This window comes from Streptomyces sp. NPDC042364, from assembly GCF_056437585.1.
The window spans coordinates 57,672-115,342 of the sequence record NZ_JBWKAJ010000018.1; the positions used below are offsets into that span (position 1 = coordinate 57,672).

The 57,671-nt window shown below is 70.6% G+C and carries 43 protein-coding genes and 2 pseudogenes (2 of these 45 cut by a window edge); 19 read left to right on the forward strand and 26 right to left on the reverse strand.

Going from position 1 to position 57,671, the window contains the following annotated elements:
* From AC067N_RS29230 to AC067N_RS29240, 3 genes are all read right to left on the reverse strand, one after another.
* Positions 1-101: the 5' end (the start) of a baeRF3 domain-containing protein gene (locus tag AC067N_RS29230; RefSeq protein WP_478681883.1), read on the reverse strand. It extends 961 nt beyond the left edge of the window; the window shows 101 of its 1,062 coding nt (coding positions 1-101); its start codon is at positions 99-101; the stop codon falls past the left edge of the window.
* A gap of 273 nt (positions 102-374) precedes the next feature.
* Complete coding sequence (locus AC067N_RS29235) at positions 375-905, reverse strand: DUF4232 domain-containing protein (protein ID WP_478681884.1); 531 nt, start codon at positions 903-905, stop codon at positions 375-377.
* Positions 906-1,029: 124 nt separating this feature from the next.
* Positions 1,030-2,610, reverse strand: coding sequence for an alpha/beta hydrolase (locus AC067N_RS29240; RefSeq protein WP_478681885.1), 1,581 nt, complete (start codon positions 2,608-2,610; stop codon positions 1,030-1,032).
* A gap of 304 nt (positions 2,611-2,914) precedes the next feature.
* Between AC067N_RS29240 and AC067N_RS29245 the strand changes: the two genes are divergently transcribed.
* Positions 2,915-3,763, forward strand: coding sequence for a GNAT family N-acetyltransferase (locus AC067N_RS29245; protein WP_478681886.1), 849 nt, complete (start codon positions 2,915-2,917; stop codon positions 3,761-3,763).
* Between the two features lie 14 nt (positions 3,764-3,777).
* Here AC067N_RS29245 and AC067N_RS29250 read toward each other — a convergent pair whose 3' ends face one another.
* The 5 genes and pseudogenes from AC067N_RS29250 to AC067N_RS29270 all read right to left on the reverse strand — a co-directional run bounded on the left by AC067N_RS29250 (position 3,778) and on the right by AC067N_RS29270 (position 17,016).
* The gene (locus AC067N_RS29250) at positions 3,778-5,457 is read right to left on the reverse strand and encodes an ISAzo13 family transposase (RefSeq protein WP_478681887.1); all 1,680 of its coding nucleotides are present in this window, start codon (positions 5,455-5,457) and stop codon (positions 3,778-3,780) included.
* Between the two features lie 31 nt (positions 5,458-5,488).
* Positions 5,489-5,931 (reverse strand): annotated as a pseudogene (locus AC067N_RS29255) (transposase); the annotation flags it as partial.
* The gene (locus AC067N_RS29260) at positions 5,843-6,301 is read right to left on the reverse strand and encodes a DNA-processing protein DprA (protein WP_478681888.1); all 459 of its coding nucleotides are present in this window, start codon (positions 6,299-6,301) and stop codon (positions 5,843-5,845) included. The pseudogene AC067N_RS29255 and the gene AC067N_RS29260, both read right to left, overlap by 89 nt.
* A 395-nt stretch (positions 6,302-6,696) precedes the next feature.
* Positions 6,697-13,287: an RHS repeat-associated core domain-containing protein gene (locus AC067N_RS29265; protein ID WP_478681889.1), complete on the reverse strand. Its 6,591-nt coding sequence runs from the start codon at positions 13,285-13,287 to the stop codon at positions 6,697-6,699.
* A 186-nt stretch (positions 13,288-13,473) separates the two neighbouring features.
* The gene (locus tag AC067N_RS29270; protein ID WP_478681890.1) at positions 13,474-17,016 is read right to left on the reverse strand and encodes a LamG domain-containing protein; all 3,543 of its coding nucleotides are present in this window, start codon (positions 17,014-17,016) and stop codon (positions 13,474-13,476) included.
* Positions 17,017-18,063: 1,047 nt separating this feature from the next.
* Between AC067N_RS29270 and AC067N_RS29275 the strand changes: the two genes are divergently transcribed.
* Positions 18,064-18,894 (forward strand): IS5 family transposase, encoded by an 831-nt coding sequence (locus AC067N_RS29275; protein WP_478681891.1) that lies wholly within the window; start codon positions 18,064-18,066, stop codon positions 18,892-18,894.
* Here the strand turns inward: AC067N_RS29275 and AC067N_RS29280 are convergent.
* The 3 genes from AC067N_RS29280 to AC067N_RS29290 all read right to left on the reverse strand — a co-directional run bounded on the left by AC067N_RS29280 (position 18,812) and on the right by AC067N_RS29290 (position 21,282).
* The gene (locus AC067N_RS29280) at positions 18,812-19,399 is read right to left on the reverse strand and encodes a hypothetical protein (RefSeq protein WP_478681892.1); all 588 of its coding nucleotides are present in this window, start codon (positions 19,397-19,399) and stop codon (positions 18,812-18,814) included. The two genes, AC067N_RS29275 and AC067N_RS29280, sit on opposite strands and share 83 nt — an antisense overlap.
* A 97-nt stretch (positions 19,400-19,496) precedes the next feature.
* Entirely contained in the window at positions 19,497-20,723 is a 1,227-nt protein-coding gene (locus AC067N_RS29285) for an acyltransferase family protein (RefSeq protein ID WP_478681893.1), read from the reverse strand.
* A 61-nt stretch (positions 20,724-20,784) separates the two neighbouring features.
* Positions 20,785-21,282 carry a nucleoside deaminase gene (locus tag AC067N_RS29290; RefSeq protein WP_478681894.1) on the reverse strand — a complete coding sequence of 166 codons (498 nt, stop codon included), beginning with the start codon at positions 21,280-21,282 and terminating at the stop codon, positions 20,785-20,787.
* Between the two features lie 135 nt (positions 21,283-21,417).
* On the opposite strand from AC067N_RS29290, the gene AC067N_RS29295 reads away from it, so the two are divergent.
* The gene (locus AC067N_RS29295) at positions 21,418-22,212 is read left to right on the forward strand and encodes a GNAT family N-acetyltransferase (protein WP_478681895.1); all 795 of its coding nucleotides are present in this window, start codon (positions 21,418-21,420) and stop codon (positions 22,210-22,212) included.
* Positions 22,213-22,228: 16 nt separating this feature from the next.
* On the opposite strand, the gene AC067N_RS29300 is transcribed toward AC067N_RS29295, so the two are convergent.
* From AC067N_RS29300 to AC067N_RS29320, 5 genes and pseudogenes are all read right to left on the reverse strand, one after another.
* On the reverse strand, positions 22,229-23,107 hold the full coding sequence (locus AC067N_RS29300) for a GNAT family N-acetyltransferase (RefSeq protein WP_478681896.1): 879 nt from the start codon (positions 23,105-23,107) through the stop codon (positions 22,229-22,231).
* Between the two features lie 237 nt (positions 23,108-23,344).
* Positions 23,345-23,608 carry a GlsB/YeaQ/YmgE family stress response membrane protein gene (locus tag AC067N_RS29305; protein WP_478681897.1) on the reverse strand — a complete coding sequence of 88 codons (264 nt, stop codon included), beginning with the start codon at positions 23,606-23,608 and terminating at the stop codon, positions 23,345-23,347.
* Between the two features lie 82 nt (positions 23,609-23,690).
* Positions 23,691-24,893: an aminoglycoside phosphotransferase family protein gene (locus tag AC067N_RS29310; protein ID WP_478681898.1), complete on the reverse strand. Its 1,203-nt coding sequence runs from the start codon at positions 24,891-24,893 to the stop codon at positions 23,691-23,693.
* Positions 24,894-25,037: 144 nt separating this feature from the next.
* Positions 25,038-25,493 carry an SPW repeat protein gene (locus AC067N_RS29315; protein ID WP_478681899.1) on the reverse strand — a complete coding sequence of 152 codons (456 nt, stop codon included), beginning with the start codon at positions 25,491-25,493 and terminating at the stop codon, positions 25,038-25,040.
* A gap of 330 nt (positions 25,494-25,823) precedes the next feature.
* Positions 25,824-26,245 (reverse strand): annotated as a pseudogene (locus AC067N_RS29320) (sigma-70 family RNA polymerase sigma factor); the annotation flags it as partial.
* Between the two features lie 98 nt (positions 26,246-26,343).
* Here AC067N_RS29320 and AC067N_RS29325 point away from each other — a divergent pair.
* Positions 26,344-27,390 (forward strand): MerR family transcriptional regulator, encoded by a 1,047-nt coding sequence (locus tag AC067N_RS29325; protein WP_478681900.1) that lies wholly within the window; start codon positions 26,344-26,346, stop codon positions 27,388-27,390.
* Positions 27,391-27,471: 81 nt separating this feature from the next.
* Here the strand turns inward: AC067N_RS29325 and AC067N_RS29330 are convergent, their stop codons facing one another.
* Complete coding sequence (locus AC067N_RS29330; RefSeq protein ID WP_478681901.1) at positions 27,472-28,839, reverse strand: cryptochrome/photolyase family protein; 1,368 nt, start codon at positions 28,837-28,839, stop codon at positions 27,472-27,474.
* Positions 28,840-28,945: 106 nt separating this feature from the next.
* Positions 28,946-30,475 carry an SDR family oxidoreductase gene (locus AC067N_RS29335; protein WP_478681902.1) on the reverse strand — a complete coding sequence of 510 codons (1,530 nt, stop codon included), beginning with the start codon at positions 30,473-30,475 and terminating at the stop codon, positions 28,946-28,948.
* Between the two features lie 155 nt (positions 30,476-30,630).
* Between AC067N_RS29335 and AC067N_RS29340 the strand changes: the two genes are divergently transcribed.
* Both AC067N_RS29340 and AC067N_RS29345 read left to right on the forward strand, forming a co-directional pair.
* On the forward strand, positions 30,631-31,128 hold the full coding sequence (locus AC067N_RS29340; RefSeq protein ID WP_478681970.1) for a MarR family winged helix-turn-helix transcriptional regulator: 498 nt from the start codon (positions 30,631-30,633) through the stop codon (positions 31,126-31,128).
* A 127-nt stretch (positions 31,129-31,255) separates the two neighbouring features.
* On the forward strand, positions 31,256-33,343 hold the full coding sequence (locus AC067N_RS29345) for an MMPL family transporter (RefSeq protein WP_478681903.1): 2,088 nt from the start codon (positions 31,256-31,258) through the stop codon (positions 33,341-33,343).
* Between the two features lie 363 nt (positions 33,344-33,706).
* Here AC067N_RS29345 and AC067N_RS29350 read toward each other — a convergent pair whose 3' ends face one another.
* The gene (locus AC067N_RS29350) at positions 33,707-34,378 is read right to left on the reverse strand and encodes a TetR/AcrR family transcriptional regulator (RefSeq protein WP_478681904.1); all 672 of its coding nucleotides are present in this window, start codon (positions 34,376-34,378) and stop codon (positions 33,707-33,709) included.
* Between the two features lie 156 nt (positions 34,379-34,534).
* Between AC067N_RS29350 and AC067N_RS29355 the strand changes: the two genes are divergently transcribed.
* The 5 genes from AC067N_RS29355 (at position 34,535) to mhpA (ending at position 41,093) form a co-directional block, all read left to right on the forward strand.
* Entirely contained in the window at positions 34,535-35,488 is a 954-nt protein-coding gene (locus AC067N_RS29355) for a fumarylacetoacetate hydrolase family protein (RefSeq protein WP_478681905.1), read from the forward strand.
* A gap of 96 nt (positions 35,489-35,584) precedes the next feature.
* Complete coding sequence (locus tag AC067N_RS29360; protein WP_478681906.1) at positions 35,585-37,522, forward strand: acyl-CoA synthetase; 1,938 nt, start codon at positions 35,585-35,587, stop codon at positions 37,520-37,522.
* Positions 37,519-37,869 (forward strand): DoxX family protein, encoded by a 351-nt coding sequence (locus AC067N_RS29365; protein WP_478681907.1) that lies wholly within the window; start codon positions 37,519-37,521, stop codon positions 37,867-37,869. The genes AC067N_RS29360 and AC067N_RS29365 overlap by 4 nt, the downstream gene beginning before the upstream one ends.
* Before the next feature lie 387 nt (positions 37,870-38,256).
* On the forward strand, positions 38,257-39,414 hold the full coding sequence (locus AC067N_RS29370; RefSeq protein ID WP_478681908.1) for a VOC family protein: 1,158 nt from the start codon (positions 38,257-38,259) through the stop codon (positions 39,412-39,414).
* Positions 39,411-41,093 carry a bifunctional 3-(3-hydroxy-phenyl)propionate/3-hydroxycinnamic acid hydroxylase MhpA gene (mhpA, locus tag AC067N_RS29375; RefSeq protein ID WP_478681909.1) on the forward strand — a complete coding sequence of 561 codons (1,683 nt, stop codon included), beginning with the start codon at positions 39,411-39,413 and terminating at the stop codon, positions 41,091-41,093. Before AC067N_RS29370 ends, mhpA begins: the two co-directional genes overlap by 4 nt.
* A gap of 264 nt (positions 41,094-41,357) precedes the next feature.
* On the opposite strand, the gene AC067N_RS29380 is transcribed toward mhpA, so the two are convergent.
* Entirely contained in the window at positions 41,358-41,810 is a 453-nt protein-coding gene (locus AC067N_RS29380) for a hypothetical protein (RefSeq protein ID WP_478681910.1), read from the reverse strand.
* Between the two features lie 140 nt (positions 41,811-41,950).
* Between AC067N_RS29380 and AC067N_RS29385 the strand changes: the two genes are divergently transcribed.
* The 5 genes from AC067N_RS29385 to AC067N_RS29405 all read left to right on the forward strand — a co-directional run bounded on the left by AC067N_RS29385 (position 41,951) and on the right by AC067N_RS29405 (position 47,885).
* Positions 41,951-43,057, forward strand: a complete 1,107-nt coding sequence (locus tag AC067N_RS29385; RefSeq protein ID WP_478681911.1) for a S8 family peptidase — start codon at positions 41,951-41,953, stop codon at positions 43,055-43,057.
* Between the two features lie 545 nt (positions 43,058-43,602).
* Positions 43,603-44,811, forward strand: a complete 1,209-nt coding sequence (locus AC067N_RS29390; protein WP_478681971.1) for an ABC transporter substrate-binding protein — start codon at positions 43,603-43,605, stop codon at positions 44,809-44,811.
* A 70-nt stretch (positions 44,812-44,881) separates the two neighbouring features.
* Positions 44,882-45,823: a carbohydrate ABC transporter permease gene (locus AC067N_RS29395; RefSeq protein WP_478681912.1), complete on the forward strand. Its 942-nt coding sequence runs from the start codon at positions 44,882-44,884 to the stop codon at positions 45,821-45,823.
* Positions 45,823-46,656: a carbohydrate ABC transporter permease gene (locus tag AC067N_RS29400; RefSeq protein ID WP_478681913.1), complete on the forward strand. Its 834-nt coding sequence runs from the start codon at positions 45,823-45,825 to the stop codon at positions 46,654-46,656. The genes AC067N_RS29395 and AC067N_RS29400 overlap by 1 nt, the downstream gene beginning before the upstream one ends.
* Before the next feature lie 38 nt (positions 46,657-46,694).
* A complete protein-coding gene (locus tag AC067N_RS29405; RefSeq protein ID WP_478681914.1) occupies positions 46,695-47,885 on the forward strand; it encodes an ABC transporter ATP-binding protein in 1,191 nt (396 codons plus the stop codon).
* Between the two features lie 209 nt (positions 47,886-48,094).
* Here AC067N_RS29405 and AC067N_RS29410 read toward each other — a convergent pair whose 3' ends face one another.
* The 5 genes from AC067N_RS29410 to AC067N_RS29430 form a co-directional block, all read right to left on the reverse strand.
* Positions 48,095-49,408: a globin domain-containing protein gene (locus AC067N_RS29410; RefSeq protein ID WP_478681915.1), complete on the reverse strand. Its 1,314-nt coding sequence runs from the start codon at positions 49,406-49,408 to the stop codon at positions 48,095-48,097.
* The gene (locus AC067N_RS29415; protein WP_478681916.1) at positions 49,405-49,650 is read right to left on the reverse strand and encodes a hypothetical protein; all 246 of its coding nucleotides are present in this window, start codon (positions 49,648-49,650) and stop codon (positions 49,405-49,407) included. Before AC067N_RS29415 ends, AC067N_RS29410 begins: the two co-directional genes overlap by 4 nt.
* Positions 49,651-50,169: 519 nt before the next feature.
* Positions 50,170-51,324, reverse strand: a complete 1,155-nt coding sequence (locus tag AC067N_RS29420) for an amidase domain-containing protein (protein WP_478681917.1) — start codon at positions 51,322-51,324, stop codon at positions 50,170-50,172.
* Between the two features lie 324 nt (positions 51,325-51,648).
* Positions 51,649-52,023, reverse strand: a complete 375-nt coding sequence (locus AC067N_RS29425) for a hypothetical protein (protein ID WP_478681918.1) — start codon at positions 52,021-52,023, stop codon at positions 51,649-51,651.
* Positions 52,020-52,607, reverse strand: a complete 588-nt coding sequence (locus AC067N_RS29430) for a TetR/AcrR family transcriptional regulator (RefSeq protein ID WP_478681919.1) — start codon at positions 52,605-52,607, stop codon at positions 52,020-52,022. The genes AC067N_RS29425 and AC067N_RS29430 overlap by 4 nt, the downstream gene beginning before the upstream one ends.
* Before the next feature lie 236 nt (positions 52,608-52,843).
* Here AC067N_RS29430 and AC067N_RS29435 point away from each other — a divergent pair, with 236 nt between their 5' ends.
* Positions 52,844-53,833, forward strand: a complete 990-nt coding sequence (locus AC067N_RS29435; protein ID WP_478681920.1) for a phosphotransferase family protein — start codon at positions 52,844-52,846, stop codon at positions 53,831-53,833.
* A gap of 138 nt (positions 53,834-53,971) precedes the next feature.
* Here AC067N_RS29435 and AC067N_RS29440 read toward each other — a convergent pair whose 3' ends face one another.
* On the reverse strand, positions 53,972-54,880 hold the full coding sequence (locus tag AC067N_RS29440) for a LysR family transcriptional regulator (protein WP_478681921.1): 909 nt from the start codon (positions 54,878-54,880) through the stop codon (positions 53,972-53,974).
* 101 nt (positions 54,881-54,981) lie between these two features.
* On the opposite strand from AC067N_RS29440, the gene AC067N_RS29445 reads away from it, so the two are divergent.
* Complete coding sequence (locus AC067N_RS29445) at positions 54,982-55,686, forward strand: type 1 glutamine amidotransferase domain-containing protein (RefSeq protein ID WP_478681922.1); 705 nt, start codon at positions 54,982-54,984, stop codon at positions 55,684-55,686.
* Between the two features lie 816 nt (positions 55,687-56,502).
* Positions 56,503-57,671 carry the 5' portion of an ATP-binding protein gene (locus AC067N_RS29450; protein WP_478681923.1) on the forward strand. The gene runs 1,696 nt beyond the window's last position, so the window shows 1,169 of its 2,865 coding nt (coding positions 1-1,169); its start codon is at positions 56,503-56,505; its stop codon lies beyond the right edge, outside the window.

Sequence of the window (57,671 nt, forward strand, 5' to 3'; positions counted from 1 at the left end):
TCCGGTTCCCGGCGATGCGTCGGCGTCAGTACCGACACGGCGGGGTAGGGCCGCGGACGGCGCAGCTCGGTGAGGGTCGCGGGGCTGAGGGCATGCTCCATGACTTCACGATAGGACTGAATCGCGCGTCGGGCATTTGGGGTATTCCGGTCGCCGGTCACGGCCCGCCCGGGCCCGGCCCGCAGCATGGTCATGCTCCGCCCGGGCCCGGCCCGCAGCATGGTCATGCCCCGCCCGGGCCCGGCCCGCAGCATGGTCATGCTCCGCCCGGGCCCGGCCCGCGGCACGGGTCGGGCCCGCCGCCACGCACCGGTGAGGGTGCGCGGCCGACGGGCCCGGCCCGGCCGTTCAGCGGCGGTCGTGCGCCGTACGGGTCAGCCGACGTCCTTCTTCAGCGACTTGTCCGCGGCGGCCTGGGACGCCTTCCACCAGGTCGTCACGGGCTCCCAGACCTTCACCTTCTTGCTCGCGCCGAGCTGCTTCAGGGTGAACGTACGGCCGTTGAGGTTCGGGTTGGCCGACACGGTGACCGTGTCGACGCGGCGCGCCTCGGGGTCCTTGAGGTCGGCGATCGTGCGGACCGCCGCGTACGCCGTCTTCCCGGGGCCCAGCTTGTACGGCCCGCTCTCGCCCCACGGCACCGGCTGGGCCGCCCCGTCGAGGTCGCCGAACGTGACCACGGGAAGGCGGTCGATCGTGCAGGAGCGGTTGCCGGTGTTCTTGACGGTGAGGTGCAGGATCCTCTTGTCCTTCGCCTGCTTGGCGCCGAGCTTGAGGGCCTTCGCCTTGCAGACGGGGACCTTGGCGGCCGGCTGGGCGGCCAGGCCCTGCGGCGCGGCCGCGATGAGCAGCGCGGCGCCGGCGGTCGCCACGGTCGAGAGGGTGAGGACGGAACGGATACGCATCGGTGGATTCCCCCAGGTCTGGTCACATACGGGTGCGGGTCGCGTGAAATGCGACGCGCACCCAGTGTGACCCGCGAGACGCGGGCGGGGTTGTACCGATCTGCGCGTGTTACACGCCTGATGCTCAATCGTCGGCTCCGCATGAACTTCCGTCGTCGGGCAGCGAGCCGTACAGCAGGAACTCATGGACCTTCTCGCGCACGCATTTCGACGACCCGTACCCGGTGTGCCCCTGCCCCTTGTTGTCGAGGACGACCGCCGAGGAGCCGAGCCGCTTCGCCGTCTCCACGGTCCAGCGGTACGGCGTCGCCGGATCGCCCCTGGTGCCCACCAGCAGCATCTGCGGGGTGCCCACGTCCCGTACCTCCGTGCGGATGAAGTCCGTGCCCTTCGGGCGGCCGTAGCACATCAGCACCTGGGTCAGCCGGTACCTGCCGAACACCGGGGAGGCGTCCTCGTACGCGGCGCGCAGGTCCTCGATGTCCTCGGCGATCCGGTCGGCGGTGGGCCGGTCGGGGTCGTCGGCGCAGTTGATCGCCATCAGCGCGGCGGGGACGTTGTCGAGCGGTACGTCCTCCTCGTCGACGAGTCCGCCGCTCGGAGTCGGTGTGGCGGACCGGGGAGGTTTGCTCATCCCGCCGGAAGCGAGCGCCGCGACGCCCCGGGTGTCCCCGTCGTTGACGAGCATGTTGAGGGCCTGTGTGAGCGCGGGCCACATCTGTTCGCTGTAGAGCGCCTGGCTGATGGCACCCACCAGGTCCTGGCCGGAGAACTCCTGCCCGAAGTCCGTGGGTACGGGGTACTCGTCCAGCGACTCGACGAGCTCGACGACCTGTTCCCGGGCCGTCCGGGAGTCCTGCCCGAACGGGCAGGTCAGTTGCTCGGTACACGCGTCGAGATAGTCCTCCAGCGCGGTCTGCTGCCCCTGTGCGCCGACCAGGCCCTGCTCCGACAGCGGTTCGGTGAGGGTGTCGACGCCGTCGAGCACCATGCGGCCCACCCTCTTCGGGAACTGCGCCGCGTACACCGCTCCCAGCCGGGTCCCGTAGGAGAACCCGAGGTAGTTGAGCTTCTTGTCGCCGAGAGCGGCGCGCATCACGTCCAGGTCGCGTGAGGCGTTGACCGTGCCGATGTGCGGCAGCACCGGACCGGAGTGCTTCCCGCAGGCCGCGGCGGCCTTCTGCAACTGCTCGAGTGCGGCCCGAGGGTCGTTCGCGTCGTCACCGTCGTCCGTCGCCTCCATGGCTTCCTCGGTGCCCTCGCCGCAGCTCACGGGGGAGGAGCGGCCCACGCCGCGCGGATCGAACGAGACGACGTCGTACCCCTTGGTCAGATCCATGAACTCCGCCCCGCCATAGGCGAGTTCGGGGACGCCCGGACCGCCGGGGCCGCCGAAGTTCAGCAGCAGGCTGCCGCGTGAGTCGCCCGTCGCCCGGTAGCGGGCCATCGCCAGGTCGAGCGTGCCGTCCTGGGGCCGCGCGTAGTCGAGGGGCACGGTGACCTTGCCGCAGCGCAGGTCCCCGGGCATTTCCGGACCCGTACACCTGCGCCACTTGATCTTCTGGTCGTAGAAGCGGGACAGGTCGGGACGCTCGTCGTCCTGCTCTTCGGCGCCCGCCGCCGCACCCGGCAGCCCGGCCCCCAGCAGGGCCAGCACCATGACCGCGGCTCCGCTGAACGGACGCCGTCTGCGCGTGGACCGCATGCGTGCCTCCAGGGGCACCCGGCCAGGGGCGACCGGGGACGACCCCCGGATCACGATAGGCGGGCCCCCGCCGCCGCGCCTCCCGGAGAGCGACCCGCCCGGACCTGCCCTGGCCTCTGCCGCAACGGGGCGTACGACGACCGGACACCCGTCACCCGTCCGCGTGAACCCGGCCGGGCCCGAGCCCCGGTTTTCCCGCGATCTCGTCCGTATCCCCTCTCGCGACGCCCCTCGGATGCGACGAGGATGCTGCGGGCGTGCGGCCGACCACCGCACTCGCGACCTCGTCGAACGGAGCGCAGAGATGACCACTTCGGGGGCTCATGACCTCGTCGTCAGCCGGGCCACGCTCGACGACTGGGCGGTGGTCTCCGCGTGGGCGGGCGAGGAGGGCTGGAACCCCGGGCTCTCGGACGCCGCGTGCTTCTTCGCCCAGGACCCCGACGGATTCTTCATCGGCAGGATCGACGGGGAGCCGGTCTCGTCCGTGTCCGTCGTCAACTACGACGCCGACTACGCCTTCCTCGGCTTCTACCTCGTCCGCCCGGACCTGCGCGGCCGCGGCTACGGCCTGACCACCTGGAAGACGGCCCTCGCCCACGCCGAGGGCCGCACGGTCGGTCTCGACGGGGTGGTCGCCCAGCAGGACAACTACCGGCAGTCGGGTTTCGACTTCGCCCACCGCACCTTCCGCTACACGGGCACCGCGCCCCGGGCGGCCGTTCCCGCAGGCGTCGGGCCCGTCGAGGACCCGAGGGCCGTCGCCGCGTACGACAGCGCCTGCTGCGCCGCCGACCGCCCCACCTTCCTGGAGCGCTGGCTGACCACCGAGGGGCACCGGGCACTGGCCCGCGTCGTCGACGGACGGCTCACCGGCTACGGCGTCATCCGGCCCGGCCGTGACGCGCTGCGCGTCGGCCCCTTGTTCGCGGACACCGAAGCGGACGCCCGGGCGCTCCTCGCGGGCCTGGCCGCCGAGGCCGCGGGCAGGGTGTTCGCCATCGACGTGCCGGAGGCGAACAGGGCGGCGGTCGCCCTGGCCGAGGAGTACGGCCTGACCCCCTCGTTCGAGACGGCCCGGATGTACACCGGCCCGATCCGGCCGTACACCCGGGAGCGCGTCTTCGGGGTCACGACTCTGGAGCTCGGCTAAGGGCTTGCCGGGAATCAACACGCTGGTTTGATCTTGGTGTTGTCTGGGGTGAGGAATCTGGCGATGTCGGCTGGCGTGTGGAATCGGGCTGTCGAGGCGGGGATCTGGACTCCGTGTGCTTCCAGGAGCGGGCGGACGTCTTTGACTGCGCGGCTGATGGTCATGGCGGTGGTGTTGAAGAGTTGCCCGAGAAGCTCCTGAAGACTGTGCTTTCGCAGGTAGAGGATGGTGACCAGGATCCGTTCACCGTGGGTGAGTTTGGGTTTGCGGCCCGTGCCGTAGGTGACGCGGCGTGGTCCGCCGCGGGCTGCGTGGCGGGCTTGTTCACGGCGCTCTTCCAGCTCAGGGACCACGGTGTCGATGAGGTCGCTGAGTTGCTGGCGTGTCATGCCGGTCAGTTCAGGGTGCTGCAGGTCATAGGCCGTGAGGGGATGGGCTCCACCGGCTGGCGGCCCGCCCCGCCGGGTGCGGTCCGGGTGCGGTGGGTGGCCGGCGGGGTGGAGGGTGTAGTTCCAGTCTCCGTGGAAGCGATGGCGGGTGATCGGCAGGGCGGCGATGGCCTCGTCGCTGATCTGGATGCCGGTGGGGTACTGGCCGCTGTCGAGTTCTGCGTGCACCGTCAGGCCAGTGCGGTTGGTGGTCGCGGCGATGGTTTGGAGCATGACTTCATGGCTGGTCAGGGGCCTGTCGCGCCAGTTCATGGTGATGTGGGAGAACAGCCGGTGCTCGATCTTGTTCCACTTTGATGTGCCGGGTGGCAGGTGACACACGGTGATCTCCAGGCCGGTCTCACGGGCGAGGTCGGCGAGGTGGGTCTTCCAGCCGCGGGTGCGGTAGCCGTTGGAGCCCCCGGCATCAGCGGTGATCAGCAGCCGGCGGGCCTGGGGGTAGTCGTGCCGGCCGCGGGTCTGCCACCAGCGGCGGATCGAGGCGACGGCGAAGGCCGCGGTGTCGTGGTCGGTGCCGATGCTGACCCAGCCGGTGTTCGCGGCGGTGTCGTAGATCCCGTACGGGATCGCCTTCTCGGCCTGGCTGGGGAAGTCGTGCGTGTTGACCTGAACGGGCTGCTGGGCGGGCCGCCACTCGTGCCCGGCGTTCTTGTAATTGCCGATCAGTTCCTTCTTCTTGGTGTCCACGCTGATCACTGCATCTCCGGCGTCCCGGTGATCGCGTGCCTGCTCGTTGAGATAGCGAAACTGGGCGTCCCGGTCCGGGTGCTGGGCGCCTTCGACGGTCTTGGCGTTGGCCTGCAGACTGAAACCCTCCTCGCGCAGCAGGCCCGCGACCGTGTCGGCGGAGACTCGGTGGCCCTGCCGGGTCAGCTCCGCTGCCAGGTTCCGGGTCGACTTCGTCGTCCAGCGCAACGGCGACATCGGGTCGCCCCGCTCATCGGGCTCGACCAACGCCAGCAGCGCCGGCCGCAGTCCCGGGTCGAGTTCTGTCGCCCTCTTCCGGCCTCCGCCCGCGCGGCGGACTCGCCCCAACGGGCCCTGACCGGATTCCAGTTCAGCCACCCCGCGCGAGACCGTGCCCTCCTGGACTCCGGCCGCACGGGCGACGAGCCTGATCCCACCGTGCCCCAGCGACCGCGCCTCCGCCCCCATGGCCAGCCGGCGCTGGCGCTCGTCCAGATGCGGCAACAACGTCTCGAACTTCGCCGCCAGAACGGCCTCGATACCCTCCGTACTCCCCATACCACTTCAACGATCCCCGGAGCTGGAAGTCACGACTTATTTCCCGGCAAGCCCTAAAGGAGTAGGGCCAGCCGGGGATGAACTGGTCGCTGAGCGTCCGCTGCGCCCGTAGACGTGGCAGAACAGGCGGTCTGGGCTACACGGGGCGTCGGGTCGCAGCCAGTTGCTCACGTCGACCGCGAGGACGAGCCGGTTGTCGGCGGCCTTGGGCTGGGGCAGCACGGCCAGCGCCCGCCGCAGCCCGTCCACATCGATGCGGCCATGGTTCAGCGCGTCGTTTAACGCACCGTGCCCGCGGCGGTGCTCGGCCAGCAGCGTCAGGTCGACCGGCGCCTTCACCGGCCCGTTCTCGCAGAGCATCGCGTCGCACATCTCGAACAGCGTGTCACCGCGCCAGGTCAGGAACGAGTAGAAGTCCTCCCGGAAGTGTGACGCGAAGTCGAACGCGTCCCGGCGGGCACCGTGTTGCAGCAGACTCACCCCTGCGGCCTTGGCGTGATCCCGGTTCTGTGACGGAACGCAGGATCGCCCAGCCCTCGCCCAGCATCTTCTTGGCCCAGGGCTGTGTGTCGGCGAGGGAACGGATCAGGAAGACGAGCTTGCCGTGCTCGGCGGCCAGGCGGGCATGCATCTTCGCGCCTGACGTGCTCGAGGCCTCGATGACGACGCTGCCCAGCGTGGTGCCGGACGTGACGACGTTGCGGTGGGGGAAGGTGTACTTCGCCTGGGGCTCGTGGGCCAGAACTGGCTCAGCAGCGCTCCCCCGGCGCTGAGGATCGCAAGACGAAGGACATCTTCGGTGGAGGGCACGAGAAGCGCCCTCCACCGAAGACCAGGACAGCACTTCCGGTCGGAGCGGTAAAAGCTAACCGTTAATGCTGGAACCTTTGAAGGATTCCACTACATCAGGTGAAAGTTCCGGGACCTTGTGTCGTGCACTGAGACATCAGATGACCGTGCCGGATTGGCCCTTGTCAGCTATCTCACGCAAAAGGTCTTTGTACTCCGCGTGCCCCCGCACGAAGCGGCAGTGTCCGCTCTTTGAGTCGACGACAACTCCAGGGCTGCCGCCAAACCTTGGCCTCCCCTCCGGGGACGGTGGACTCACGGTGACCTGGAACAGGTAAAGGCCAGACCTTGAAGTTCCCCGAAAAGAGAACCCCCATTGCAATCCGCCATTTTGGGGAAGATTGTGCGATCCGAACTCTTGCGCAGTCAATGCCGCAGCCTCGGGAGAGATCACTTTGCACCGCCTGTGTGCATAAACTCCCAATGATCCCAGTCAAGGTCGGCGTATCCGCCAGCCTGCCCGTCCAGGAACTTCACATTCCCTCCATGGTTTACCGCGTTAAAGAAGTGACCTATGTCTGAACCCTCGTGCCAGGCAAAGATCACTCCTCGCGCTCCGTCGCCTGCCTTGTGAAGCTCATCTACGACCCCAGCTGCACCGGCCTCCTGATACTTGAACGTACTTCCGAAGTACTCTTCCAGTGCCTCGGGGGCCAATACACCACTGTCCCACGATTTCATGGGCTTGCCTGAGAGTGCACTGTCGGTCGCGATAGCACATGCTCCACAGTTGTACCAATTCCTGGGTGCACCGTGCTCTGCCGCATTGATGCCCCTAAGCGAGCCTCCCACGACTGCGGAACCGCCGACTACCGCGCTTCCGCCGGACGCACCACCGGTTGCCATCTCAGCGATTTCAGCGGCGCATACCGGCGCCGTGGCCAGGCATCCCTCGCCCAGGGCGACGGCGACCGGGGCAAGGATTACGGCTGACGCCACGACTGTGATGGCGCCCAGCACAACTTTCTGCCAAGTTGCAAGCTTGGGCCGGTCGTTGAGGAGGTCCTTAGCAGCCTGGTTCGCCGGGACTGGGTAGCTACCCGCGAGCAGATCCCACTGGGGCTGGTCCTTCTTTTCTGGCTTCGGGTCGGGTCCCTTCTTGAACACGACCTGCGCCGTGCGAACGCCCCCGTCCGTGCGGACAGTGACGGTCATCGTGCCGCTTCCGACACCACCGCCAGCCTTCTGGTACTCGAATTTCTTGGTGTAGGTCTGCGTGGAGTGGTAGACCCAGGTCCCGTTGGGGCCCATCGTCATGTAGTCGCGGTAGGTTCCGCCCTTGCCGTCGCTGCATCCCCGCTCGCAGTCCGTGATTGGCCGCAGGCCGGTGGGGTCGGACTTGGTGACGGGGGTGTTGTTGGCGTAGGCGTAGCCGTTGAGGGACTCGTGGTCGTCGGGGGCCAGAATGGGGTCTACGGAGAGAAAGCGTCCGGTGGCTGGGTCGTACTCGCGGGCGCCGATGTGGGTGAGTCCGGTATCGGCGTCGGCGGGTTTACCGAGGAAGCCCTTGTCGTCGGGCCACGTTGACGGATTTGTGCCGCGTGCCTCACCGAAGGGCTTGGTGTAGCGGCGGGTGACGGCCTGGGTGGTGGCGTCGACCGTCATCGAGGCGGTGCCGTGGTGGTCGTCGACCATCCAGGACAGCCCGGTGTCGGTGCGGACGGCGGTGGCGTCGCCGGCCGAGTAGTAGCGCTGCGCGGTGAACTTGTTCGCGGCGGTGTCGTAGTGGAGTTCCTGACCGGCCAGGTAGAGAACGGTCTTGTCGGGGCCGCGGCGGATGAGAAGTTCGCCGCCTGCGTCGTAGAGGTAGTCGGTGGTCTTGGTGCCTTCGGTGAGGCGGGTGAGTTCTCCTTCGATGTCCCAGACGAGGGTTTGCGCGGTGCCGGTGGGGCTGTAGCGCTTGGTTGTGTTGCCCTGCTCGTCGTAGCTGTAGGACTTCGCCGTGCCACCGTTGACGGAGACCGAGGTCATCGTGTGGGGCTGGCCGCCACCGGTGGCGTTGACAGCGGGGTACCCGTAGGCCGTGGTGGTGTCATCCGAGGCCTTGTGCTCGGTCTGGGTGTCGCGCAGGCCGCCGGGCTTGTAGGTCCAGCTGGTCCAGTACGGGGCTGGGCCGCCGAGTGCGGTCGCGGATCGGGCGGTGGTGCAGTCGTTGGAGGACGGGGTCCAGGCTTCGGTCAGGCGGCTGTAGCCGTCATAGGCGAAGCACTGGGTGTCTTTGCCGTTGGCGCTGTCGGTGATGGACTTGACGTTGCCGGTGGCGTCGTAGACGTAGTCGACATCGCTGGTGTAGCCGGTGTTTGTCTGGTCGACAGTGTGTGTGTTGGCCAGGCGGCGGGTGCCGTCCTCGTAGCGGTTGAGGATCTGGAGCTGCTTGGCCCCGGTGGAGGTGCCCAGGCGGGTCTCCTCGATCTCACCGTACGGGGAGTAGCCGATGTTCTGGACGTAGTCCGTCATGCCGTCGGTGCCGGTGAGCATGCCGAGGCCGTTGTAGCTGTTGGTGACGGTCTCGGCGGGCAGGCCTGCCACTGCGGGCATCGAGATGGACTGGACGGTGCCGTCGATGTTGTAGGTCGTGGAGCTGGTGAACGTTTGCGGCATGCCGGCGGTGACGAGGGCATCGCTGGCGGCGATGACGGTCTTGGTGCCCTTGGGGCGGCCGAGGCTGTCGTAACCGGTGACGACCTGGGAATAGATCTTGCCCGTGGTGCCGCCGACGTAGCGGATCGCAGCGGTCGGCTGTCCCTTGGCCAGGGAGTCGTAGGTGAATTTGGTCAGCTGGTGAGCACTGTCCTTGGCCCCGTCCCAGGTGCCGATCTTGCGCCCGAGCTCGTCGTAATCGGTGATCAGGGTGCGGGAGACGCCGTCGAGAGTCGTGGTGATCGTCAGCGGCTGGTCAGCCTCGTTGTAGGTGGTGGTGACGGAGCCCTTGTCGGGGTCGGTGGACGTGGTTTTGCGGCCGCGCAGGTCGTAGTCGTATGTCCACTCAGCCCCGTCCGGACCGGTCATCTTCTTCAGCTGGCCACCGGGCGTGTACTCGAACTGGGTGCGGGTGTAGTCGGTGCCGGTCGGCACCGGCCCGCCGTACTCACGTCGCTCGGTGACCCGACCGCGGGCGTCCACGATCGTGAGTGTGCCGGTGCCGCCTTCGGCGGCGGTGACGGCGGTGCGGTCGCCCTGCTCATCGGTCTTGGTGCGCCACTTCTCCTGGCCGTAGACCCGGAAGATCGATTCGGTGGCGCGGCCGGCGGCGTCGAAGACCGTCTCGGTGGAGGCGGGGACGGAGCCGGTGAAGGTGTTGGCGAGCGTGCCTGAGGGCGGGTTGTTGTCGTGGACCTGGCTGTTGGAGATGTGTGCCAGGCCGCGGGAGTCGTAGAGGGTTTCGGAGATCACCCGGCCGCCGTTCGGCGCGGGGACTTGCTTCTGCCGGGGCCGCAGAAGGCCGTCGAAGATCTCGTAGGCCTTGTTGTAGGTCTGTCCGTCCGCCTTGAGGGCGTCGGTGCGGACCCAGGTCTCCTTGTCGTTGTTGATGCTGTAGGCGTAGATGATGCTGGCGGCATCGCCGAGCGCGCGCGCGCGATCCGGCTTCCAGACCTGGTGCAGGCGGCCGAGTGCGTCGAAGGACCACTCGGTGACGTTGCCGTTGGCGTCGGTGCTCTTGGTGGCCGTGCCCCAGGCCGGGTCCACCTCGCTGGTGGTGGTGTAGAGCTTGGGGTCGGTGGTGGTCTTGGACGTCAGCGGACCGTAGCCGGTGTCGTCGGGGACGTAGGTGGTCTTGACTGTGCGGTTGAGAGCGTTGGTCGCCGTGGCTGGCCGGCCCAGCTTGTCGTAGGTGGAGCTGGAGACCTGCTGGTAGACAGGGGATTTGTCCAACGGGTTGTAGCTGGCGACCCGGTAGGAGGCGGTGATCTCACCCTTGGTGGGCGCCACCCCGACGGCCTGGGCGTCGTAGGCCGTGGTGATATCGGAGACGACATCGTCGGGGATCGCCGGGGTGGTAGCGCAGCCGACCGAGTAGGTCTCGGTGCGCGAGATCTGGTTTACCAGCCAGGCTGTGGTGTTGCGGGCGTAGGTGTTCCGCACGCACGATTCGTCACCGGTTTTTGCGGCGTCTCCGCTGTCCTCCACGGTGATCGGCATTCCGTACGTGGTGTCGTACGTGGTTTTCTGAGTGACCGTTCGGGTGCCGGTGGAGGTCTTGATTCGAGTTTCCGTTTCACCGGCCTGGACGATCCAGGACTCGGTCGTGCCCCAGCTGTAGGTGTGGCTGCCGGTCTTGTGGGACCAGGGCGTATTGATGGTGCCGCTGACTTCGTCGGTTCCGTTGTAGATGATCGTCTCGCGGACGAAGCCGGCGTACTGGCGGGAGTCGTCGATGGCGGTGCCGGTGGAGTCGGTGACCTTCTCCGCCCGGGCGGTGCCGTCGAGTTCCTTCTCACCGTTCAGTCCACGCATGTAGAGCGTGGACTTCTTCGAGCGTGGGCCTTCTGAGTTGCCGGAGGTCTCCACGACCTTGCCGTAGCCGCGCCACTGCGACCAGGTGCGGTTGGACGGCTTGGTGATGCCTTCGTCGTCGGCGTAGGCCCAGCCGGCGCCGTCCCGGTAGTCGTAGTACGTCTCGCCGGCGTCGGCGTGGCCGTAGGGGTCGTCCTGGAAGACGGAGGTAACCACGTACTTGTGGAACCAGTCGGTGACCGGGGTCGCCCCGGACTGGGACCACTTGACCGGGAAGCAGCGGCGGGTGTTCTTGTCTATGGCCGCCGGCATGCTGGAGCCCCAGATGCAGTCGGGGTCGGAGTAGTTGACGGTCAGTGTGGAACCGGTCTCGGACTTGATGGTGCGCACCCGCCACTTGATGTAGCGCAGGGTGTCGGGACCACTGCCCTCGACGTGATTGGACATCTGGATGCCGCCGAAGACGATCGGCGGCATGGCGGCCGTGGTGGTGTTGGCCTTGCCGGTGTTCTGGATGGACTTCAGCCACAGACTCGGCGATGAGGCGTCACCGGTGTTGGGGAAGTCCTGCTCCAGGTGCCATGTGTCGACGTCGCGGCGGGTGGTGCCGGTGCCGGTCCATACCGAGGTGGTGATGTCGGTGAGTCGCTTGCGTGTGAAGAAGGACGGGCCGATCTGCGTCGTGCACTTGGTGCTGGCCGCGCAGATCATGTCGAAGGGCACGTCGGGCCAGTTGGCCTTGGTGGTTTCGGACAGGCTGGAGCAGCCGCCCGAGACGACGCAGCGTTCGGCGTGGGTGAAGCGGACCTGCTGGGCGGCGGGTTTGGTGTAGATCAGGTCGCTGCGCAGGCCGTAGTCGATGCGGTTAAGGTAGCCGCCTCGGGTGTAGCTGGTGCCGTTGACGGTGGTGTTGGCGTTCTTGGAGTAGTAGTTCGTCTCCCGGCTGTACCAGTAGGTGGAGGCGTTGCCGTGGGTGTCCACGACGTAGTCCAGGTTCCAGCGCCAGGCCTGGTAGCAGGAGGAGTCGGCGAAGCCGGTGGACTTGTAGCAGGGCTCGCCGGAGTCGTCTCCGAAGACGGGAACGGTCCATACTGAGTTGGTGACCGGGTCGTCGTCGGTGGTGTCGGTGGTGCCCTTGTCGCTCCAGCCGGGCATCCTGTGCTTGCCGAAGTAGTACTGGATGCCGGACGCGTCCGTGACCTTCCAGTACTCGGTGTTGTCGTCGCCGTTGCCGGTGGCTCCGGTCAGGTGCTCGACGCGGGTGCCGTCCTGGTTCTTCAGCTTCCAGGAGCCGCCGGATGCCTGGGACAGGGCCGCGGTGTCGCAGGCCGCCTTGTCGGCGCAGGTGTTGACGAGCTCGACGGCCTTGCCGTTGAGGACGAGGGTTGCGTTGGCGTACTTCCAGCACAGGTCGCCCTTGCCGGACTGGCCGTCGTCCTTGCAGGCTCCGTAGGTGCGCTCGATGTAGGACTCGGTAATCGAGAAGCCCTCTCCTATCACCGAGGTCTGGTTGTTCTCCCCGGCCGTGCGGCCGTCCACCGAGGCTGAGTTGTAGGAGAGGGACAGGTTCGGGGCCGGGCCGGCCGTGGCCGGGGGAACCCGCAGCGGGTAGTTCCAGGTGAAGTCACCCGTGCTGCCGCCCGCCTCCCAGGTCGCGGTCGGGGACAGCGTGGTGGCGCTGTAGTCGCTGCCGCTGCCGGAGCTGTCGGCCGACGCCGCCAGGAGCATCGGAGTGCCGGCCTTCAGGCTGGAAGCGGAGACGGTGCCCGTGACGGTCTGGGACTTCGCATCGTTGTCGGCGCCCGCCACGGGACGCTGGGTTCGGCAGGCCTCCTTCTGCGGGGTTGTCAGGGCACAGGCCGGGAGAGACACCAGGCGCAGCCGGGGGCCGAAATTTCCGCCGTAGACGTCCTTGAAGGATGAGTAATCCAGGGAGACCCGGAGCTTGTCCGTGTCTCCGGCCGAGTCCTTCGCGGCTCCCACCGGGTCGACGGTGAGCAGAACACCATTGACACCCGCCTTCTTGGCGGCCGACCGGGAGTGGACGCGCAGCGCCACCTTCTCGGCCGGGCCAGCTGCCTTCCGCTTCGTCTTCGGCTTGTTCTTCGCCTTCGTTTTAGGTGATTTGGCCGGCGCGGCGGCAGGCTCCTGGGACAGGGCGATGCCGAGCCCGCCCACGGTGACAGCAGCCTTGCGGGTCGCCGTTACCTCAGCGGTCGCCTTCCCGGCCTTCGGCCAGGCAGTCTTCTTCAGCCGCTCACGGGTCTCGCGGGACGCTGGTGCGGCCTTGTCCTTCGGAGCCTTGGACGTGCCCGGCTTGAGCACACCTACCTTGTCGATCTTTGCCTCAGGCCGGTCCTCCAGCTTCTTGCGGGCAGCCAGTGGCTGGGCCTGCGCGGCGAGGTTGTAGCTCGAGGGAACCGCGACTTGCGGCAGGAGGGAGAGGGAGACGACGACCGCGCCACGGCCGAGCCAGCGACGTACGACCGCCCCTGACAACCGTTTACGGAAGGGTCTTGGAGACACGGTGATTTCCCAGTTCTTGGAAGTGGTGATGGGCAGTACGTGCTCGGGCAGCGCCGTCGGCACCCGAAGACCGGGTCCGAACGGTGCGTCCGCGCGCATGCGTGCGCGTCCGAGCTGATGAGGAACAGATGCAGAGGAAGGCAGGACGGGGGCGGGACCGGAGGCCCGCCCTGTCCCGCCCCGCTTCTACTGCTGCTCGGTGTTGCGTCGGTTGGCGATCGCGTCGGTGGAGGTGGCTCCGGCCCAGACGCGGACGCTGTCGATCGTTCCGGGGAAGTAGCGCGCGGCAGCGCCGTTGATCTGCGCTCGGCCGATGTCGAATGCTCCGCCGCCCTGCCAGGGGGCCGAGTACGAGACGCCGTCCTCGTCCCCCATCAGCGCGCTGTCGACGTACAGCTTGAGCCCGCCGAGCTTTGAGGTGTCGTCGGGGTCGGCTGCCGCCTGGGCGTCGTAGACAGCCGTCAGCATCACCGGGACGCCCAGCTGGGCCGTGGTGAAGGCAGTGGATTCGCTCTCAGTCCAGACCGCACCGGTGCCGTCCTTGTCAGGACGGCCGAACGTCCACCGCCCCTGGGTGCTGCCGGCCGGCTGCTCGTACCAGACGCCCCAGGAAGACTGGCTCGCCCCGGACTGGCCGAACACCTGCACCGCGTACGACTTGCTGGTGTCCGCGAACTTGGCGGGGTTCAGCGTGACCCAGGCGGTCGCGGTGAACGAACCGGAGTCGTCGACGAGAGGGCCGGTGGCGCTGGCGTACGCGCTGGTGCCGTTCAGGGTCATCGTCTGCCTGGTCGTGACCTCTTCGCCGGTCTCCGGGTCGCCGGTGCTGACCTGGTCCAGGACGGCACCGTTGAGGGTGAGGTTCCTGCTGAAGCCGCTGGTGTCCTTTACGGTGGTGCCGGTCGCGTTGGCCGTGTCGGTGGCGTCCCACTTGGCGACGAGTGCCGGGACCGGGTCGCCGGCGGTGCCGTCGCTGAGGTCCTCGTCCTCCAGCCAGGCATCGTGGGCGAGTTCGGTGTCCGCGAGCGCCCGGGACCAGACCTTCACCTCGTCGATCGTTCCGGCGAAGTTCTCCTTGCCGGTCGCCGCATGCCACAGCCGTCCGACCTGCAGATTCCCGGACGCCTTCCACGGGGCCGTGAACGCCACCGGCTTACCCTGCGGGACACCGTTGACGTAGAGCTGAAGGGTCTGAGCCGCTGCGTCGTAGACCCCCGCCAGATGGGTCCAGGCGTTCAGGACCGGCGGTCGGGTGCCGATCGAGCGGACGATCGCAGGGTCAACGACGTCCGTCTGGTGGCGGTTGAAGATCCAGGCGTTGTAGGTGCTGGAGTAGTACAGCTGGAACCCGGAGGCGTTCGTTCCCGCCTGGGACAGGACGGTGTAGTTGACGTCCTTCTTCGTCAGACGAGCCCAGGCCGAGACGGTGAAGGACTTGGTGGTGTCCAGGACCGAGCCGGAGGTGGAGAGGTAGGCGGCGGTGCCGTTGAGCTTCGCTGCGCCGGGACCACTGCGGGCCAGGGTGTCCCAGGCGGCTCCTGAGGAGGTCAGCGGGTGCTGGGTCGCGGTTGTGGAGTCGGTGAGGGAGTTGTCCAGATGCCAGATCCCCGAGGGCAGCTCGGCGCCCTTCACCAGGAAGCTGTAGTACCCGGTGAGCGAGCTGTGGCCGGCGGCATCGTAGCCCCAGACCTGGATGGTGTTCTCACCGGCCTGGTTCGGCGTGATCGTCTGCGTGGTAGCCGCGCCCGTGGCAACTGGGATCGGCGGTGAGACTGCGCCGCTGTTCAGCTTCCACTTGTAGCTGACGACGTCCGACTGGATGCCGGCCGTGGTGGGGTTGGTGTCCGCGGGGGTGAAGGTGAACTTGCCCGGCGTGCCCACTCCGCCCGCGGCCGGGTCGGTTTCGGCCGGTTTGTAGAGGCCGTCCGCGCTGGTGATCACCGGAGGTGGCGGCGAGTCGGTGTCGATCCGGAAGTAGCACCAGGACGACCAGGACGAGTCCAGGACGCCGGTGTCACCGCGGTCCGTCTTGTAGTACGCCTGCGTCTTGACCCGCATCCGGTAGTTCGTCTGCGCCGGCAGCGTGTTGGTCGTCGCGGTGCGGGCGGCGTTGTCGGCCACCCAGGCGCCGTCCGGCGAGGCCTCGGACCAGGCACGGCTGGAGCCGTCAGCCTTCCACACCTCGAACATGGCGCGCAGCTGGGCGTTGGAGCCGTCAGCCGACTGCACAGTGGCCAGCATCTTCGGCGTGGTGTCACTGGTGGCGAAGGGCTGGGTGGAGGCGTTGCAAGCCCGCCCCGTGGTGCCCTGCTGGACACCGTACGAGGTCGGCTTGCCCGGGTAGGAAATGTAGGTCACCGACAGCTTGGCGTCGTTGCGGAACCGGGCCCACGCGCCGGCGTCGGACTCGTCGTGCGCGGTCAGCGAGAAGGTGATTGCCGGTTCCTTCTTGGAGGCGTAGGAGGCAAGGGTAGTCGTCAGGTTCTCGTTCGTCTCCGCACCTACGTTGTCGCTGAAGCGCACCCAGTTGGCGGGCTGCGACGGGTCGCACAGGGATCCCCGCCCGTAGGCCACGTACTTGTCACCCATCAAGTCCACCCCGGTGGGGCGGGACGACCAAGTGGTGCTGGAGGAGATGCCCTTGTCCACGCGGCTCAGGTCGTACCAGTGCGGCTCGCACGAGAACGTCCAGACCTGGTACACCTCCATCGTCACGTCCAGGATCTTCTTGCCGTGGATCGAGGACAGCGGGTACTCGAAGTACATGCGCTGGGTGTACGGGCTGTAGGAGCACAGGTAACCGGCGTAGTTGGAGCAGCGTCCCACGCCCTTGTCCCCGTCGAACTCCCAGTACTTGGTGCCGTTGGAGGCCAGGGCCGTCCAGTCGCCCAGCGCGATGCCCTTGGTCGGTGGGTCGATATAGAGCGGGAAGACGGTGTCCTCGCCGTGGAGCAGCGCCGGATCGGGTGTGATCTCCAGGGTGGTATCGCTGATCTTGAGCGGGAGTTCGGCCGTCGCGTCATCGCTGCCGGGAGCCTCGGAAGGGGCCGGCTCGCCTTCGGCGGCGGGCACCGGGCCCGATGTCGTCGCCTCCGGCTCCCCTTCCGCCAAAGGCGGCGCGCTGCGGGCGAGTTGCGTGGTGACGCCGTCCGTGGTGGTACCGGGGGCCGTGTCATCGCCGGCCGAGTCCCACATGCGCCCTGCCGGGCTCTCGAACACCGGGCTTCCGTCGCCGTCACGCGCAACAAAACCGCCGTCGGCCGTCGGAACAACGTCCAGGCCCTTGCCTGAGACGGGCATCTTGATGGTCGCGAGCGCCGGATTTTTCGCCGCTTCCGCGGTCCTGACCACGAGGACTGAGGTGTAGCCGGAGCTCAGCGCAGTCAGTTTCAGGTCGACATCCGGCAGCACGTCCGCATAGGTGGCGGTGGCGCCGTCGAGCCGGGGCTCGGGGAGCGCAGTGGGCCAGCCAAGCTGCAGCTTGTGCCCCTCATCCTTCAGTGTGACCAGTTGGTCCCCGCTGCCGCCGCCGGAGAGGGTGAGACCGGCCGTCGTGTTCCTGGCTCGTACCGAACCGTCGGCCTCACGCAGGAGAGTGGTGTCAATGGGTGCCCACGTGCCGTCGTCCTTCTGGGCGCGCACCGGAGCCGCGTTCATCTCCTGCGTGAAGGTGCCGTCCGGGTTGGCGAAGACCTTCGACGACTCGGTGGTCGCCTCATCCACGGCCACCCGCTCACCGGTCTCCGCAGCGAGAGCACTCGCCTTCGACTCCGGTGTCTTGTCAGCCGTTACCGAGGCCGTGCTGCCGTCAGCGATGGCCGGGGGCGCTGCGGCCCCAACAACCGGAACCGCGCCCCCCAGGAGCGTGATGGCTATCGCCCCGCTGCGCGCTGCCTGACGCCAGCCGCGTCCCCGTCTTCGCGTAACCACGCCCCACCCATCCCCTTAACTTTTCATTACAAAGAAGCTGTAAGGATCATGTGTTCGACCGAACACGCCGGTCAACGGTGTCACACATCACGTTGACGGGCCTAGGTCGATCATGATTTAGCAGCACCCGCCTGACTAACCGTCAACAATGCGATTTGGCGCGGCCACATCCCCAGCCCCTACGTCAACTCGCCTCGTATTTCTCGGGAGTGAGCTGCAGGCAATGGCGCAGTCCTGCGAACCGTCTTGTCCCCCAATCTGTCGAGACACTGGCCGGCCCGATCGCGGCTTCCGGTTGGCAACAGGGCGAGCGCACACCGGATTCGCGTCAACAGCGAGCGGGTCCCGCTTGCGCTCTTCGTCAGCTGGGGAGCCAGGCAGGACCCGGCGGCTGGCTGTGAGGCTGGTGCAGTGGGCGCTTCCAAAGCCTTCTAGTAGGACTCCGTTAGGTTGTTCTGGATCTTGGGGTTGTGCTGGTGGTGGCTGTTCTGGGCAGGGGGCGGTGGCAGGTGGTGCAGGTGCCGGTCCAGCAGTTCAGCAGGTCCTGGAGGGTGTCGAGGATCTGGTAGAGGGTGAGTGCGTTGTGGCAAACCGGATCTCGTTCGAAGTGCGGTGCGGGTGATCATTCGGACAGGGATGCCGGTGTGGTCGCGGGCATGAAGAAACGGGCCCCTTGGTAGTGACGTGGTTGTTGAGGCCGGTCACGAGCAAGGAGACCCGTTGTCTGACGAGTTGACCATCCCTGTTGTGCCGGCGTCCACCACGGTCACCCCTGGGTGTGACTGCTACGTCCACAGGTTCGGTTCGATCGCTCCGGGACGGCGGGCGCGGTGCTATCCGAGTGACATGACGGATGCGGAGTGGGCCGAGGTCCGCTCCGCGATGCCGGTGCCGGCCTGGCTGCTCAGGCAGGGCGGGCGTCCGGAGGCGTACTGCCACCGCGAGATGCTCGACGCTGTGCGCTACCTCGTCGACAACGGCGTGAAGTGGATGGCCATGCCGGTCGACTTCCCGTACTGGCGGGCGGTCTACGACTTCTTCCGCCGCTGGCGGGCCTGCGACTACGTGCGTGAACTGCACGAACGCCTGCGCCGCACGGCGAGGGAACGCGCAGGCCGAGGCGCCGAGCCCAGCGCGGGAGTCATCGACAGTCAGTCGGTGGACGCCTCCGAGACCGTCGGCGAGGACAGCCGCGGATACGACGGCGGCAAGTCACGTGACGGACGCAAGCGCCACATCCTGACCGATACCGAGGGCCTGCTCCTCGAGGTCACCGTGACCACGGCCGACGTGCACGACTCCAAGGCCGCCCCCGCGCTGCTGGAGACGTTCATGGACCAGCCGGGCCGGCTGCTGAAGCTGGTGTGGGTCGACAGCGCCTACCAGGGTCCGGCGCTGGCGAAGGCGTTCGCCCGCCACGCAGTGCGCGTCGAGGTCGTGCTCCGATCCGACGGGCGGCGCGGATTTGTCGTACTGGCCCGCAGGTGGGTCGTGGAGCGCACGCTGAGCTGGCTCTCCCGCTCGCGCCGCCTCAACCGCGACCATGAACGCCGCCTCGACCACCACGCCCAGATGGTGTGGTGGGCCGCCGTGATCAGGCTGTCCCGGCGCTTGGCCGGGGACGCTCCGCGCTGGCCGGAGAAGCGTCCCGGCCGACTGCTTGGGGCGCGGGCATGAACCGTCCGTCCTTCGCCCGCACCAGCCAGCCCCGCTTCTCCAGCACATAGGCACGGTGACGGATCTTCTCCACCTCGTTCTTGATCTCCGCTTCCCGGCCCACCGCCCGCGTCAGCTCCACCCCGTTCACCGGCCCCGACGCAGCCACCACCGCGGCGAACACCTCCCGGTACAGGCCGCTGAGCGCCTCCTCACCCATGCCCGGCGCCCACACCGGCGGCCGCTCGCCCTGCACCACGCCCAAGCCGCTCGATCCCACAGCGGTCACCACCTCGCCACCCGAAGGCACCAAAACCGGCGTATCAACCGTGCGCTCCTCCGCCAGCACCGACACGAGCTCCTCATGCCCCACCCGGGCCCGCTCGACCCGCTCCCGCGCGGCATCCACCTCCGCCTGAGCCTGCTCCAGAACCTCCGTCCAGGACTCCAGATCCCGCCTCGCCCGCGCCTCACGCTGTTCCATCAACCCCAGCACCGACGGCATCGCATCCTCCTCGATCGACAACAAGCCGTCCGCTGCCTGCCCCTACACCTCCGCGATCATGCCCCGCACACGAAGAAGCCCCTGCTCATCGAACAGGGACTCCCTTTGCCACAACGCACTAAGACCCGTCGCCGGGCGTCGCGGGGCAGACGGGAGTCTGGCGACAGCCCCCGACGGCCGGGGAGGCCGCCCGTTCACCGGACGGCTCGGCGGGGGCCGGATCCGCCCCGGAACGCTCGGCGGGGCCCCGTGCCCCGGGCGGTTCGGCGGCAGTAGGCATCTTGAACGCCCACTCCATGCGCGGCTCGACGACACAGCGCAGCACGGAGCGCACCGGGGGTGCGCACAGCAGCGTGATGCCGCCGACGGCGACGGCCGTGACCGCGAGCTCCCCGAGCGGGGTGTGCAGCCACTCGGCGGCGTACCAGTCCCGGAAGCGGGCCCACTTGATCACGAAGCCGTGCAGCAGATAGCCGTACATCGTGCCCGCGCCCAGCGCCGTGAACCACAGCCGCCGACGGGGCACCCAGGCCAGGAAGGAGGCTGCCAGCAGCACCGCGAGGCAGAACAGCGCGGGCGTGGTGAGCAGGCCCGCCCAGCGGGAGACGCCCTGGCCGGTGACGCTGCCCCGGTGGTAGAACCAGCCCGCGTCGAACCACGGCGCCACCCGGTACGCCGCCACGAACACCCCCAGGCCGACGGCGAGCGCCCCGAGGCGCGCCCGGCGGGCGCGAAGCCGTTCGACGTGCTCGGGGCGCAGGGTCAGCCCCAGCACGAAGAACGGCAGGAACCCCAGGACACGCTGGATGGAGATGTCCCCGCCGAGGTCCGGCGAGACCGCCGCGAGCGTCGCCAGCCCGAGCGCGACCGGAACCGGGTGCCGCAGCGCCGGCCACAGCGGGGTGGTCAGCCGCCACACGAAGAGCGCGACCAGGAACCACATCACGTACCAGGGGTCCAGCAGGCTCAGCGGGTACCCCGGATCGTCCTGCGCCCACCGGTAGAACAGTGTGTAGGCCGTCTCGAACACCACGTAGGGCACCACCACCCCGGTCAGCAGGCGCTTCAGCCGGCCGGGCGTCATGTCGAAGCTCCGCGAGAGGTACCCGGAGATCAGCGCGAAGGCCGGCATGTGGAAGGCGTAGACCGTCAGGTAGGCGGCCGTCGCGGCCCGGCTGCCGTACGTCAGCGGCTCCCACGCGTGCCCGCAGGCCACCAGGACGATGGTGAGGTACTTCGCGTTGTCGAAGTACGGGTCCCGAGGCCCGCGTCCCGCGGGCGGCCCGTCCCGGTGGGGCGGGGCCGCGGGGACGGGCCGGGGGTGCTGCGCCACGTCTTCAGGCATCGAAACAGGTTCTCCGGTCAACGACGACGGACCCCGGACCGCCTGCCCCGTTCCGGCCCTCTCAGTCGTCGGCGGCCTCCACCGTTTCGGCGTGGAACCGCCGGTGCAGGGCACGCACCTCCTCGACCAGCTCCGGGACCGGGCCCTCGACCACCACCCCGGGCGCGACCTCCCGTACGGGAAGGGTGCGCACCGGCGGTGGCGGAACCCCCAACTCGCCCAGCCACAAGGAGAGTTGTTCGGAGGAGGCGATGTACACGATCCTTCCGAGGCCCACCCAGGCGTGGGCGGCCGCGCACATCGGGCAGTGCTCGCCGGAGGTGTAGACGGTCGCCGCCGCCCGTTCGCCGGGGGTGAGCCGGGTGGCGGACCAGCGCGCCAGTTCGAACTCCGGGTGGCGGGTGCGGTCTCCTCCGGCCACCCGGTTGTGGTCCTCCGCCAGCACCGTGCCGTCGGCGCCGACGAGGACCGAGCCGAACGGTTCGTCACCGGCCTCCAGCGCCTCGGTCGCGAGCTCCACACACCGTCGCAGGTGCACCAGTTCGGATTCGTCCATCATGGTCGTACGCGCCCTCCTCGGGACCTCTTCGGATGCACTTCCGCGCGGTGCACCCTATGTCGCGTGTCCGAATCGCACTCCCCTCCGCGCGCGATATCCGTTGCCAGGGCCAACGAGTGATGATGGAGTGACCGTATGGATCACGCTGCTGTGCTGGCACTGTTCGACCGGGACATGCGGGAGGGCGCCCGCCCCGACAGCCCCGGAGCCCGGATCGAGCGCGTGGGCGGGGTGGTGCGCCAGGTCGGCTCCGAGAACGGCTGGAGCGGAGTCGTCTGGTCCGATCTGGACGAGGCGGGCGCCGACGCGGCCGTCACCGAGCAGATCCGCTACTTCTCCGGCCTCGGCCGTGACTTCGAGTGGAAGCTCTACGGCCACGACCTGCCCGTGGACCTGGGACGAAGACTCCGCGCGGCCGGTTTCACCGCGGCTCCTGAGGAGACGCTCATGATCGCCGAGGTGGCCGACCTGACCCTCGACGTCGAGCCGCCCGAAGGGGTGCGCATCCTGCCCGTCACCGACGCCGAGGGCGTGGCGTTGGTGGCCGAGGTCCACGAGAAGGCGTTCGGCACGGACAGTTCCCGGATGCGGCACCAGCTGCTCGCCCAGCTCGGCGGGGACACCGAGACGGTCGTGGCCGTCGTGGCCCTCGCCGGGGACGAACCGGTGAGCGCCGCCCGCATGGAGCTGCTGCCGGGAACCCGTTTCGCGGGCCTGTGGGGCGGCGGCACCGTGGAGACCTGGCGTGGCAGGGGCATCTACCGGGCCCTCGTCGCCCATCGCGCCCGTGTCGCCGCCGACCGCGGCTACCGCTACGTCCAGGTCGACGCCCTCGCCCGCAGTCGCCCGATCCTGGCGAGGCTCGGCTTCGAGCCGCTGACGACGACGACACCGTACGAGTACGCGGTGGGCGGGGCCGCGGCGGCGTGATCCCGTTCCGGGACCGTCACAGGTCGAGCTGGTACTCCACCGCCGTGTGCGTGGGTCGGTAGCCCAGCCGGTCGTTGACGCGGAGCATCGGCGTGTTGTCCTCTGCCGTGTCCGTGAGGAGGGCGATACCCGGGTACAGGCGGTGGGCGTGGAGGATGGCCTCCGCCTTCATCTTCAGGGCCAGCCCGTGGCCCCGGTGCTCGGGCAGCACCGCCGTGCCGTAGTGCTGCCCGTCGCCCTCGCCGGCGGCGGGCAGGACGAGTTCCGAGAAGCCGACGATCGTGCCGTCCGACGTGTGCACGGCCGCGACCGTGTGGAGCGAGTCGCCGCGCTTCTCGATCGTCTCGGCGGCCGTCACCAGCCGCTCGACGTCCCAGACCACCGTCCCGTAGTCGGTGTCGCCCATGGGCATGTCGTCCATCGCGCGGCGCGAGGCCGCATAGGTCTCGGCCAGATCGGCGGGCACGGCACCCGCCCAGGCGGTCAGGTGATAGCCGGGACGCGGCTGCTCCGCGATGTCTCGGACGGGGCCGAGGTCGAGGTCCGCGAGGTCCAGCCGGGCGTATGTCAGCCTCAGCACGTCGCGGAACCCGCGCGCCGCGAGGAACGCGTCGCCGGGGGAGCCCCGCCGGGCCTGCGCGACGACGACCCGGCGGTGCTCGCTCCTGGCCGCGCCGACCGCCGCGTCGAGCAGGGCGGTACCCACGCCCCGCCGCCGTTCGGCCGGGTGCACGGTGAGCTCCAGCTCGGTCAGATGCGTCTGGCCCTCCCCGGTGAACAGCCGGAGGAAGGCCGAGCCGACGGGCTCGCCGTCGGACCCGGACGCCAGCCAGGCCAGACGACGGCTGGACGGGGTGGGGGAGGGGTCGGCGAGCGGCGTGATGCGCGGGGGCAACTGGACTCCGGGGCGGGTCGGCGGGGCGGCAGACCGGGTCGTATCGTCTGCCGGGTCGGGGCACGGTAGCCGCCGCGCCCGCCGACCCACAACGCAATTACGGACGACGGAATCACGGTGCCGCTCGCCACGCCGTGGCGCGACACCTCGTGAAGGCCCGCGATGGACGGCGGCCGCGTGGCCGGCCGCCCCGGACGGCCGCGCGCCGGCTCCGGCGGCCGCTGCCGCGCGATCGCCTCAGCGCCGGGCTTTGGTGCGATCCAGTGCCGCGACGCCCAGTGCGGCGAGTCCTAGCTGGATGAGCCACTCGACCCAGTCGACGCCGTCGGTGTCGGCCACGCCGATCCCGGCCGCGATCGCGGATCCGACGAGCGCGGCGACGATGCCGACCAGAATCGTCAGCAGGATGCCGATGCGCTGCCGGCCCGGGACGACCAGGCGTCCCAGGACACCGATCACCGTGCCGATGACGACGGCACTGATGATGCCGTCGATCTCCATCTGTTCTCCATTTCGTCCTGACCCCCGCGGCCGTGCGAGTGCCCTGAGAGAACGGGTGCAGTCCGTTGCGGTTTCAGGTTCTTCACGAAACGCCCGGACCCGCGGCACACCGCACCGCCTTCCGGATCACCGCGGCCGGGTCACCCTCGTGGTATGGCCGCTCCGACGGCTCGATCCCGTCGAGGAACTCCTGGTAGCGCACGGCGTACGAGAGATGCGCCAGCGGCTCGGCGAGCGCGAGCGTACGGGCGGGGTCGCTCGCGGGGACGTGGGTGCGCCAGGCGTCCACCCAGGTGCGGACGGCCGTCGCCCGCACCGCCTCGGGGAGGAAGTCGTGCAGGCGCAGACAGTCCAGGACCGGGTTGCCCCAGTGCGCGTCGGCGAAGTCCACGACAACGGGTGGCCCGCCGTCGCCACGCCAGTTTCCCGGATGGAAGTCGGCGTGCACCAGGGTGTCGGGCAGCCCGCACTCGGCGAGCAGGCCCCATCGGTGGGTCAACTCTCGTGCCACGAGCCGTTCTTGTGCGGTGATCTCCAAGTGGACGGTGCCGTCCAGCAGGTGGCGCGTGAGGTCGGCGAGGATCTCGTCACGCCGGTCCCGCAGTCCTGGTGGACGCCGGCCGGCCAGTGCGGCCTGGGCGGCGACGAAGCGGCGGACCCCGGCCTCGACGGTGCCGGCACCGGCGTTCCAGCAGTCCTCGCCGGGGATGTGCTCCAGCAGTACGCGCCCGTCGCCGGCGCCGAGAACGGTGGGGACGAGCCCCGCGTCGACCTCTGCGAAGGCGGCGATGGCGGTCGCCTCGTCGGTGGCGAAGGGAGGGGTCGCCTTGAGCCAGACCGGGCCCCGCCCGGTCGGCAGCCGGAAGAGCCCCGCCAGGTTCCAGGTCCGCCGCTGCTCCACCGGCCCCGTCACCGGCCGCCCCTGGGCGTACAGGGTCCGCTCGGCCCATTCGAGCAGCTCCCTCAGCCCGTCGGCCCGTGCCCACCGAGACCGAAGCGGCTCGTCGCCGCTGAACAGTGCCCGGTCCACATGCCGCTGCTCCAGCACGCCGGGCCTCGGCGGCTTCGACGCCTCCACGTGGTACGTCACATGCCCGTCCCGCCCGCTCCCGCCCCCGTCGACGGAGAGGAGACGCAGGACCAGGACGGGCACGTCGAGCGCTCGCTCCAGATGCCGGACGACCTGTTCCACCTCTGCCCACCGCGGGACGCCGACGGGGAACGGGCCGGTCACCCCGAGGAAGTCCGCACCCGAGGTCACCCATGCGCTGACGGTTCTGCTCACGGGCCTCAGTGTGCGGGCGGGGCCGGGCTCCCGGCCAACGAATATCGCGCGGTGGAGCGGCGCGTGCGCCGGTCTCGCCCCGGCAGGCGACGGCCGACCCGCCGGGGCGGATCGGCCGTCAGTACCCCTCGCGGGTCTTCTGTTCTACATCGGCGGAGTGTGGGACGCGCGTGTGCCGCCCTTCGCCGACGCGCCGGCGCACAACAGTCCGAGGACTACGGCCAGGGCGCCGATGACGATGTTGTTGACCACGACACCGGCATCGGGGCTCTCGCCCACGATCCACGGCGAGATGATCATCCAGACTCCGAGGGCGCACATGGCCCAGCTCAGGCCGTACATCCTCGCCGGTGCTGCGGTGAAGCCGAGGGCCAGCAGACCGATCGCGATGCCCACGATCAGGTTGTGGGGCACCAGCGAGGGCTGGCTCGTCGTGTAGTGGAGTATCCACGGGGAAACGGCGCAGTAAAGACCGAGCAGGAACACCGGTCCGTCCACGAGCGCCACATCGCGACCACCGAGCATGCGGTCGTACCGGGCCCGCATTTCGGTTACATCAGGGTGGCTGGTGATGTCACCCCTGTGTGAGACGTTGGCCATGACTCGACTCCTTTTGAACTCAGCAGGCCTGACCGCGTCCGGTGGGGTATGCGGTAAGCGCCGCGTATGCTCATTCTGCTCTTATTTCCCCTTTATGTGTAGATGTTGTCGAGCAGTGCGAGGAGTGGAGTGAGCCCCGTCCCCGGGGATCGCCGACCGTTCCCCGGAGACGGGCCCGGCCGGGGCCGTCGACCGGAAGTGGAGCCGATCAGCTCGACCCCGCGGCCTGTACTTCCGGTGGGGAGGGGCATCCGGATGCGGGAATGCGCCCGCAATCTCGGAACTGATCTGCGTCGATCGTGTATCGAATGTGAACGGGTAGCGCGGAGGTCACAGGCGATCGTTCTCGATCAGGCGTCCCTGCAGGCGCCGCAGCCCGCGCCGTGTGTGGCTCTTGACCGTGCCGAGGGGCAGGCCCGTGCGCTGCGCGATCTGGGTCTGGGTGAGGTCCTCGTAGAACGCCAGGTGGAGGACCCGCCGTTGCGGCGCCGGAAGCTCGCCGGCTCGGAGCGGATCAGCACACGGTCGAGGGCGGCCTCCGGATCGTCGCGGCCCGGGCGGTCGGTGAGGGCCGACCAGGTGTCCGCCGAAGCGGCCGGCTCCGCCCGGCGGGTCCGCGCGGACAGGGCGTCGGCGATCCTGCGCCGCGTGATGCCGACGATCCAGGCGCCGACCGCACCGCGCTCGGGACGGTATCCGTGTCGTCCGCGCCACACGCCGAGGAACACCTGCTGGGTGACGTCCTCCGCCTCCGACGGCTCCTCCGGTAGGCGGTGCGGATGCCGTCATCGTGGGAGGCGGTACGGATGGCCCTCAACTCGCATCGCTTCTGCATCGTATAGTCGGTTCCATGGGTGTGTTCAGGGAGGAAACCCCCGTCGACGCAGGGCTCACCACCGGAGCCGTGGCGCGCAGGCTGGGCGTGTCGCCCACGACGCTGCGCTCCTGGGACCGCCGCTACGGCATCGGCCCCGCGGTCCGCCCCGACGGACGGCACCGGCGCTGGACCCCGCAGGACGTCGCGATGGTCGAGACGATGTGCCGCCTGACCTCCGCCGGGGTGCCGACGGCCGAGGCGGCACGTGCCGCGAAGAGGGGCGCGGAAGAGCAAGCCCCCGAGGAGTGGGAGGACGGCGGAGACCTGGACGAAGCGTTCAGCGGCGGTGTAAGAGTCCCCGACCCTGTGCGACCGCGGTCGACGGCCCCGCCCGCCCCGCCGATCCCGTCCGCCCCTCTCCCGCCGGCCGACGCGCGCCAGGAGTGCCGGGGGCTGGCTCGCGCCGCCGTACGACTCGACGCGCCCGCCGTGGAGGAGCGGCTGGCCGGGGTCGTCGAGCGGTACGGCGTCACGGTCGCCTGGCACGAGGTGATGGTGCCGACGCTGCACGCGGTGGGCCGCAAGTGGGAGTCGTCGGGCGACCGTTACGTCGAGGTCGAGCACCTGCTGTCGTGGCATGTCTCCACCACTCTGCGGCGCCACGCCCGGCCGCCCGTGCCCCGGCACGACACCGCCGTCCGGGATCCGGTGGTCCTCGCCTGTGTACCCGGCGAAGAGCACACCCTCCCGCTGGAGGCGCTCAACGCCGCCCTGGGCGAAGTGGGCCTGCCCACCCGGATGTTCGGTGCCGCCGTCCCGGCCGAGGCCCTCGTCGCGGCGGTCGACCGGCTGGGGCCGACCGCCGTCGTCCTGTGGGCGCAGGCCCGCTCCACGGCGAGCGTGCCCCTGGCCCGCCATGTCGCCGCCGCCCGCTGGGGCGTGAAGGGCGCCCGCCGGCGGCCCCTCGTCGTGCTGGGCGGCCCGGGCTGGCACGGACGCCCCTCTGAGGGCATGGTCCGTCCGTCGGGGCTCGGCGAGGCGGTGGAGGTGCTGACCGACCTGTACGGCCGGGACATCTGAGCCGCCGGCGCCGCGACGTCCTCGCCCGCTGACGCGGGACGGCCGGACGTCCGGGGCCCGGCGCGTCGTCCGGGACCCGGCCTACGGTGTCCCCGTGCGCCCCCGCAGGAATCGCTCCCGCCCCTCGGCGAGGTCGACGATCGGGTCCGGGTAGTCCAGCGCGGCACGGTCCAGGCCCCGGAGCTTCCACGGCTCGTGCACGGCCGGTCCGGCGACGTCCGCCAACTCCGGTACCCAGCGCCGTACGTACGCCCCGTCCGGGTCGTACCGCCTGGCCTGGGCGACCGGGTTGAGGACCCGGTTGGGGCGGGTGTCGGTGCCGGTCCCGGCCATCCACTGCCAGTTGAGCTGGTTGTTGGCCACGTCCCCGTCGACCAGCAGGTCCAGGAAGTGCCGGGCGCCGACCCGCCAGTCGACATACAGCGTCTTGGTGAGGAAGCTCGCGGTGAGGAGCCGGCCCCGGTTGTGCATCCAGCCCTCGTGGAGGAGCTGCCGCATGGCCGCGTCCACCACGGGGTAGCCCGTGCGGCCCTCCCGCCACGCCCGGACCTCCTCCGGTGCCGACCGCCAGCGGTCGTGCTTGGCCCGGTAGTCCACGGCAGCCGCCGCGGGCCGGGCCGCCAGCACCTGACGGTGGAAGTCCCGCCACGCCAGCTGCCGTACGAACGCCTCCGCGCCCGGACCGCCCGTCCGGCGGGCCCGGTGCACCAGCTCGACGGGGGAGAGGGTGCCGAAGTGCAGATGGGGCGAGAGCCGGGAGGTCGCGTCGCCCGCCAGGTCGTCGTGGCGGTCCTCGTACCCGGCGATGCCCGACCGCAGCCAGGCGGCAAGCCGTGCGCGGCCCTCCGTCTCACCGCCGGCCGCCAGCCCCGGCGAAAGCCCGGACAGTCCGTCGCGCGCCGGGAGCCGCTCCGAGCCGACCCCGTCCGGCACCCGCACGGTGCGCGGCGCGGCCAGCGGGTCGCGCAGCCGCCGCCGCGACCAGTGCCCGAAATACGGTGTGAAGACCGCGAAGTGGTCCGAGGAGGCGGGCGAGACCGCGCCGGGGTCCACGGCGGACATCACCGTGTCGTGCACGTGCAGACGTACACCTTCCCCCTCCAGCGCGCGCCGCAGCCGCTCCTCACGACGCCGTGCGTAGGCGCTCACGTCGGCCGCCACATGCACCTCGTCGGCGTCCGCCTCGGCGGCCACCTTGCACACCTGCTCCACCACGTCCCCGGAGCGCACCACGAGGCGGCCGCCCCGCTCCCGCAGCCCGGAGTCGAGATCCCGCAGGCAGTCGGCGAGGAACGCCAGCCGGTTGGGCACGGCGAAGCCGCCTTCCGCCACGGCCCGGTCCCGTACGAACAGCGGGACCACCTCGCGCGCCCCCTGCAGGGCGGCGCGCAGCGGCGGGTGGTCGTGCAGACGCAGATCGGCGGTGAACAGGACGACCGAGACGTTCATGAGGGGACTCCGGGGGCGAGAAAACGGATCACCTGCTGCTTCCGGGAAGCGGCGTCCGGTGGATGCGCACGGCGGGGGCCCGTGACCGGCGACCTCCCGGTGCACGTCATGGCGCGGGCGCCCGCTCCCCAGCACGGGCGGCGGCGTCCGACACCGCGGCCCGTGCGATGTTGCGGGCCATGCCGCCGAAGACGACGGAGTGGAAGGGGGCGACGCTCCACCAGTACGCGTGACCGAGCAGCCCGTGCGGATGGAACAGCGCGCGCTGGCGGAACACCGTACGGCCGGCGTCGTCGGTGTCCGCGTACATCTCCAGCCACGCCAGACCCGGCAGCCGCATCTCGGCCCGCAGCCGCAGCAGCCGCCCCCGCTCGATCTCCTCGACCCGCCAGAAGTCCAGCGAGTCGCCCACCCGCAGCCGGGAGGCGTCCCGGCGGCCACGGCGCAGACCCACCCCGCCCGCCAGCCGGTCGAGCCAGCCCCGTACCGCCCAGGCGAGCGGGAAGGAGTACCAGCCGTTGTCGCCGCCGATGCCCTCGATGACCCGCCACAGGGAAGCGCGCGGGGCGTCCACGCACAGCTCGCGCCGGTCCGTGTAGAGGCTGCCGCCCGCCCAGTCGGGGTCGGTGGGCAGTGGATCGCTGGGCGCGCCGGGCAGGGAGGCGGACGACCAGCGGGTGGCCACCCGGGCCTCGCGGACGCGCCGCAGGGCGAGCCGCACCGCCTCGTCGAAGCCGATCGGATGACCGGGCGGATCGGGCACATAGCGTGCGATGTCGTGCTCGCGGCAGACCACCTCGTGCCGCAGCGACTCCGTGAGCGGCCGGGCGATGGAGGCGGGCACGGGCGTCACCAGCCCGACCCAGTGACTCGACAGGCCGGGGGTGAGCACCGGCACGGACAGGATGAGCCGGGGCGGCAGGCCCGCGACGTCCGCGTACCGGACCATCATCTCGCGGTACGTCAGGACGTCAGGGCCGCCGATGTCGAAGGTCCGGCTGACGTCGTCCGGCAACCGGGCACAGCCCACGAGCGTGCGCAGCACGTCCCGGACGGCGACGGGCTGGATCCGGGTGTGCACCCAGCTAGGGGTCACCATCACCGGCAGCCGTTCGGTCAGGTAGCGCAGCATCTCGAAGGAGGCCGACCCGGAGCCGATGACGACCGCTGCCCGCAGCACGGCCGTGGGCACACCGCAGTCCAGCAGGATGCGGCCGACCTCGGCGCGGGACCGCAGATGCGGCGACAGCTCCCTCTCGGGCACGCCATGCGGGGTGAGACCGCCCAGATAGACGAGCCGGCGAACGCCCGCGGCGCGCGCCTGCTCCCCGAAGATCCGTGCGGCCCGCCGGTCCGTCTCCTCGAAGTCGTCGCCCGTGCCCAGCGCGTGCACCAGGTAGTAGCCGACGTCGACACCCCGCATCGCCCGGGCGACCGACTCGGCGTCGGTCACGTCCCCGCGGACCACCTCGACCGATCCGGCCCACGGATGGTCCCGAAGCCGTTCCGGGGAGCGGGCGAGACAGCGCACCCGCAGGCCCGCCTCCAGCAGTTCCGGTACGAGCCGGCCGCCGATGTACCCGGTCGCACCGGTCACCAGGCACAGCGGTCCGGCGTCGCGCTCTCGTCCCCTCATCGGTTCCTCGGTCCTCCGCGTGGCCGCCCCCGCCATCTTCCCCCGGGCATCACTTCCCCCGCAGGGCCGGTCCCGGATGCACCGGCGGTCAGGCGCCGCGCGATCGAGTGATCCGTACGGCGCCGTACGGCGACTACCCTTGCCGCGTGGCCACAGTGAACGACCCGCAACGGCGGACGGGGGACGGGGAGTCGGGCCCCGCCGCGGCGGTGACCGATCTGCAAGCCTTCGCGGTCGCCCTGCGCCGGATGAACGGCGAGATCAACAGGCTTGTGCACGCGTTCGCGGGTGACCACGGACTCCACGCGACCGACGTCCAGGCGCTCGCGGCGATCCTCGACGCCGACGCGCCCATGACCCCCAAACGCCTGCGTGAACACCTCGGGCTGACCTCCGGCGCGGTCACCGCCTGTGTGGACCGGCTGGAGCGTGCCGGACACGTGCGGCGCGTCCGGGAGAGCGCGGACCGCCGGGTGGTCCACCTGTACTACGCGGCCGACGCGCGTTCGGCGGCCCGCACCTATTTCCGGCCCTTGGCGGAGGCCACCGAGGCGGCCCGTTCCCGCTTCACCGGCGAGGAACTGGCCGTGGTGCTGCGCTTCCTCGCGGCGTTGAACGACGAGCTGGGCGCGGGCGCCGACCGTCACCGCTGATGTGAGCGGGGTGCATCCGCGGGCCGGGTGACGGCAGAAGTCCGGGCGACGTCTATGATCCCCGTCCAACAAGTTCAATCATTGAGATTGTTTTTCGTTGAGTCATTTTCCTCCCGCCTGGAGCAGCATGTCCACCACACCCCGACGCGCCCGTCGGCTCGTCCCGTTCCTGCTGATCGCCGTCTGGCTCGTCGTGGGAGGCGTCCTCGGCCCCTACGCCGGGCGCCTCGGCGAGGTCGCCACCAACGACCAGGCCGCGTTCCTGCCGCGCAGCGCCGAGTCCACCGAGGTCATAGCCGCTCAGCGGGCCTTCCGGCAGGACGAGATCCTCCCGGTGATCGTCGTGTGGACAGGCGAGGACATGCCCCAGCGCCGGGCCGCCGCCGACCGGGCACTCGTGTCCCTCGCCGGCACCCCCGGCCTGGCGGGACGGGTCTCACCCGCCCTGCTCTCCGACGACCGGGAGGCCCTCCAGGGCGTGGTCCCGCTGCGGCCCGACCTCGGCGACGACCTGGCCGGCACCCTCGACCGGATCCGGGCCGCCGCCGAACGCGTCCCCGGCACCACCGTGCAACTGGCGGGCCCCGCGGCGAGCCAGGCGGACCTGTCGGACGCCTTCGCCGGCATCGACGGTCTGCTGCTCGCCGTCGCGCTCCTCACCGTGCTGGTGATCCTGCTGCTCGTCTACCGCAGCGTCCTGCTGCCGCTGCTGATCATCCTCGGCGCCGTGTTCGCCCTCGGTCTCGCCTGCGCCGTCGTGTACGCCCTCGCCGACCGGGGAGTCGTCCGCGTCGACGGGCAGGTCCAGGGCATCCTCTCCATCCTCGTCATCGGCGCGGCCACCGACTACGCGCTCCTCCTCACCGCCCGCTTCCGCGAGGAACTCGCCGCCCGCACCGACCGGTTCACGGCGATGCGCGAGGCCCTGCGGCAGTCGTGGGGCGCGATCGTGGCGAGTGCCGCGACCGTCGCGCTGGGCCTGCTCGCCCTGCTGCTCAGCGATCTCACCAACAACCGGGCGCTCGGACCGGTCGGCGCCATCGGCATCGGATGCGCCGTCCTCGCCACGCTCACGTTCCTGCCCGCCGTCCTCGTCGCGCTGGGCCGCGCCGCCTACTGGCCCGCCAAGCCCGGCGCCCGGCCCGCGTCCGCGTCCAGTGGTGAGGGTGTGTGGCGGCGCGTCGCCGCCCTCGTCGACCGGGCGCCGCGCCGGGTCTGGGCGGTGACCCTGGCCGCCCTGCTCGTCGGCGCCGCCTTCGCGCCGACGCTCACCTCCAAGGGGGTCCCGCTCGACGAGACCTTCGTGAACGACGCCCCGTCCGTCGCCGCCCAGCAGACCCTCGGTGACCACTTCCCCGGCGGCTCGGGCAACCCCGCCGTGGTCATCGCGGATGCGGACCGTCTGGACCGGGTCCTCACGGTGGCCCGCGACACCGACGGGGTCGCCTCGGCGGCGGCCGTCAGCCGGTCCGGGCGACCAGGCGGCGAGTCACTGGTCGTCGACGGACGCGTCCGGGTCGACGTCACCCTCGCGGCCGCGGCGGACAGCGACGCCGCGAAGGAGACGGTGGCGCGGCTGCGCGCAGGCCTGCACGACGTGCCCGGCGCGGACGCCCTCGTCGGCGGCTACACCGCCCAGCAGTACGACACCCTGCGCACCGCCGAACGCGACCGCACACTGATCGTCCCGGTCGTCCTCGCCGTCATCCTCCTCATCCTTGTCGGCCTGCTGCGTTCCCTGCTGCTGCCCGTGCTGCTGGTCGCCACGGTGGCCCTGAACTTCCTCGCCACGCTGGGCGTCTCCGCGCTCGTCTTCCAGCACGTCCTCGGGTTCACCGGCACCGACCCGTCCGTGCCCCTGTACGGCTTCGTGTTCCTGGTCGCGCTGGGCGTGGACTACAACATCTTCCTGATGTCCCGGGTCCGCGAGGAGTCCCTGCGGCACGGCGTGCGCGAGGGCGTGCTGCGCGGGCTGGTCACCACGGGCGGCGTCATCACCTCGGCGGGCGTCGTGCTCGCCGCGACCTTCGCCGCGCTGGGTGTCATCCCGCTGGCCTTCCTCGCCCAGATCGCCTTCATCGTCGCCTTCGGCGTCCTCCTCGACACCCTCGTGGTGCGTTCGCTGCTGGTGCCGGCCCTGGTCCGGGACATCGGGGAACGCGCGTGGTGGCCGAGCCGCATCGGCCGCGGTGTCACCCCGGCGGACGGCGGCTGAGGCGGGCGCCGGCGCGACATGGGCCGGCCGGGGCGGGCGCCGCGCGGGGAAAGACGGCCACCGCCCGGGGCGGGCGCGGGGGTGCGGGCAGGACCGTCGGGGTCGTGCTCGAGTCCGCGCGCCCCGGCTTCCCGGCCCGGCGCGCGAAGGTTCCGCGCGGATCCCGGTCGGCCCGCCGACCGCTCCCACGCGATGCCCTGGGAGCACCGGCAGCGTTGGGGCCCGGTCGTCGGCGCCCGGGCCGGTACGTGTGCTCCCCACCGCCGCTCCAGCGGATCGCCACGACGCTGGAGTATCCGAGCGGAGTGTGGCTCCAGGCCCTTTCGCCACCGGCTGCCCGCTCATCGGACGCAAGGGCGGACATCAGGTCCGGGGCAGCGAGGGCAGCGGACGGGTGGCGATGTCCTCCGCCTCGGCGCGCGTCATGCCGAACATGCGCAGCAGGCGGAAGGCCAGTTGGTCGGAGACGCGCTCGGCATCCAGGTCCGGGCGCGTCTCCAGCAGGTGGAGCACGGCGAGCAGGGCGCCGCCGACCATGGCCACGGAGGTGTGCGGGGCGTCGATGTCCAGCCGTCCGCCGTCCGCGGCGGCGCGCAGATCCCGCATCGCCCGGGGAGCCAACCCACTGTCCGAGGACAGATAGGCCGTGCCCGTTCGGACGAGGATCCTGGCGATCTGCGGATGGGTGCGCTGCAGCCGCCCCGTCAGGCGGACACTGGCGGCGAAGATCTCCGCGGGGTCCTCAAGGTCTCCCACCACGGAATCCAGGAGTGAGCCGTGTTCCTCCAGGGTGAGGGCGACGGCGGCGTCGAACAGCTCGTCCTTGCTGGTGAAGTGGTTGTAGAAGGACCCGAAGCCGACGTCCGCGGCCTCGGTGATCTCCTGGATGCTCACCTCGGTCCTCCCCTGTTCGGCGAGGAACCCCTGTGCGGCGGCGATCAGCGCGGCCCGGGTGCGGGCCTTGCGCCGTTCCAGGCGATTGGGCGCGCCGCTGGGCGCCCGGCTGTCTGCCTTGCCACGTCGGTCGGTGCTCATCCCTCCAGCATATCTGAGAGATCAGTTCTGATGATGTCATCAGTACTGATGATTGTTGACGCTTGTGTCATCGAGGTTGATGCTCTCATCAGTACTGACCGGAGCCGCCCGGCGAAGGCGGTCCGGTCGACGCATGTCCAGGACTCAGGAGAGCCGATGAGTATCCAGGTCGTCCGCACGGAAGACGGCTGGTGGGTGGAGAGCGGCACAGGCCGTCTGCACCGCGTCGACACCGACGCCGACACCACAGCCCGGCTGCTCGCCGACCGTTCCGCCGTGCAGCGGGCGGCTGCCCGCGCCGCGGCCGACCCCGACGCCGGGCCCTCCGCGAGGGAAGCGGAGTTGCTGTCGCCCGTCACCACTCCCTGCCGCGTGGTGGCTCAGATGGTCAACTACCGCTCCCACGCGGTGGATTCCGGGTTCGACCCGGACACCGTCCCGCCCGCGTTCTTCCGCAAGGCGTCCGGGTCCGTCAGCGGCCCGTACCAGGACATCGTGCGTCCGCGGCATGTGCGCTTCCTGGACTACGAGGTCGAGCTCGGGCTGGTGATGGGCGCCGAGCTGCCGCTGGGGACCGAGGTCACCGACACCACCCTGTCCCGGTACGTCGCAGCGCTGGTCGTCGCCGACGACGTCAGCGCGCGGGACCTGCAGCTGCCCAAGACGCAGTTCTACGAGTCCAAGTCGTATCCCACCTTCACCCCGCTGGGCCCCCGACTGCTGCTGGTCGACGCGGACGATCTGGTTCGCCTGCCGGACCTGCGGCTCATGCTGAAGGTCAACGGCGCCACCCGGCAGGACCACAAGGCCACGAACATGATCGTCCGTCCCGCGCCCGCCCTCACCCTGCTGACCCGTTTCCAGACCCTCCAGCCCGGTGACGTCCTGCTCACCGGAACCCCGGGAGGCACCGCCCTGAGATCCCCCGGCAGGCTCCTGACCACGCTCGCCGCCCTGCTGCCCCCGCACAGGCGCTGGCAGAAGTTCTTCGCCGGCCAGGAGAAGAACGCCGACTACCTGAAGGACGGTGACGTCGTCACGGCCCGCATCGCCACCGACGACGGCGTACTCGATCTCGGCGAGCAGCGCACGGTCGTGCGTGCCCGCTGACGACTCCCGGGACCCCCGCCCGGGACCGGCCGGCCCGGCATCCCCGTACCGGGCCGGCCATCTGCACCCCTCCCTCACCCCCGCAAAGGCGCACCGGTGACACTCACCCCTGATGACCTGCTGTGGCCGGCACCCGAGACCATCGCGGACGTGTCCGCGATCGAGGCCGTGCCGCTCTCTGAGCGCGGCCTGCCCGCCACCACGTACGACACCCTGCTACGTGCCGCCCGGCTGTGGCCCGACCGCCCGGCCCTGACGGTGCTGCCCGACGCCACGCGCTTCCTGCGCCCCGCCACCGCCACCTTCGCGCAGCTGCGCGACCAGGTGCACCGCACCGCCAACCTGCTGCGCTCTCTCGGCGTCACCCGCCGCGACGCCGTGGGGCTGCTCTCTCCGAACTCCGCGGAGCTTCCCGCCGCCCTGCTCGCCGCGCAGGCCGCGGGTGTCGCCGCCCCGGTCAACCCGGGCCTGGCGCCCGAGCACGTCGTGCAGCTGCTGCGGCGCGGCGGGGCACGGGTGCTCATCGCCGCCGGCCCGCAGCTGGACGCGCAGGTGTGGGCCACGGCCCGGCAGGTCGCCGCGGACCTGCGTCTGGACGCGCTGCTGGCCCTGGCCCCCACCCTGACCGAGGGCCCCGTCCCGCCCCTGGAGCCCGTCCAGGGGGTACGCGTGGGCTACCTCGCGGAGCTGGCCGCCTCCCATCCCGCCGACCGGCTGGTGGACATGGAGGCCCCGGCCGCCGACGACCTGGCCGCCTACTTCCACACCGGCGGCACCACGGGTACGCCCAAGCTCGCCGCGCACACGCACGCCAACGAGGTCGTCGACGCCTGGACGGTGGCGGCGAGCATCCCGCTGGACGAGGACGGTGTGATGTTCGCGGCGCTGCCGCTGTTCCACGTCAACGCCCTGATCGTCACCCTGCTCGGCCCGCTGCTGCGCGGCCGGGGAGTGGTGTGGGCCGGGCCGCTGGGCTACCGAGATCCCCAGCTGTATCCGGTGTTCTGGAAGCTGGTGGAGCACTACCGCATCGCCGCCATGTCGGCGGTGCCCACCGTGTACTCGGTCCTCGCCCATGTCCCCGTCGACGCGGACGTCTCCAGCATGCGGTTCGCCGCCGTCGGCGCCTCGCCGCTGCCGTCCGCAGTACGGAAGTCCTTCGAGGAGCACACCGGCATTCCGCTGTGCGAGGGGTACGGGCTGACCGAGGCGACCTGCGCCTCCGCCCTCGGCCTGCCCGGTCGCACCCGTCCCGGCAGCGTCGGCCGACGCCTGCCCTACCAGCAGGCCAAGACCGTGCGGATCGACTCGGACACCGGTGAGTGGCACGACCTGCCGCCGGGCGCCACCGGGGTGCTCGTCATCCGAGGCCCCGTCGTCTTCGCCGGCTACGTGGCCGGGCACACCGCCCAAGGACCGCGCCTGGACACCGCGGGGAAGATCCGCGACGGCTGGCTGGACACGGGCGACCTGGCCCGTATCGACGCCGACGGCTTCATCCATCTCGCCGGCCGCGCCAAGGACCTGATCATCCGCGGCGGCCACAACATCGACCCGGCCGCCATCGAGGACGCCCTTCTCGCCCACCCCGGCGTCACCGCCGCCGCGGCGGTCGGCCGTCCCGACCCGCACGCCGGTGAGGTGCCCGTCGCCTACGTCACCCTCGCCGCCGACGCCCGCGTGGACCCTGGCGACTTGCTCAACTGGGCCACCGAACGGGTCCCCGAACGCGCCGCCGCACCGCGTGAGGTGCTCGTGATCGACGCCATCCCGCTGACGGCCGTCGGAAAGCCCTACAAGCTGGGCCTGCGCCTTGACGCCACCCGCCGCGCGGTCCACGCCGAACTGGTCGCCCAGGGCGCGGGCTGCGACCCGGAGCGCATTGTGTGCCGGCCGCACGACGGCGGTGTCCGTGTCACGGTGCCCGCCCCCGCCGACGAGGCAGTACGACGCAGGGCCACCGCAGCCCTTGACCGGTACGTCCTGCACTGGCAGTACGCCCCCGGTGAGCCATCCGAGGGAGAAGCCCCATGAGCACCGCCGTCATCGTCCTCACCACCCTCCTCGCCGGGATGTTCCTCCCGCTGGGAGCGGCCAAGGTCGCGGCGGTCCCCGCGATGCGCAAGGCCGCGGCACACGTCGGCGCGACCACCACCCACTACCGCCTGCTGGGCGCTGTGGAGGTGGCGGCAGCGGCCGGTCTGCTGCTCGGCCTGCGGATCACCCCGCTCGGTGCCGCCGCATCGCTCGGCCTGATCCTGCTCATGGCCGGAGCCGTCGTGGTCCACCTGCGCAGCGGCGATACGGCCGTCCGGTGCCTGCCGGCCGTGGTCGTCGGTGCCCTGGCCGGGGCCCATCTCCTCGCGCTGACCGGCGGCTAGCCGGCCACACACCCCAAGGAGTGCCCGTGACCGACATCGACCTCCTCGAAGGCGGTCACCCCGACCCGCGCTCCCACTGGACCCCCGCCCGCGCAACACACCGCCAACACCGCCAAGGCGCCCGCCCCCGTGCGCCCCGACCGCTTCCTCGGCGGGCGCGCCGAGGGCGCGGCCACCGACAGGCCACCGACCCCTCACCACCCCGCCGGCCTGCTCGCACGCCAGGAACCCCTCACCTGCCGTGCCCCCGGCCTGCCGATCGACGCCGCAGCCCAAGGGCCGCAGCCCAAGGGCCGGCCACCAGACCCACCCACGACTCGCCGCCGGGGCACGGCGGCACCCGCGCCCACCCTGGCGGCAGCCGTGGAGGCCACAGGAAGGACCCCCGTGAACGACCCGACACCCACCCCCACTCCCGTCCCCACCGCCGACGCCCATCAGGGCCTGCACAGCGAACAGGGCGCCCTGCGCGGTGAGCACCCCGGCCGCGCCGCCCAGCCCGTCATCAAGGTGGTCGACCTGGCCTGGCTGGAGTTCACCAAGCCCGACCTGGACCGTGCCGAGACCTTCGCCCACGACTTCGGGTTCACCACCACCGCCCGGACCGATGACGTCCTGCACCTGCGCGGCGCCATGGCCGGACCTCACTGCCTGGTGATCCGGCGCGGCCCCTACTCCCGGTTCGTCGGTCCCGCCTTCCGGGCCGCCGACGCCGCCGACCTGGACCGGCTGGCCCGCGCCACCGGCCACCAGGTCCGCCCCCTGACCGAGTACGGCCAAGGCCGCACCGTGGATCTGCTCGATCCCTCCGGCATCCCGGTCCGTGTGGTGCACGGCGTCACCGAGCAGCCCGCGCGACCGCTGCGGCAGCCCCTGCTCCTCAACACCGGCACCACCGCCGCAGCCGCGCGTGTCAACGCCACCCAGCGCCCGCCGCGCGAACCCTCCCAGGTGCAGCGCCTGGGCCACCTGGTGCTCTCCACCCGGGTCTTCCGGCGAGCCCTGGACTGGTACCTGCAGCACCTCGGCCTGATCGTCAGCGACTTCCTCTACCTGGACGGCCAGCGCGAGCGCGGCCCCACCATGGCCTTCATCCGCTGCGACCGCGGCAGCGAACCCGCAGACCACCACACCCTGGCCATGCACCTGGGACCCGACACGGGATACGTCCACTCCGCCTACCAGGTCGCCGACCTCGACGCCCTCGCCGCGGGCGGCGCGTACCTGCGCGAGCGCGGCTACCACCACTCCTGGGGCATCGGCCGGCACATCCAGGGCAGCCAGATCTTCGACTACTGGCGTGACCCCGACCGCTTCATGCTGGAGCACTACGCCGACGGCGACGTCTTCGACAACACACTCGAACCCGGCTGGGCCGCGATGTCCGCCTCCGGCCTCGCCCAGTGGGGCCCGCCCGCCACCCGGGACTTCCTCGGCACCACCCCGTCGCCCGGGGCGCTCCTGCGGGCGATCTCCGCGCTGCGCGAGGACAACGAAATCGACCGCGCCCGTCTGCTGGGCCTGATGAAAGCCCTGAGCAAGTGACCTCATCCCTGCCCGAGCACGTGCCCGTCGTGGTGATCGGCGGCGGCCCCACCGGGCTGACCGCCGCCACCCTGCTCGCCCGCCAGGGCATGCCCGCCCTGGTCCTGGAGCGCCACCGCGCCCCGTATCCGCTGCCGCGGGCGGTCCATCTCGACGACGAGGTGCACCGCATCCTCCAGGCCATGGGCGTCCACGAGACGTTCGCCGCCATCGCGCGGCCCGCGCGGGGGATGCGGCTGCTGGACGGCTCCCACCGGGTCCTGGCCGAGTTCCGCCGCGACAATCCGTGCGGCCGGTACGGCTTTCCCGAAGCCAACATGTTCGACCAGCCCGACCTCGAACAACTGCTCAGGGACAACCTCGCGAAACACCCCGCGCTCACCCTGCGCGAAGGCATGGAGGTCACCGCCGTGACCCCGTCCCGCAACGGCGGCGCTCCGGTGCTGGTGACCATCCGGGACGTGGAAACCGGCGTCACCCGCACGCTCCTGGCCGACGCCGTCCTGGGGTGCGACGGCGCCGGCAGCCTGGTCCGCGCCGCCATCGGCTCCCGGATGACGGACCTCGCCTCCCCTCAGCGGTGGCTCGTCGTCGACATCCGCTGCCGCCTGCCACTGCCCGCCTGGGACGGCGTCCACCAGATCTGCGACCCGCGACGGGCGGCCACGTACATGCGGGTCGGTGAGGACCGCTACCGCTGGGAGTTCCGCCTGCGCACCGGCGAGCAACCGGAGGAGCTGACCGACCGCGCGCGTCTGCTCGCGCTGACCGCGCCCTGGACCCGGGGCATCCCCGAGGACGAACTGCAAGTCCTGCGCACCGCCGCCTACACCTTCCGCGCCCAGGTCGCCGACCGCTGGCGACAGGGCCGCGTCTTCCTGCTCGGTGACGCCGCACACCTCACACCACCCTTCATCGGGCAGGGAATGGGCGCGGGGATGCGCGACGCCCACAACCTCGCCTGGAAGCTCGCCCGAGTGCTCACCGGCCGGGCGAACGAGGCCCTGCTCGACACCTACGAGACAGAACGCCAACGCCACGCACGGCAGTTGATCCGCACCGCCGTGGCCGTCGGCGCGGTCATGACCGGCGGCGGAACGGGCACGGCACTGATCCGCAACGCTGTCCTTCCCGTTCTCTCCCGACTGCCGGGCGCCTCTTCTCTCGTACTGTCCGCTGTCAGCCCGCCGCTGACACAGGGCTCCCTGGCCGGCTCGCGCCGCCCGGGCCACCCGCGGCCCGGGACGCTGTGCCCCCAGCCGCTGCTCCGCGACACCGACGGCACCCCGCGCCGGCTGGACGACCTGCTGGGCGGAGACTTCGCGGTCCTGGCGACCGCACCGCTCAGCCCGGCGCTGCACGCGTTGACCCGGGCACTGGACGCCCGCGTCATCCCTCTGTACGACCCCCGGCGACGGCCAGGCGCGGGCGATGCCGAGCACCGTGCCGAGACCGATCCGGGCACCAGCGCCCTGGTCCGCTGGATGGGCACCGCGGGCGCCGTCCTGCTCCGCCCGGACCGCGTCGTTCTCGCCACGGCGGCCCGGCCCAGCCACCCCGGCACGGCGTGCGGAGACGACCTGGCGGCCGCCTCGGCGGCATGGGCACCCCTGCTGTGCGGCAGCCGCGGCGGGCGCGCGGCAGGGGGCACCGAGCCCGTGGGCACGGAGCCTCGGTGACGGCGGCCGAGTCCGAGTAGCGGGGGAGTCCGCGTCACTTCCGGAGACCGGGTCGTCTCCCTCACCGTCCCGGCGGGCACCGAAGGGAGGGCACGTGCCCGCCCGCCCAGTCTTCGGCGATCGCGACGCGGTGCCGGAGGCTGTACGGATCGCCTTGCGCCAGGGCGCGAGCAACTCGGTGGGGCGCCGCTTGCCCCGTGCCCCACCGCCTTGTCACCCCAGCGGATGGCGATTCCACGGTGCGAAGAGGGCCCCGCCGGACCGTCAGAAACTCCAGCTGTAGACGCCACCACCCGTGCTCACCGCCGTCGCCGCGAGCCCGGCGACTCCCTGCAGGACGGCGAGAAGATCGTCGTCGGTCATATCGTCTCCGTCGGCGGATCTGAGCCTCATGGCCCAGCGGTCTGCGAGCTCCGCCAGCTCGGCGCGGCCCGCGTTCGCCAGCGCCCGGGTCAGCCGCTGCGGCAGAGCGAACACCTCGACACCGTCGTTCAAAGGGGGAGTGACCCACTGCGGCCACGGCCACGCGAGGAGCCGCTCGAGCGGCGGGGCCTCGGCCGAGGGTTCCTCGAAGTAGTTGTCCCACTCGGCGATGGCACTGTCCGGCTCGATGAAACGGCAGGTCACGGAGTCGAAGGCGCGACCGGGCCCTCCCAACCATGTTGCAGCGGCGGTCTCGTCGTCGGGAGCGAGGAAGAACACTATGTCGTGGGCCATCGCCGCATGATGGCAGCCCGCCCCACGGGGGCTCTCTCCTGATGCTTCATCCCGGACCGGGCCCGGTGGGGCCGGAACCGCCTGCCCTCCGCCGTCGTCTTGTGCGCTGACCGTGTACCAAGAGGACCTCGGGGGATGTTGTGGCGCGGAACGCGACGAAGGCCGGTCTCGTGGCGGTGGCCATGGTGACGCTGCTCGGGGCCTCGGCCTGCGCTGGTGACGCCGGTGCGGTGGGCGCGGAAAGCCGCGGGACGCTTCCCGCGCACGGGGCGGGGGAGTCCCCGGCGCCCTCCGGGGGCGGGGCGACATCTCCCGACGCAGTGGGCAAGGCGTCCGGGCTCGCGAGGGCCGGGGCGTCGGCCATCACCCGGAAGGCGCCGTGGAACCTGGACATCCTGGACCAGCGCTCGCGGCCGCTGAACGGCAGGTTCACCACGACCGCCACCGGCAAGGGCGTTCACGTCTATGTGATCGACACGGGGATGGACGTCGCCCACAAGGAGTTCGGCGGTCGCGCGCGCCTGGGCGCCGACTTCGTGGGGCCTGAGGACTCCGGTGACTGCTTCGGCGAAACGGGGGTCGGCCACGGCACGTTCGTCGCGGGCGTCATCGGCGGAGCGAAGTACGGCGTGGCTCCCCAGGCGAAGCTCGTACGGGTCCAGGGCGTCCTCTGCGAGAGCGGGGGCGGCGGCTCTCGGGCACAGGCCGAGGCGGCCGTGGTGAAGTCGGTCAAGTGGGTCACCGCCCATGCCCGAAGGCCCGCGGTGGTCAACATGTCGCTCAACTCCCGCCGCCGGTCGGCCGCCGTGGACTCCGCGGTGAAGAAGATGGTGGCCGCGGGGATCCCCACGGTGGTGTCGGCCGGCAACTTCAACGACGACGCCTGCAAGCACTCCCCGGCCGGCGTCCCGGGCACGATAGTCGTAGCGGCCTCCACGTCGAAGGACCGGGTGTGGAGCGACACCGAGGCCTACGGCTCGGGCTACGGACGGTGCGTGGACCTGTACGCCCCCGGCCAGAAGGTCACCTCCGCCCTCGCCGGCGGCGGTACGTTCACGGAGAACGCCGGCGCGACGTCCTGGGCCGCGCCGCACGCGACCGGCGTGATCGCGCTGTACCTGTCGGCACACCCCCACGCCACGGCCAGGGAGGTCCACGTCTGGCTCGACCGTACGGCCACCCGCGGTGTCGTGCGCGGCGTCCGCTCCGACACTCCCAACCGACTGCTCAACACCGGCGGCATCTGATCCGACCCAGTCGTCCCGGTCACCACGTGCTACCTGGAAGGCGCGGCGGGGCCGAATCCGGTGCCGCCGCGGATGCGGCAGCTGGCCCGGTCGCGGAAAAGATCGTGCGGCCGCTCGGGCACTCCAGGCACGGGCTTCCCTCCGGCCTGCGGAGTGCCACACCGCCTCAGACGCGCCCGGCCAACGCCGGAATCAAGGAATCCTCCCCGCAGATCCCGATCAGTCGACCACCGAACACCAGGGGTACCTGACACCCGGCCGTCACCCACGCCGTCCCGCGACCGGTCCGCTTTCCACCGACTGGGGGTTTCTGAACAGCTGTGGGTGATTTGCGTGGATATGTACTCGATTTCGATTTCCTTGGTGCTTAGCGTCGCAGGCAATGGAACGGCTGCGGACTTCCAGCCCCGTGGTCACGGTCCGAGAGGCAGGTGTGGAGCGTGCACGCGAGGCAGCGCGGCTGCCGGCCGTATTCCGGACGGAAGGGCCGCCCGAACGGAACGCGACGGCTTCGCGCGTTCGTCGTACTGCCGCTGGTGGCGTCGATGCTCGCCGCCTGCGGTGGCGATGACGGCGCCGGGCGGCCCACCGTGAACTGGTACAACTTCCCCGACGACTCCGGCGCGCTCCAGAAGGCCGCCGACCGGTGCAGCCAGGCGTCGGACGGCCGCTACAGGATCGTTTACAACAAGCTTCCGCGGGCCGCCGACGGCCAGCGCCAGCAACTCGTCCGCAGGCTCGCCGCCGAGGACACGTCGCTCGACATCCTGGGCCTGGACGTCACGTGGGCGGCGGAGTTCGCCCAGGCCCGCTGGATCCGTGAGTGGACCGGGGAGGCGAAGCGGCAGGCCACCGAGGGCACCCTGCGCGTACCGCTGCAGACCTCCACCTGGAAGGGCAGGCTGTACGCCGTCCCGTACAACACCAACACCCAACTCCTCTGGTACCGCAAGGACCTGGTGCCGACCCCGCCCAGGACGTGGGGCGAGATGCTGGACACGGCCGCCGATCTCGCCCGGCAGGGCAAGCCGCACTTCGTGGAGATCCAGGGGGCGCAGTACGAGGGCCTGACCGTCTGGTTCAACTCGCTCATCAACAGTGCGGGCGGCACGATCCTCAACGCCGACGCGACCGGACCCTCCCTCGGGGCCCCCGCCGTGCGGGCCGCCGGGATCATGCGCGACCTGGCCAGGTCCCCGGCCGCGGACCCTTCACTGTCCAACCAGATGGAGGACCAGAACCGCCTCGCCATGGAGTCGGGAGTGGCGGCGTTCGAACTCAACTACCCCTTCGTGTATCCGTCGATGAAGTCCAACAACCCGGACCTGTTCAAGGACTTCCGCTGGGCGCCGTATCCGCGTGTTGACGCGAACCGCCCGGCACGGCCCACCATCGGCGGTATCGACCTGGCCGTGAGCGCCTACTCGCGCCACCCGGACCTGGCCTTCGAGGCTGCTCTGTGCCTGCGCAACCGCGAGAACCAACTCACCGCCGCGCTGGAAGGAGGCCTGCCGCCCACCTTGCGCGCCCTGTACGACGAACCGGCGTTCATGAAGGAGTACCCCTTCTCCAGGGAGGTGCTGGCCGGCCTGGAGTCGGCGAGCGTGCGCCCGCTCACCCCGGCCTACCAGAACGTGTCGATCGCGGTCTCCCACACGCTGTCCCCGCCCTCCGGGATCAAACCGGAGAGCTCGGTGGAGACCATCGGGGACCAGATCGACGATGCACTGCGATCCGAGGGTGTGATCCCGTGAACGACCATGTCCCGCTCCACCCCGCCGACCGGCGCCGCCACGCACGGTTCCCGTCCCCGGGTGGTCCGAGATGAGCATGCAGGCGGAACCGGCCGGAGCCCCGCCCCAGCCGACACCACGGGGCGGGGCGGCGCTCTCGGCGGGAGCCCGGCAGGAGCGACGACTGGGTTGGCTCCTGTGCGCACCGGCCACCGTCGTCATGCTCGCCGTCACCGCGTACCCCATCGGGTACGCCGTCTACCTGTCCCTCCAGCGGTATGACCTGCGCTTTCCGGGGCAGGCGAAATTCGTGGGACTCGGCAACTACGGGGCCGTGCTGTCCTCGCCGTTCTGGTGGGACGCGTTCTGGGTGACGCTGTTCGTGACCGTCGTGTCGGTCGCCATCGAACTGGTCCTCGGCATGGCGATCGCCACGGTGATGCACCGCACGATCTTCGGCCGCGGCACCGTACGCACCTCGGTCCTCGTGCCCTACGGCATCGTCACCGTCGTCGCCGCCTTCTCCTGGCAGTACGCCTGGACGCCGGAACTCGGCTACCTCGCCGAACTGCTGCCCAGCGGAGAGGCCCCGCTGACCGAACAGTGGCCCGCACTGTGGCTGATCATCCTCGCCGAGGTGTGGAAGACGACCCCGTTCATGGCGCTGCTGCTGCTGGCCGGCCTCGCCCTGGTCCCAGGCGAGACCCTCAAGGCAGCCATGGTGGACGGCGCCAGCCCCTGGCAACGCTTCATCAGGGTCACGCTGCCGCTGATGAAGCCCGCCATCCTCGTGGCACTGCTCTTCCGCACACTGGACGCGTTCCGCATCTTCGACAACATCTACATCCTGACCGCGGGCGCCCATGGCACCGGCTCCCTGTCGATCCTCGGTTACGACAACCTGTTCACCGCGCTGAACCTCGGCATCGGCTCGGCGATCTCGGTCCTGATCTTCATCTGCGTCGGGATCATCGCCTTCACCTTCGTCAAGCTGTTCGGCGCGGCCGCACCCGGCGCGGAGGTGAAGCGCTGATGGCCGCCGCAGGCAAGACGCACGCCGCCCGATGGGCCGTCGTGAACGTGCTGGTGGTGCTGTATGCCCTGTTTCCGGTGTGGTGGATCGCCGCGCTGTCGTTCAAGGACCCGAGCACGCTCACGGACGGCAACTACATCCCCACGAAGTGGACCTGGGAGAACTACCGGGGCATCTTCGAGACCTCGGAGTTCACCCGAGCACTGATCAACTCCATCGGCATCGCGCTGATCTCCACCGCCATCGCCGTGGTGCTGGGGACAATGGCGGCCTACGCCGTGGCCAGGCTGCGGTTCCCCGGGAAACGCGTCCTCATCGGCATGTCGCTGCTGATCGCGATGTTCCCCCCGATCTCCCTGGTGTCACCGTTGTTCAACATCGAGCGGATCATCGGGGTCTTCGACACCTGGCCGGGGCTGATCATCCCGTACATGACGTTCTCGCTGCCGCTCGCGATCTACACCCTGTCGGCGTTCTTCCGGGAGATCCCCTGGGACCTGGAGAAGGCCGCCAAGGTGGACGGGGCCACGCCGGCACAGGCCTTCCGGCTGGTCATCGCGCCGCTGGCCGCGCCGGGTGTGTTCACCACGGCCATTCTCGTCTTCATCTTCTGCTGGAACGACTTCCTCTTCGCGATCTCGCTGACCTCCACGGAGTCCGCGCGCACCGTGCCCGCGGCGATCGCGTTCTTCACGGGGAGCTCGCAGTTCCAGCAACCCACCGGGTCGATCGCCGCCGCCGCTGTGGTCATCACCGTCCCGATCATCGTTTTCGTTCTGTTCTTCCAGCGACGGATCGTCGCCGGACTGACCTCCGGGGCGGTCAAGGGATGACTGCCCCGGAAGGCACGTAAGGCAAGGAGGCACCACCCATGGCCGAGATCATCCTTGAGGGAGTCACCAAGCGGTTTCCCGACGGGTCCCTCGCCGTGAAGGATGTGGACCTCGACATCGCCGACGGCGAGTTCGTGATCCTGGTCGGTCCGTCCGGATGCGGCAAGTCCACCACCCTGAACATGATCGCCGGACTCGAGGACATCACAGAGGGCACTCTGCGCATCGGTGACCGGGTCGTCAACGACCTCGCACCCAAGGAACGCGACGTCGCCATGGTCTTCCAGAGCTACGCCCTGTACCCGCATCTGACCGTTCGCGAGAACATGGCGTTTCCCCTGCGTCTGGCCAAGGTCGACAAAGCCACCACCAACGCCAAGGTCGAGGAGGCCGCCAGGGTCCTCGACCTGACCGAGCACCTCGACCGCAAGCCCGCCAACCTCTCCGGCGGTCAGCGTCAGCGCGTGGCCATGGGGCGGGCGATCGTCCGTGCCCCCAAGGCGTTCCTGATGGACGAACCACTGTCCAACCTGGACGCCAAGCTCCGGGTCCAGATGCGCACCCAGATCTCCCGGCTGCAACGGCGCCTCGGCACCACCACCGTGTACGTCACCCACGACCAGACCGAGGCAATGACCCTCGGCGACCGCGTCGTGGTCATGCGACAGGGCCTGGTACAGCAGATCGGCACGCCCGCCCAGCTCTACGACCTGCCCCGCAACCTCTTCGTCGCCGGCTTCATCGGCTCCCCGGCCATGAACTTCCTCAACGCCACGCTGGAGAACGGCGTCCTGCGCTCGCCGCTCGGCGACCTGCCCCTCGACGACCGCACGCGGCAGGCCCTGGAACGGCGAAACGCACCCCGTGAGGTCATCATCGGACTGCGCCCCGAGGCGTTCGAGGACGCGGCTCTGGCGCACGACCGGGGCGCCCGACGCCGCCCGCGCTACACCGCCGACGTGGAGGTGCTGGAGTCACTGGGCTCCGATGTGTACGTCTACTTCACCGCGGAAGGCGGCCCGGCGACCACCGCAGAACTGGAGGAACTTGCCCAGGATTCCGGCCTGCGGGACACCGGCGCCGAGGTCCGGCAGATCGTGGCCCGTCTGGACGCCGCCACGCGGGCCCGCGAGGGCGAGCCCCTGGAACTGGGGGTCGACATGGCCAAGGCCCATGTGTTCGACCCGGCCACCGGAGCGAATCTCTCGCATCCGGAGGTCGTCGGCTGACCATTCGTCCAGGCGCGGTGCTCAAACCGCCGCCGCGCACCCCTGTCGTTGACGGCGCTGTGGACAGCCTCCAGGGAGTCAACCCGGAGCCTTCGCCGGCGAAGCCGGGCGGCACTGCTGCCTCCTGGAGCGCGGCACCCGCACGACCGTCCTCCCGCGGCCGGCTCCACCGTCGTCCTGTTCGGCGGAGCCCGCTGCGGCCGGACCGCTCAGGCCTGGAAGCCTTCGGGGGTGTGCCACCCCAGCTGCGGAGGGGCGGGCGCGACCGCGCCGACGACCGGGTCGTGGTGGATTCGGTCGCCGGGAACCCCCGCCCTGGCCAGCCGGTGCACGGCTGCGGTGACCATGGCGGGCGGACCACTGACATAGGCGGTGCAGCCGGTCCAGTCCCTGTACCGGGCGACCGCCTCCACCACCGAGCCGGCCTCGGATCGTCCCGGGCCCTCGTCGGTCACCGGGACCACCCGCAGCCACGGGCAGCGGCTCTCCAGGCGGGCCAGGGCCGGCGCGTCGTACAGGTCCTCGGCGGTCCGGGTCCCTACGAAGACGAACGCGCCGGTCCCCGGCCCACGCCGGACGGCCAGCTCTTCCAACAGGGCCCTGGCGGGCGCCCATCCGGTGCCGCCGGCCACGATCAGCACCTCCCGCGTGGAGTTCTCGTCCAGGGTCATCGTCCCCTTGGCGGGACCCAGGCGCAGCGGGTCGCCGACACCGGTCCGCGTCACCAGGGCGTCGCTCAGCCCACCGGGTCCCGTACGCCGGACGTGGAACTCCAGTTCGCCGTCGGGCGCGGAGGCGCGGGCGGGTGAGTACGGCCGCCAGGCGTGGGGCAGCAGCGGGGACTGGAGGGTCGCGTACTGGCCGGGCCGGTACGGGTACGGTTCGAAGGTGCGGACCCGCAGCACGGCCAGATCGGGACGCCGTCGCTCATGGTGGGTCACCGTGCCGCCCCAGGAGGCGGGTTCCCCGAGTGCGCTGTCCGCGCCGTCCACCATGGCCGCGACGACGAACCGCAGCATGCGCAGCCAGGCCTGTTCCACGTCCTCGCGCCACCGCTCGCCGGCATGGCGGCGCAGCGCTTCGGTGAGCGCGTCCTCGAACACCTGGTAGTGGACCGGCCGCACGCCCAGCTTGCGGTGGTCGCGTCCCAGCCTGGTGCAGAAGGCGACCAGCTGCTCCGGCCGGTGCAGGTTCCCGATCGTGTACCGGAACGCGTGCTCCAGATGGGTCCGCTGGAAATCCATCGAGTCGGGGAACAGCTTCCGCAGGTAGGGGTGCCGCTCGAACATCGCCTCGTAGAGCAGCGTGATGACCTCGTCGAAGGGAGTGACGAGATCCAGGTCACGGACGATGAGTTCCTGGTCGGCGGCCCCGTCGTAGGCGTACACCCGTCCGGCCCTCGACCCCGTGGCCGGGCGGGACGATGAGGGCGTCGCTCCCGCGCGCGGGGCGGGGGCGAGCAGCCGGTCGCGCAGGCGCATGGCCTCCCGGCGGGCGAGCAGGGCGTGGTAGTCCTCGGTCATCGGCAGGCCTGCCTCACACACTCGCCGCACGCCCGGCCGGTCGCGCAGGCGCCGGTCACGGTCGCCGTCGTGGCCACGGTCCGGGCCCTCGGCCTGCGGACGTAGAACCAGGCCATGTTGGAGCTGAGCCCGGCCAGGAGGATCCACACGACCCCCACCCAGGCACCCCTGGCGAAGGACACCACGGCGGCGGCCGTGGCCAGGACACAGACGGCTGGGGCGAGGACGGCTGGGCGGTACATCGGCACTGCTCCTGTCGGGCTCTGTCGTGGCAGGTGCGCCGACACCGGTGCGCATGCCGAACGGCCGCTCGGACCGACACGGCCGGAGCGGGCCTTCGGCCTTGCGGGTGGCCGCTGGGAACGTGACCGGACGACGCGTCCGCATGACATCACCGGGGGCAGCCCGCGGAACAGGGCCGACCGGCCCTGCCGCAGGTCCGGAAGGGCCGTTGCGGCAGGGGCCGACGTGGCAGCCGGGCGCAGGGGCGGGGGCCGGACCGGCCGGTCGGGCTCCCGCCTCCCGGCCATTGGCCGGGCGCCCGGGACTCCGGCCCCGCTTGAGGAACCGCGCGTGGCTCTCCCGCGAACCCGGCGCGGGCGCGCGTCGGCAGGTAGCTCACTCTGCCGGCGGTTCACCGCAGCCGGGCGCGGGGCACGGCGCAGCCGGTCCCGGCCGTCCGGCTCAAGAGGGCAGGCGGCCAACACCATTTACATGGAGCAGCGGTGAACCGACTGCGCCCGGACGCCTTCGCGGTCCGGTCAGGTGCGGTAGGCGTAGTAGTACGCGTTCGGGTACAGGGCCACGAGGCTCGCCACCGACCTGCGGAGGGTGTTGTTGGAGTGATACGTCACGTAGGGCACTCCGGCCCTCTTGTAGGTGACGATCATCGTGTGGTCCTTGGACCCGTCCCGGTCGAAGTCCATCTGGAGGACGTCGCCGACCTCGAGTTGGAACACGTTGGCGAGCGGGGTGGTCCGCTTGGAGTTCTGGGCGAACCAGGACCATTCGTTGACACCGACGAACGAGTCCGACTGGATGTCGGCGTTGCCGAACCACCGGGTGTAGTCGTACACGTAACCGGGCACGTGCTTCCAGCCGCCCGCCTTCAGGGACTGGCTGACGAAGTTGGTGCAGTCGCCGCCGGCACCGTGGCCGTTGAAGTCCGGGTAGTCCTTGTTGTAGACGTTCCAGTACTTCTCCGCGTAGGCCGCCATCGCCTTGTAGTCGTACGTGGTGCCGGTCTTCGGGACCGCGGTCGCCCAACGGGTGGTCGCCGCGCGGGGGGCGTTCGGCATGGTGTTGCTCGCCGTCGTCCCTCTGACGAGGGTCGGTTTGGAGAGCGTGTTCACCGCGAGGCCGCCCTGGTCGGCGTCCCTGATGTCGGTGAGCTGCCAGTCGCCCTGCCGGTCGGCCTTGAAGGTCAACTCGTGCCGGGCCTGGAAGCCGGTGGTCTTCGGCGCGCCGCCGGACGCGCCCGCGTAGGTCAGCGTCGTGGTCTCGGTCACCGCGGCCTTGGCCGTGCGTCCCGTCACACGCGTCGCGTCGAGGGTGACGGTGGTGGTGGCGTTGCTGTACTTCTCGCCGACCTTGGCCAGCTTGTCCTTGCGCTCCTCCAGCGACGTCAGGGCGGTGCCCTCGCTACGGGCCGTGCCGGAGGACAGCTTGACGTCGCCGGAGAACCTGTTGGCCAGCGGCTTCGTGCGATTGCCCTGCTCACCGCTGACCAGGGCGTCGGTGCGGTCGGTGAAGACCGCCTCCGCCAGCCGCCGGAAGGTGGCCTTGGTCTGCGCGTCGACCGTCGGGTCGTCGACGACGGCGGCGCCGGCGCTCCAGTTGGGCAGCAGCGCCGCCCCGGCGACGACCGAAGCCGCAGCCGCCCCGAATATGGTGACGCGGCGCCGCGTACGGTTCAATTTCCTTGACTTCACCGATGTTTCCCCTCGTGCCCGGCGGCGAGATGCCGGAGAGGGCAACTCTGCATCGCATGCGTGGCTCTTGTGAAGAGAGTTGTGATTGAGGTTTGGTTACTTCGCAGTCACTCCACGCGGGGCGCCGGGACATCCCCATGGTTCGTGTCGGACGACCTGGGGTGGGGCGCAGCTTCCGGAGCGTCAGATGCCGCGCCTCGGTGACGGCCCTGCTCATACGCGACGGCGACACCGTCACCACGGAAGCCCGTCATGATCGACCGCGGCGGCATTCTGGCGGGCCCCGGAGACAACCGACGCGGCTCGGGTTCAGGCGGTTCCGATGAACGCCAGAACGCCGACGGGCAGCAACAGCATCCACTGGGGGAGCTGAAGAAGCGGCCGTGGCCAGTCGGCGGCCAGGGTGACCAGGAGGAAGACCACCGCGTACGCGACGTACTGCGCGGCGATGAACAGCACGAGCGGTGTACTGGGCGCGGCCGTCCAGGCGAGGGCCAGCAGCACCACGGAGCTGAGCAGCAGGTCCGCGGTGACCAGGTGCCAGACCACGTGCAGAGTGCGTTTGGGTTCGGCCGGCAGAGGGCCGGTGAGCAGTGGACGGACGACGGAACGCCCACCGGCGACGACGTGTATGCCCGTGGTCGCGGCTGCGATGCCTCCCGCGGCGAGGAGCCAGCCGTTCACCGGACCTCGATTCCCTTGGCGATCATCGCCGCGATACGCGTGGCCAGCGCCGGGTCCGGGTGTTCACCGATGACGCCAAGGTGGAAGAAGACGGCCCCGGCCAGAGTGTCCAGCACCAGGTCCGCCGGGACGTCGGTACGCACCTCGCCGCGCTGCGCGGCCCGGTCGAACACCACGGCGAGCCGCTGCTTGGCCGGCTGGAGGAACCTCGTACGGATAGTTGCGCGCAGCTGCGGAACGGCGGCGAAGTCGGCGAGCAGGCCCGGCAGGGCCGCCGCGGCAGCGGGGGCGGAGAACTCCTCGACCAGCGACTGGACCACGGCGGTCAGGTCGCCTTCCAGCGTTCCGGTGTCCGGCAGCTCCGCGGCGTCGGCGACGGTGAACACCGCTTCGTACACCAGTTCGGGCTTGCCGGACCACCGGCGGTAGACGGTGTCCTTGCCGACACCCGCTCGTGCGGCGACGGCGCCGATGGACATCGCCGAATAGCCGTTCTCGACAACCAGGTCCGCAGCAGCCTGAATGATCGCGGCGCCGGACCGCTCGTCTCTGGGGCGCCCTCGTCCAGCGGTAGGAGAAGTCATGCCCCAACAATTACCATACGGGGCGTCCCGTTTGGAATGTGGGTGTCGGTGAGCCACTCCGGTCCTGCGCGGTGGTCACCCGGGCGGCCCGGCTCACGCAGCCGCTGGTCGTCGACGCATCTTCCATGAGCGGGAGTTGCACCGAACGATCTACGGTCGGGGAGAACCGGCAAGGCCGGCTGATTCCCGGGAAGGCGACTCAGGCCAACGCCCCGGGCCGGGGATAGGGTCGGCGGATGCGCCCACTCACGGACACTGAAGCCTTGTCAGGGATCGTGCATGAGGCACTGGGGGCGGGAGTCCACGTCGTCGGCGCAAACCGGTTGCCCGGAGGGAGCAAGAAGGGGGTCTACCGGGTTCACACGAGCGGGGCATGTGCAGCGAGTGTGATCGTCTACAGCTGGGCCGAGACCGAGAACTTCTGGCCGGCTGCCGAAGCCGCCGACCCGGCCCACCCGTTCGCCCCTGCCTCCGGGCTGGTCCCCTTCCTGGCCGCTCAGCGGAGGCTGGACGGCCTCGGAGTCCGGGTTCCAGGCGTGCTACTGGCTGACGACAGTCGACGCCGCCACCCGGCGGATGTGGCAGTGGTCGAGGACGTCGCCGGCGGCACTCTGGAAGCGCTTCTGCGGACGGATCCCGCACGCGCGTCAAGTGCCTTGCGTGAACTGGCCGCGATGCTCGACGTGATGCACCGGCAGCACAGTCAGCACTACGGCAGGGTGGATGTGCTCGAACGAGGCGACAGAGCGAGTGGCCATTCCTGCGAGGGACTGGTACTCGAACGTGCCATCGAGGATCTCGCTGAGGCGTCCGAACGTCACCCCAGGATCGGATCAGCCGCGGCTTCATTGCACGATCGCTTGCGGGAGCTGGCCACACGAGTGGCTCCGCGCACGCAGCACGGACTGATCCACGGCGAACTCGGGCCCGACCACATCCTGGTCGATGCCTCCGGGTACCCCGTCCTCATCGACATCGAGGGCTTGATGTTCTTCGACATCGAGTGGGAGCACGTGTTCCTGCAGCTTCGTTTCGGCGACCAGTACCCGGCTTTGTCCCGCCCCGGACTCGATCCGGCACGGCTCGACCTCTATATGCTCGCGATGCGCCTTTCACTGGTCGCCGGCCCCCTTCGCCTGCTCGACGGCGACTTCCCGCACCGTACGGTGATGCAGGAAATCGCCCAGCACAACGCGGAGGAAGCGCTGGCTCTGCTGGCCCGTTAGCACCACGTCCGCCACCTGCTATCGCTCCTACGCCACCTGCCTCGACGGTCAGCCGGTCGCGCCTGCATCGACGGCCGGTCGCCCTGACGGGCGGCCGGCCGTCCCGCGTCTCCCCCGGTGAGGGATCCGGTCGCAGGGTCAGAGCGATCCCCAGGTGGCGGCGTGCTCCAGCAGGTGGCGCTGTACCAGGGCTGTCGAGGGCTTGGGGGGCCCGGACGGAGTGACCAGGTACAGGGTGTTGAGCGGCGGGACCTGGGTGTGGTGCAGCAGTTCCAGGCTGCCGGCTCCCAACGCGGGGTCGGCCAGGTAGCGGGGGAGCACCGAGATCCCCGCGTCGGCCACCACGGCGGCCAGTACCGCCCGCAGGTCGGGCACGACCACCGACACCGGATTGGGCGGCCTGCGGCCGAACTCGCTGCGCCAGTACCGGCGGATGATGGGCAGCTCTTCGCCGTAGGCCACCAGCGGCAGGTGGGCAAGGGCTGCCACCGGGTTCTCGGTCAGCCACTCGTGATCGACCGAGCGGGCCGCGGCCGGTGTCCCTACGAGGACGAACTCCTCATCCACGAACGGCATGGCCGCGAGCCCGCGAAGTCTGGCCGACGGGCGCACCGAGGACACGACCAGGTCCAGATCCCCCTTGGCGAGCGCGGCGAGCAATGGCTCCGCGAAGCCGAGCACGATCCGCAGCTGCAGGCCGCCGTGGGTCAGTGGGGCCAGCGCCGGGATCAGCCGGGCCGCGGTGAACTCGCCCGCCGCAGCCAGCCGGACAGTGCCCTGGCCGGCCTGGTCGTCGGCGTCCTCGGCCAGGACGCCTCGCAGCTGGTCCAGGGGTGAGGCGATCCGGCGGGCCAGTTCGTGCGCACGGGCCGTCGGCACCGCCCCGCGCCGGGAACGCTCGAACAGTACGTCCCCCAACTGCTTCTCGAGCCGGGCAAGCTGTCCGCTGACCGCGGGCTGGGAGACGCCCAGAGCAGTGGCGGCGGCGGTGAGCGAACCCCGGCGGTAGATCTCCAGGAAGCTCGCCAGCAGATCGAGGTCTGTCACGCAAACCACATTACATAAATTCCCTTATGGATGGCTGATGACAGCAAACAGATTTCTGTGGAGAGTGGGTGGCGTCCCAGAAAGAAAGAGAGAACCTCGCCATGGCGAAAATCCTGATGATCATCTCGGCCGCGGACGCCCTCCCTCTGGCCGACGGCACGCTCCACCCCACCGGCTTCTGGGCCGAGGAGGTCGCCGCCTCCCACAAGGTCCTCGTGGACGCCGGGCACCAGGTGGACATCGCCACCCCCGGCGGCGTCCGCCCGACCGTCGATGCGATCTCGCTGGATGAGCGCGGCGGCGTGCAGCCGGCCGACGGAGCCGAGTTCCGCGCCTACCTGGAATCCATCGCCGCCGACCTCGACGCACCGCTCGACCTGGGCACGGTCCAGGCTGCCGACTACGACGCGATCTACCTGCCCGGTGGCCATGCCCCCATGGTCGACCTGGCTGACAACCCGGCTCTCGGCCGGCTGCTCGCGGACGCCGACGGCCGGGGGCAGACGATTGCCGCACTCTGCCACGGGGTGGCCGGACTGCTGAGCGCCGGCAGGGCCGACGGCACGTTCCTGTTCGAGGGCCGCCGTCTCACCGGCTTCACCAACGACGAAGAACAGCAGGGCGGGCTCGGCGACGCCGCCCCCTGGCTGGTCGAAAGCCGCCTCGCGGAGCGCGGTGCGGACTTCAGGACCGGCGCGCCGTGGTCCGACACCGTCGTCACGGACGGCAACCTGATCACCGGCCAGAACCCGCAGTCCAGCGTCACCACCGCCAAGGAGGTCCTCGCCGCTCTGCAGAACGCCTGACCACCCGGCCGCCAGACCCCCTCGTCACCAGAGGTCTCCGGATAGAGGTCGATTGCTCGGTCCGGGCGCGCGCCCGGGGCCTGCACACCCGGTCCGCTCGGAAATCGCCACCAGACAGCGGTCGAAAACTGAGGTGACGGTCACGGTCCCTGGCCGTGGCCCACGGCGTGGTGCTGCGCGGGGCGAACGGCGTGGCGGACGAGGCCGCCCTACAGCCTTTCGGTGCCCGCTCGCGGTTGCACGGGGCGCGGGGCACCGGGCCGCGGAGACCTGGGCAGCACCGGGATGAGGTCCGCGTACCGGCAGGGCGTGACCGAGCCGTGCCGTGTGCTCCGGAGCGTCTCTTCGCCCTTGAACGCCGGGGCAATGCCTCGCCAGGGCTCTGGTCGACGGCCAGGCCGTCTGTGTCGGCCGGGCCGCGGTCGGCGTGGCGGCCCACATCGGTCCGGGGTTGGACGGGCTCGGCGGCGCCATCGGCAGCACCCGAAACCGCGGGTTCCTGTACCGGGTGCGAGCCGAGTCGGAGCGGCCGAGCCTGCCCACACAGGCGGCGGCACCCTGCTCCGCACCACGGGCACCCTCCCCGGTGCCGCTCGCCTCGCCGTGGCCTGCGGGATCCAGACCTCCCGTCCACGGCCCCGCCGTTCCCGCTGCCGCCGGAACCCTGGCCGCTTTCGCAGGACTCGGCAGGGAGGTTCGGTGGCCCGCACCGCCCACGGATCGAGCACCCCGGGCCCCGGGCCGAGTAGCGGTGACCCGCCGCTCCATGGAAGTCTTTCGGCGGTCCCCGGACAAGGCAGAAAGGGAGACGCGCTGGTGCCAGCGTTGGACGAGACGGCGACGACGCTGGTCGGCAGAGCCGAGGAACTCGCGCGCCTCGACTCGGTGATGGGCCGCCTGGGCCGCGCCGATGTGCCCGCTGTCGTCGACATCGCCGGCGACGCCGGCATGGGCAAGAGCCGACTGCTGAGCGAGGCCTGCGCACGGGCACGCAGGGCGGGGCTGACCGTGCTGCGCGGCCGGGCCACGGAGTACGAGCGACACACCCCCTTCCAGGTCTTCACGGACGCCTTCGCCGACGCCGATCCCGCCCTCCTCACCACGAACGCCGTGCCGGAGGCGGCGGCACCGGTACTCACCGGCACCGGCAGCGTGCCGGGCAGGAGCAGCCGGGATCGCTTCGGCTTGTACAGGGCGGTCGCCGACACGCTGGCCGGCCTGGCGGAACGAAACGGTCTGGTGATGGCCCTGGACGACCTCCACTGGGCGGACCCCGCCTCCCTGGAGCTGGTGGACCATCTCGTCCGGCACCCGGTGCGAGGCCGGGGGCTGCTCCTCACGGCACGCCGAGAACACCAGACCCCGCACTCACTTGCCGCCGCCCTCACCCGAGGCGCCGACAGCGGGGCCGTACTACCGATACGACTGCGGCCGTTGCCGGAGCGGGAGTCGATTCAAGCCCTGGCCCCCGACCTGCCACCCGCCACCGCGCGGGAGATATACACGGCCAGCGAGGGCAACCCCCTCTACCTCCTCTCCCTCCTGCACGCCCACCGCCGGCGCACGGCGCTCGGGACCCACGACACCGCCGCGGCCGGGGTACCGAGCGGCCTGAGATCCCTGCTCCTGGACGAACTGACCACACTGACCACGGCACAACGCCGCACCGTGGAAGCGGCCGCCGTCCTCGGCGATCACGCCACGCCCACCCTGCTGCACCTGACGGCCGGACACGACACGCCCCGTGAACTGGACGACTGCATCGACGAGTTGACCCGGCGCGATCTGCTGCGGCCACGCACCGACGGCCGCTGGACCCTCCGCCACCCGCTGCTGAGGGCACTGGTCTACGAGAACACCCCCGCACCCCGCCGTACCCAGATCCACCGCCGCGCGGCGGACGAACTGACCGCGGCAGGAGCCTCCGCGGCCGAGCGCGCCCAGCACACGGAACGATCGCTCGTCGCCTGGGATCCCGCGTCCGC

Coding starts and splice junctions, on each gene's coding strand:
- AC067N_RS29235 (WP_478681884.1), bottom strand. CDS start 905: ATGCGTATCCGTTCCGTCCTCACCCTCTCGACCGTGGCGACCGCCGGC.
- AC067N_RS29240 (WP_478681885.1), bottom strand. CDS start 2,610: ATGCGGTCCACGCGCAGACGGCGTCCGTTCAGCGGAGCCGCGGTCATG.
- AC067N_RS29245 (WP_478681886.1), top strand. CDS start 2,915: ATGACCACTTCGGGGGCTCATGACCTCGTCGTCAGCCGGGCCACGCTC.
- AC067N_RS29250 (WP_478681887.1), bottom strand. CDS start 5,457: ATGGGGAGTACGGAGGGTATCGAGGCCGTTCTGGCGGCGAAGTTCGAG.
- AC067N_RS29275 (WP_478681891.1), top strand. CDS start 18,064: ATGACGGATGCGGAGTGGGCCGAGGTCCGCTCCGCGATGCCGGTGCCG.
- AC067N_RS29285 (WP_478681893.1), bottom strand. CDS start 20,723: ATGCCTGAAGACGTGGCGCAGCACCCCCGGCCCGTCCCCGCGGCCCCG.
- AC067N_RS29290 (WP_478681894.1), bottom strand. CDS start 21,282: ATGATGGACGAATCCGAACTGGTGCACCTGCGACGGTGTGTGGAGCTC.
- AC067N_RS29295 (WP_478681895.1), top strand. CDS start 21,418: ATGGATCACGCTGCTGTGCTGGCACTGTTCGACCGGGACATGCGGGAG.
- AC067N_RS29305 (WP_478681897.1), bottom strand. CDS start 23,608: ATGGAGATCGACGGCATCATCAGTGCCGTCGTCATCGGCACGGTGATC.
- AC067N_RS29315 (WP_478681899.1), bottom strand. CDS start 25,493: ATGGCCAACGTCTCACACAGGGGTGACATCACCAGCCACCCTGATGTA.
- AC067N_RS29325 (WP_478681900.1), top strand. CDS start 26,344: ATGGGTGTGTTCAGGGAGGAAACCCCCGTCGACGCAGGGCTCACCACC.
- AC067N_RS29330 (WP_478681901.1), bottom strand. CDS start 28,839: ATGAACGTCTCGGTCGTCCTGTTCACCGCCGATCTGCGTCTGCACGAC.
- AC067N_RS29335 (WP_478681902.1), bottom strand. CDS start 30,475: ATGAGGGGACGAGAGCGCGACGCCGGACCGCTGTGCCTGGTGACCGGT.
- AC067N_RS29345 (WP_478681903.1), top strand. CDS start 31,256: ATGTCCACCACACCCCGACGCGCCCGTCGGCTCGTCCCGTTCCTGCTG.
- AC067N_RS29350 (WP_478681904.1), bottom strand. CDS start 34,378: ATGAGCACCGACCGACGTGGCAAGGCAGACAGCCGGGCGCCCAGCGGC.
- AC067N_RS29355 (WP_478681905.1), top strand. CDS start 34,535: ATGAGTATCCAGGTCGTCCGCACGGAAGACGGCTGGTGGGTGGAGAGC.
- AC067N_RS29365 (WP_478681907.1), top strand. CDS start 37,519: ATGAGCACCGCCGTCATCGTCCTCACCACCCTCCTCGCCGGGATGTTC.
- AC067N_RS29380 (WP_478681910.1), bottom strand. CDS start 41,810: ATGGCCCACGACATAGTGTTCTTCCTCGCTCCCGACGACGAGACCGCC.
- AC067N_RS29390 (WP_478681971.1), top strand. CDS start 43,603: ATGCTCGCCGCCTGCGGTGGCGATGACGGCGCCGGGCGGCCCACCGTG.
- AC067N_RS29395 (WP_478681912.1), top strand. CDS start 44,882: ATGAGCATGCAGGCGGAACCGGCCGGAGCCCCGCCCCAGCCGACACCA.
- AC067N_RS29400 (WP_478681913.1), top strand. CDS start 45,823: ATGGCCGCCGCAGGCAAGACGCACGCCGCCCGATGGGCCGTCGTGAAC.
- AC067N_RS29405 (WP_478681914.1), top strand. CDS start 46,695: ATGGCCGAGATCATCCTTGAGGGAGTCACCAAGCGGTTTCCCGACGGG.
- AC067N_RS29410 (WP_478681915.1), bottom strand. CDS start 49,408: ATGACCGAGGACTACCACGCCCTGCTCGCCCGCCGGGAGGCCATGCGC.
- AC067N_RS29415 (WP_478681916.1), bottom strand. CDS start 49,650: ATGTACCGCCCAGCCGTCCTCGCCCCAGCCGTCTGTGTCCTGGCCACG.
- AC067N_RS29430 (WP_478681919.1), bottom strand. CDS start 52,607: ATGACTTCTCCTACCGCTGGACGAGGGCGCCCCAGAGACGAGCGGTCC.
- AC067N_RS29435 (WP_478681920.1), top strand. CDS start 52,844: ATGCGCCCACTCACGGACACTGAAGCCTTGTCAGGGATCGTGCATGAG.
- AC067N_RS29445 (WP_478681922.1), top strand. CDS start 54,982: ATGGCGAAAATCCTGATGATCATCTCGGCCGCGGACGCCCTCCCTCTG.